Here is a 55,091-nt window from a genome sequence, read left to right on the forward strand (position 1 = left end):
TTTCTCAACCCGCGCATCCGCGTAAGCTAAGGAAGGGACGACATTATGGAACCTCTCACATCCCTTCAAATCGCCGGATATGTATTCTTGCAATTCATCCCTGTCTGGGTCGGAATGCTGGTGATTTTTGCCCTGTCGATTATGACGAAGAACCGGACCGGGCTTTACGGCAAACTATTCGACAGCCCCATCGGCATGGTCGGCTTCGCGCTGGTGCTGTTCTGGGTCCTGACGGCGATCTTTGCCGATGCGATCATGACCCACGCCGCACTTGAAACCGCGTCGGGTATGAAAAACAAACTGCCCGGCACCCCCCTGCGCGGCGCTGCTGAAGACGATTTCCAGTGGTATCTGTTTGGCGGTGACAACCTTGCGCGGGACGTGTTCTCTCGCATGGTGGCCGGTTCGCGGATTGTGCTGATCATCGCGCCCGCGGCCACGCTGTTTGCCTTCATGGTGGGTATCACGCTTGGTCTGCCTGCAGGATACTTTGGCGGGCGTGCAGATACGATCCTGTCTTTTCTTGCCAACCTCGTGCTCGCCTTTCCGGTGATCCTGCTGTTCTATCTGCTGGTCACACCGGAAATCCGCGCTGCGGGGGCGGAAATCCGCATCTGGGGCGGCAATACCTGGGTCACGTCGATCCCTAATATTCTGGCGGCAATCCTGTTCCTGTTCCCGATCCTGTTCCTGCTGATCCTGTTCCAGTCACGTTTTTTCACCCAGCCGATGCTGCGCAACATTCTGGTTGCAGGCACATTGCTGGTGGGGGCGTGGATGTATTCCGGTCTGGCCTTCAACGCCGATCCTTTAGGCCTGCTCGGGATGGATCCGAATTTGCTGAACATCTTTGTCTCGGTGGTGTTTGTGAACTCTCCGACTGTGTTCCGGATCGTGCGGGGGCTGGCGCTTGATATCCAGACGCGGGACTATGTGGCGGCGGCCCAGACCCGTGGCGAAGGCCCGTGGTATATCATGCTGTGGGAGATCCTGCCCAACGCGCGCGGTCCGCTGATCGTGGATTTCTGCCTGCGCATCGGCTACACCACGATCCTTTTGGGAACCTTGGGCTTCTTCGGCCTTGGCCTGTCACCCGAAAGCCCCGACTGGGGGTCCACCATCAATGAGGGGCGCAAACTGCTGACCCTTTATCCCCACCCTGCCCTGATCCCTGCCCTTGCGCTAATGTCGATGGTGCTGGGGTTGAACCTGCTGGCCGATGGCTTGCGCGAACAATCACTCAAAGACTAAGGGAGACGCGGAATGACAAAATGGGACTATGACGGCCCGATCCTAGAGATCGAAAACCTGTCCATTTCCTTCTTCACCCGCGCCGGAGAAATTCCGGCGGTGATGGATTTCTCCACCACCGTTATGCCCGGAGAGGCAATGGGTTTGGTCGGGGAATCCGGTTGTGGCAAATCCACAGTTGCGCTGGGGGTGATGCAGGATCTGGGTAAAAACGGAGAGATCGTCGGCGGCAGTATCAAATTCAAAGGCCGCAACCTGAACGAAATGTCCGAGGAAGAACTGCGCGACCTGCGCGGCTCTGAAATTGCGATGATCTATCAGGAGCCGATGGCCTCGCTTAATCCAGCGATGCGGATCGGCAAGCAACTGATGGAAGTGCCGATGATCCATGAGGGTGCCTCCAAGGAGCAGGCCCGCAAGATGGCAATCGAGGTGGTTACAGATGTGAAACTGCCAGATCCGGAACGGATTCTGGACGCCTACCCACACCAACTGTCGGGCGGGCAGCAGCAGCGTATCGTGATTGCGATGGCGCTGATGTCCAAACCGTCCTTGCTAATCCTTGACGAACCCACCACCGCGCTTGATGTGACGGTGGAAGCGGGGATCGTCGATCTGGTGAAAGGGCTGGGCGAAAAATACGGCACCTCCATGCTATTCATTTCCCATAACCTCGGGCTGGTGCTCGATACCTGTGACCGGCTGTGCGTGATGTATTCCGGTGAGGCAGTGGAAACCGGCTCTATCGAAGATGTGTTCGACAAGATGCGCCACCCTTATACGCAGGCGCTGTTTCGCTCTATTCCGTTGCCCGGCGCTGACAAGAATGCGTCACCCCTGATTGCCATTCCGGGTAACTTCCCCCTGCCCCACGAACGGCCGCCGGGATGTAATTTCGGCCCGCGCTGTGACTACTTCGTGGACGGTCTGTGTAACAAGGGCGCGATCCCGATGGTTGCTGTAGAAGGCGGCGGGCGCGACCGCCATGAAAGCCGCTGCCTGCGCGTGGACGAGATCGACTGGAAGGCGCCACCTGCCCTTGGCGACAACACCCAAAAGACCGAGCCGGGCGAAGTGGTGCTAAAGGTCGACGGGTTGAAAAAATACTACGAAGTGGCCGCAAACGCCATATTTGGCGGCGGGGATGTTCGGGTTGTTAAAGCCAATGAAACTCTGTCCTTTGAAGCCCGCGAAAGCGAAACACTGGCGATTGTGGGGGAATCCGGCTGTGGGAAATCCACGCTCGCCAAAGTTTTGATGGGGTTGGAGACCGCCACGGACGGGTCTGTGACGCTGAACAACAACCACATCGAAAACACCCCGATTGAAAACCGCGGCACGGACACGGTCGCCTCGATCCAGATGGTGTTCCAGAACCCGTTTGACACGCTCAACCCGTCGATGACGGTGGGCAGCCAGATCATCCGCGCGCTTGAGATATTCAAGGTCGGCAAAACCGCAGCCGACCGCCGCCAGCGGATGCTGGAACTGCTCGATCTGGTGAAACTGCCCCGTGCCTTTGCGGATCGGATGCCACGCCAGCTTTCGGGCGGTCAGAAACAGCGGGTTGGCATCGCGCGGGCCTTTGCAGGATCGGCGCAGATTGTGGTGGCGGATGAACCTGTGTCCGCGTTGGACGTATCTGTGCAGGCGGCAGTGACGGACCTATTGATGGAGATCCAGCGGGAAAACAAAACCACGCTGCTGTTCATCAGTCACGACCTGTCGATTGTGCGCTACCTCGCGGATCGGGTCATGGTGATGTATCTCGGTCATGTGGTGGAGATGGGCACAACTGAGGAAGTTTTCTCACCGCCCTATCACCCTTATACCGAGGCTCTGCTCTCTGCGGTGCCGATTGCCGACACCAGCGTGTTGAAAAAGCGGATCGTGCTGGACGGGGATATTCCGTCTGCCATGAACCCACCGAGCGGCTGTCCCTTCCAGACCCGTTGCCCCCATAAGGTTAACGTGGCGGGAAACCTGTGTGAGACCGAAGTCCCACCGATGCGTGATCTGGCGGGCAGCCAGCAGATCAAATGCCATCTGGCGCAAAGCTATCTCGACCAGATGGAGCCGGTGATCAAAATCGCTGCGGAATAGAGCGGGCGGGCCGTGGTTGAAACAGCGTGACAGGGACCTTTGCGGGGTGGCATAACGGGGCCAACCCCAAGCAAAGGTCCGCCCATGTCCCGCTTCGCCCCCCTGCCCGAACCACCCTATTATGCTGTCATCTTCACGGCACAGCGCAAAGGGGCTGACGCCGGTTACGGTGCTATGGCTGATAAAATGGCAGAACTGGCGGCAAGCCAGCCCGGCTATCTCGGGGTGGAAACAACGCGGGATGAAGGCGGGCTCGGCATCACGGTGTCCTACTGGCAGGACGAAGCTGCGCTGAAGAACTGGAAACAGGTGTCAGAGCATTTGTTTGCCCAGAAAATGGGTCGTGAAAAATGGTATGACCACTACACTTTGCGGGTGGCCAAGGTGGAGCGGCATTACGACGGCCCTGAAGGGCGTTAATCAATCCTGCGACGCGCCTTCTTTCTGCGCAAATATCCGTGCCAGCGGAGCAGCAGAAATACCGTGGGCCAGAATGGACAGAAACACCGTCACCACCACGCAGGCCTGAATCTCGTCCTTGAACGGGATGTCGTAATCTTCAACCACCAACAGCGCAAACAGGATTGATGCCAGCCCCCTTGGCCCGAACCAGCCCAGAAATAGCCGTTCGCGCAGAACCAGATGACTGCCCAGCAGGGACACCATGATCGGCACGATCCGCACCACCGTTAGAAACAGCACTGCCAGCAGAATGGCAGACAGGCTGAGGTGCGCGATCCCGACGGGCAGCAACACCGCGCCGAAAATCACGAAAGCGCCGATGGTGGCAAGCTGGCCCTGACTCTCCATAAATTCGGTAATGAAACTCGCGTCATAGCGGTAGGTATTGCCAAAGCACGCACCCGCGACAAAGGCCGCGATAAACCCGTTGCCCCCGATGACCGAGGCCAGCAGATAGGCCGCAAAAGCAGTGGCGAGGAACACAATCGCCTCGCTTTCCTCATTCGCCCAACCCGTTTCCTGCGCGCGGTTCATCGCGCGGGCTATACCCCAACCGACAGCCAACCCCGCCAGCGGCCCAAGGATCACCTGCAACAAAGCATCAAGCGCCAACGCACCGGTTCCTCCACCGCTGCCTGCCAAAATCGCACCGAACAGCACAAAAGGCAGCGCCAGCCCGTCGTTCAGCCCGCTTTCTACATTAATGGTCTGGCGCAACCGATCCGGCAGCTTGTCAGAATTGACCACCCCCGCCCCCAAAGCCGCATCTGTCGGGGTCAGCACCGCCGCGATCAGCAGGGCCACGGCCCAACCACCCGAAGGGAAAATCAGATAGGCCACCACTGTGCCCAACCCGATCGTAAGGGGCATCCCGATCACCAGCATCCGCAGCGGTAAAAAGACGCTCGTGGCAAGGTGTTTGGGGCGAAAGTGGCTCGCATCCGCAAAGAGGACAATGATCAGCGTCACCTCGGCCACCACGCGGGCGATTTCGCGCAGGGCATGGTCCTCGGCCAGCAGGGCAATTGGATAGGACATGGCAAATCCGGTGGCCGTGAAAATCATCGGCAGAGTGATAACGGATTTCTCCAGTCGCGCCGCCGACAGCGCCCAGAGGATCACGACACACAACAATCCAAGCACCAGAAGTTCAGTTGGCATAGTGTCCCCAATCGTCAATCCACGGCTATCCCGTTGAAAAACCATACCCATTCCCGCCCCCGCTTGGCAAGCGGACCTGCTGACAACACTTGTCAGGACCGGCAGGCAATTGGAACCTTCAAGCCATGTGGCCTTTGCCGCCAGAAACCACGGCGCATTCGGGCTACGCCTCGCAATCCTGATCCGCGCTTAGCCTTTGCGCATCAGTTGATAGGTTGGCCGGTGTGCATGCGACACCTCTCGCGCTTGTCAGTTGCGTCCTGTCAGTCTAAACCGCGCCCATCTGCCCGTATTAGCAAAGCCTGTCAGACAAAGGACACTCGCTTCATGATCCCACGTTATTCCCGTCCCGAAATGGTTGCCATCTGGTCGCCGGAAACGAAATTCAAAATCTGGTACGAGATCGAGGCCCACGCCTGTGACGCGATGGCCAATATCGGTGTTATTCCCCGCGAAAACGCCGAAGCGGTCTGGAAAGCCAAAGACGTTGAATTCGACGTGGCCCGTATCGATGAAATCGAAGCTGTCACCAAACACGATGTCATCGCTTTTCTAACCCATCTGGCCGAACATGTGGGCAGCGACGAAGCCCGCTTTGTGCATCAGGGCATGACCTCTTCTGACGTTCTGGACACTTGTTTCAACGTACAACTGGTGCGGGCCTCCGACATTCTGATCGCGGATGTAGAGGCGCTTCTGGCAGCTCTGAAACGCCGAGCGATGGAGCATAAAGACACCGTTCGCGTTGGCCGCAGCCACGGCATTCACGCCGAACCGACCACAATGGGCCTGACCTTCGCGCGGTTCTATGCGGAAATGGACCGCAACCTGACCCGTCTTAAAACCGCCCGCGAAGAAATTGGCACTGGCGCGATTTCTGGCGCTGTTGGCACTTTTGCAAACGTTGATCCGGCTGTTGAAGAACACGTCTGCGAACAGCTTGGCCTTAAGCCAGAGCCGATCAGCACCCAAGTCATCCCGCGCGACCGTCACGCCGCCTTCTTTGCAGCGCTCGGTCTGGTGGCGAGCTCAATCGAGAACATCGCAACCGAAGTGCGCCACATGCAGCGCACCGAAGTTCTGGAAGGCGCGGAATTCTTCTCGGCAGGGCAAAAAGGCTCTTCCGCAATGCCGCACAAGAAGAACCCGATCCTGACCGAAAACCTGACCGGTCTGGCACGCACCGTGCGAATGGCCGTCATCCCTGCGATGGAGAACGTAACCCTGTGGCACGAGCGGGACATCTCCCACTCCTCAGTTGAGCGGGCGATCGGGCCGGATGCGACCATCACGCTCGACTTTGCGTTGAACCGTTTGACCGGTGTGATCGACAAGATGCTGATCTACCCTGACAACATGCTGGCGAACATGAACAAGTTCAGTGGTTTGGTGATGTCCCAGCGTGTTCTGCTGGCGCTGACGCAAGCCGGCGTATCGCGTGAGGACAGCTACAAGCTGGTGCAGCGCAATGCGATGAAAGTCTGGGAAAACGGCGCGGATTTCAAAACCGAGTTGCTGGGCGACGACGAAGTGCTTGCCGCCTTGTCGCCCGAGCAAATTGAAGAAAAGTTCGACCTTGGCTACCATACAAAACACGTCGACACGATCTTTAAGCGGGTCTTTAAAGACTAACGCACCCTGCCGTTAACATGTGAATCACCAGTAGCTCTGGTGATTCACCTAGTAGGTCAGCGCGATTGATTGTTGCGTTTCAGGAAACGCCAAAGTCTCAAAAATCACTAGTTTTCACCGAAAATCGTTAATTTTTATATACCACTTGATAAATAACCACTCAAAGTGTGACTTTTATCACTTTTTATATACCTAAATTGAGGGTAATTTTGGGTATACCTTTTCAAGCAGCCTTATTTACAGTCGGTGTTGGGGATCGGGTAACTGATTTTCGAGGAATTTTGCTTCAGTGGCTGGCGTGTTGTGTCGCTTATACCGACTTTTAGTTATTTAGGGCCCTCGCTTTCGCGAGGGCCCTTTTTCATTGTGGTGGTATAACCTACCCCCGCAAGCGATCTTCAGATTTCGCTCATGATTTCGGCTTTTGCCTGAACTTTCAGCGCCTGCATCTGCTCTCGGATGGTGGCTTCATCAGCCTTGCCGTTCAGATCCCCAGACACTTTGCGAAAGACATCCTCGTCGCCTGCTTCTTCAAAATCGGATTTCACCACTTCCGCGGCATAGGCATCCGCTTCGGCGCCGGTTTTCCCCATCAGATCCGCAGCCCAGAGACCCAGCAGTTTGTTACGGCGCGCTTCGGCGCGGAACTGCATCTCTGCGTCATGGGCGAATTTGTTTTCAAAAGCCTTCTCGCGATCGTTAAATGTGCTCATCAGGGCTGTCTCCTTGTGACTACTATACCATCAATCTAGGGTGCCGTTCGTTCAAATGAAAGCACCCGAAGGTTTAAAATCACAAAGGTTTGTTTCTGGCCGAACCGTCTTTAAACTGCGCACGCACTATGCCCCGTGATGCAAACTGCTTGCCGCTTCGCCCAACAAACCCTATAGAACCCCCAAACCCCCGATACTGATGTGGAACCGATCATGGCGCGACGCACGAAAATCTACGAAGGCAAAGCGAAAATCCTGTATGAAGGCCCCGAGCCAGGGACAATTGTCCAGTATTTCAAGGATGACGCCACTGCGTTTAATGCGCAGAAGAAAGATGTGATCGAGGGCAAGGGCGTATTGAACAACCGCCTGTGTGAATATTTCATGAACGGTCTGACCGCGCTGGGTATTCCGAACCACTTCATCAAACGGCTCAACATGCGCGAGCAACTGTGCCATCAGGTAGAGATCATTCCGCTCGAAGTGATCGTGCGCAATGTGGCTGCCGGTTCCCTATGCAAAATGCTTGGTATCGAGGAAGGCACACAGCTGCCGCGCCCGATTGTCGAGTTCTGCTACAAAGACGATTCCCTTGGCGATCCGTTGGTGTCCGAAGAGCATATCCTTGCCTTCAACTGGGCCACCCAGCAGGATCTGGACGATATGGTTGCCATCGCTCTGCGGGTGAACGATTATCTGTCCGGCCTCATGTATGGTGTCGGGATCAAGCTGGTGGATTTCAAGATCGAAATCGGCCGCCAGTTTGACGGTGATTTCCAGCGCCTGATCGTTGCGGACGAAATCTCCCCCGACAGCTGCCGCCTGTGGGACATCAAAACCGGCCAGAAACTGGACAAGGATGTGTTTCGCCGTGATCTGGGCGATCTGGCAGATGCCTACACCGAAGTCGCCCGCCGTTTGGGGCTGATGCCGACCAACAACATCGCAGACGGCCCGAAGCTGGTTAGTTAAGTGTAAGCCTTTGGGCCCTGTCCCAAAGGCCGGACCACGATCCAGACCGTTGCCCTGAACAATGTGCCCGCAGCGACCGCTGCGGGTTTTTTCGTTGGAACGTCCTTAACGCACTCTTCCCCCCCGCGACACCCGTTCCTCTTGCCACAATCGCAGCTTGGCGCTATCACGCGGCCATACCTCTTGGCCAAAGGAATCCCCTGATGAAAGCACGTGTCCACGTTACCCTGAAAAACGGTGTTCTTGACCCTCAAGGGGCAGCTGTCGCCCATTCACTCGGGGCGCTCGGGTTTGATGGCGTCAACGACGTGCGTCAAGGCAAGGTGATCGAACTGGATCTGGCCGAAACAGATAAAGCCGCCGCCGAAGCCAGCGTTAAACAGATGTGCGAAAAACTGCTCGCCAATACTGTGATCGAAAACTACTCGGTAGAGATTCTCTGATGCGCGCGGCGGTTATCCAGTTCCCCGGATCCAACTGTGATCGGGATATGGCTGTGGCACTGGCCAATGTGGCGGGTGGCGCAGAGAATGTTTCTATGGTCTGGCACAAAGACGCGGAGCTGCCAAAAGGGCTCGACGTGATCGGCATTCCGGGCGGTTTTTCTTTTGGCGATTACCTGCGCTGCGGTGCGATTGCTGCGCGCTCCCCTATTATGGATGCGGTTGTGGAGTTCGCCAATAAGGGCGGATATGTCTTTGGCCTGTGTAACGGCTTTCAAATCCTGACAGAATCCGGCCTGCTGCCGGGCGTTTTGATGCGCAATGCGGGGCTGAAATACATCTGTAAAGACGTGGAACTGCGGGTGGAAACCACCGCATCGCCCTTCACGTCCCGCTACACGGTTGGCGAAGTTGTGACGGTTCCTGTGGCCCACCATGACGGCAACTATTCCGCCGATCCAGAGACACTGAAACGTCTGGTCGGGGATGATCGGGTGGCGTTCCGCTATACCGAAACGCCAAACGGTTCGGTTGATGACATCGCGGGTATCCTGTCTGCAAACAAGCGGGTTCTGGGCATGATGCCCCACCCCGAGCGTCGGGCAGATACACAGCTGGGCGGCACCGACGGCGTGCGCTTCTTTGAAGGCATCGCGGATGCGCTGGTTTCTGCCTGATCCCAAGGCAAAGCTTGAGCAACCGCGCGCTGCGCCCTAGATTGGCACAATGAACGCAACCGAGCCAGAACCCCGCCGCCGCAGCCATTGGGTGCTTCGCGCAGGTGTGCTTGCGTTTCTGGTTGCAACCGGTGTGCTGATCTGGCTGTCCAACATCTACTTTACCCAGCGTTTTTCCGAAGCCACCCGCGCGGATGCCGAAGCGCAGATGACGCTGTATTCGGGACGGCTGGTCAGCGAGCTGCACCGCAATTCTGTGGTGCCTTTGCTGCTGTCGCGCGACACGACGCTAATCTCTGCGCTGAACACCGACGATTACGTGGGTACTTCGCAGCGGTTGATTTCCTACAAGGATGAAATCGGCGCTAAATCCATCGTGCTTTTGGATGACGGCGGTCGGGTGGTCGCGGCTTCTGACCGGCGGGAACTGGGGACAGTGCTGCGGGATTCCACCTTCTTTATCGAGGCTTTGCGCTCCCCTGATACGGTATTCACCACCAATGGCGTCAAGGAAGGCGCGCTTGGGTTCTATTATTCGCGCAAAATGCAGAGCCAGAAAGAAACTGTTGGGGTTATCCTGATAGAAGTCGATCTGGACCAGTTGTTTGACCGATGGTCGACGCGGGACAGCATCATTTTTGTCTCTGACAGCGAAGAGGTCATCATCCTCAGCACAGAGCGCCAGTTCCGCCACCAGACGCTAGAGGCAGCACTGGCCAACCAACCTGCCCTGTCGGCGGTGGAACGGGCGTGGCAGGCCACGGGCGATTGGAACCGCAGCGTCGTGAACGCCAATTTTCAGGGGCAACCGCTGTTTCGGCTCGATCAGAAAATCCCGTTTCAGGGCTGGAAGCTAAGCTATCTTGCGTCCTTTGAAGATGTGCGCGCACGGGTGAACGCGGTGCTTGCGCTGGAAATGATGGTGTTGGCGATTGTCACCGCTCTTGGGTTTTACTACCTGTCGCGCCGTGCCATCCGCCAGTCCTTCCTGTTTCAGGCCGAAAGCCGCGAATTGCGGGCGCTGAACGAGCGGTTACAGAACGAAATTGCGGAACGGGAAAGGGTCGAGAAGGATCTGGAGGTGGCTGAACAAAGCCTTGCCCAGTCCTCCAAGCTCGCCGCGCTTGGCGAGATGTCCGCCGCTGTCAGCCATGAGCTGAACCAACCCCTCGCCGCTATGCGCACCTATCTGGCGGGTGCAAAACTGCTGTTGCAACGCCGCCGCCCCGCCGAGGCCATGTCTTCGTTTCAGCGGATCGATGATCTGATCGAACGCATGGGGTCGATTACGCGTCAGCTGAAATCCTATGCCCGCAAGGGCGGCGACGATCTTGTTGCTGTTGATATGCGCGATGCGGTGAATGCGTCTTTGTCGATGATGTCGCCACAACTCAGCCAGATGAAGGTTGAAATCCTGTCCAACCTGCCGCCCGACCCTGTGATGGTGCTGGCAGATCAGGTCCGCGTGGAACAAGTGATCGTTAACCTGTTGCGTAACGCCCTTGATGCGACCAAACTGCAAGAAGACCGCCGCATTGCGATCACCCTGACCGGAGGCAGCACCATTAAGCTGGCCGTGGAAGACAACGGCAAGGGTATTGAAAACCTCGACGAGCTGTTCGAGCCGTTTTACACCACGAAAAAACCGGGGGATGGTGTCGGGCTGGGATTAGCCATCTCGTCTGGAATTGCCAAAGATCTCGGTGGGCGACTTATCGCCCGAAACGCACAATCGGGTGGCGCGGTGTTTGAGTTTTGGCTTCCCGAACTAGATAAGTCACAGATCAAGACACAGACACAGGCAGCAGAATAGAGAGCCCCATGGCAGAACAAATGACAATCGCGATCGTGGATGACGAACAGGATATGCGTGAAAGCATCTCCCAGTGGTTGACCCTTTCCGGCTATCGCACCCAGACATTTTCCAGCGCGGAGGAAGCGCTGAAAAACATCGACGGGGATTTTCCGGGCATCTTTATTTCGGACATTAAAATGCCCGGAATGGACGGGATCACCTTTCTGAAACGCCTGCAAAGCATCGACAACCAGCTTCCGGTGATCATGATTACCGGCCACGGCGATGTGTCTATGGCCGTTGAGGCCATGCGCATCGGGGCTTATGACTTCCTCGAAAAACCGTTTGATCCCGAACGGATGGCAGAACTGACAAAGCGCGCGGTTCACACCCGCCGCCTGACGCTGGACAATCGCACCCTGCGGCGTGAACTGTCCGACGGGACGGTGCTGCTGCGCAAACTGATGGGCTCCAGCCCTGTGATGGAACGCCTGCGGGAGGATATCCTCGATCTAGCACAGGCGGACGGGCATATTCTGGTTTCCGGCGAAACCGGCACCGGCAAAAGCCTGATTGCCCACGCTTTGCACGCTTGTGGTCCTCGTCAGGGCAAGAAATTCGTGATGGTGAACTGCGCTGCTTTTGCCGAAGAGGAACTCGCCCGCCGCTTGTTTGGTCCAATGGATGACGGCACCCCTGCGCTGGAAGCCTCGCTTGGGGGGACTTTGTGTTTGGAAGACGTAGAGAGTCTGCCGACCTCGATTCAGGCGCGTCTGATCGGTGCGTTGGAAGATCACGACCGCGGCGCGGATACCTCGCCCCTGCGGATCATCGCGATTTCCAATGAACCGGACCCCAATACCTCCCTAGAAGACACCATCCGCCAAGACCTTTACTTCCGTCTGGCAGCGATGCAGATCACCCCGCCCCCCCTGCGCGCACGGGGCGAAGATATCCTGAACCTGTTCAACCGCTATGTTGAAACCTTTGCAGATGAATATGGCGTGGACGGGCCGGATGTGTCCGCCAAGGATGCCGCACAACTGTTGCAGGCCCCTTGGCCCGGCAACATCCGTCAGTTGATCAATCTGGCCGAACGCGCTGTGCTGCAACACCGTCGGGGCAGCTATTCCATCGCTAACCTGCTGATGGACGACACGTCAGAGCCGACGCCAGATGTGATCGCGGAAGGCAAACCACTGAAAGAATACGTCGAGGCGTTTGAACGGATGCTGATCGACAATACTATGCGCCGCCACAAAGGGTCTATCCAGTCGGTGATGGAGGAACTCTCCCTGCCCCGCCGGACCCTGAACGAGAAGATGGCAAAATACGGGTTGAGCCGCAGCAATTACGTAGGCTGAGCATTCAGGGTGTCGCGTTACAAAGCCCGACACCCCAACGCACCGCAGATTGATCTTTCGCGGCGCTGACAGCGATCAATATTCGATGTTCAGATCAGGCGTATCAGACAGGTCCAGTCCTTCGAGGATGATAATGCCCCGTGGATGCGCCAGTAACAGGTTGCCATCTTCTTCGACAAATTCAATCGCGGTTTCAGGGACGCCGTTCAGGCGGATCATGTCGGCATCTACGTCAAAGTCCGTTATTGTGTCGGTGCCCTGACCTTTCTTGCCGACTGCGAAAAACTCAAAGGTATCCGCGCCCTTGCCGCCCGATAGCTGATCATCCCCGCTGCCGCCGGTAATCGTGTCCTGTCCTGAGCCCCCGTCGATGGTATCGTCCCCTGCTCCGCCTTCCAGCCGGTCCTTACCCGAGCCGCCCTCAATGTTGTCATTGCCGCGACCACCGTTGATCCGGTCGTTGCCGCCGTCCCCCGAGATGCTATCTGCACCGGCACCACCATCAATGGCGTCTTTTCCGCTTCCCCCAAAGAGCGTGTCATCCCCGCTGCCCCCATCCAAAGTGTCTCCGCCGCGGCCGCCGAATTGGGTGTCATCCCCCTTACCGCCATAGAGAAAATCATTCCCATTGCCGCCAAAGTTCCGATCATTCCCGGCCCCGGATTCGATAAAATCATCCATCGCGCCCCCTTCGTTCCGGTCGTCCCCGCCACCTGATTTTATGGTGTCGTCGCCGCTGCCGCCGTAATTCCGGTCATTCCCGCCGCCACTGTAAAACGTGTCATTTCCGTCTGAACCATGAAACTCGTTGGCCAGATCATCCCCGATGAAAGTGTCATCACGGATCGTCCCGAAACCGCCTTCAATATTTTTGATATTAATCGTTTCTTCTTGGGCTCCACCGTCTTCTTCACCAGCGGTCGCAAGGATTATAATTGACAGAATTAGGTCGAGCGTAAACGAATACTCGATAAGCTCAGCTCCGGTGACAAGATCTTTCCCTTTGCCCCCGTTGATCGAATCCTCACCGACACCATCTGCGTTTTCGTGCAGGATAAAGGCATCCTTGCCTTTCCCACCTAACAACACATCCGCGCCAAAACTGGCCTCTAGCACGTCTTTTCCCACCGTCCCCGTGATGGTTGAACCGTAAGGGCCCATAAATTCCTGCAAGAAGTCCCGATAAGCATCAGTGTCGTATCCGTCGGTGACATTTTCTGCGGCGGCCCGCACGGCCCCGATATCAAATCGCGCGCCTTCTATCCGCACAGCTTTGTACGGAGAGGACGGAAAAAACATATCAACAGTATGTACCACGCCGCTAAAGCTGTCCCCGTCGATTTCCAGTCCGGTGCCAAAAAAACGGAAGGTCGGCTGATCCCCAAGGACCGGCCCCACAGAAACAGCCGACGCTGTGCCCGCTGGCTCATATCGCCAGTTGATCGTGGCACTGGTGACGGCCTCAATGATATGTTCGACCATAAACCTTTGGAAACTGGTGGTGATACCAGACAACATTGTCGCGCGCATTGAAATTACCTCCCTAAAAATGGTCCGAAATGGACAGGAAAAATGCAGTTGAAACTGCTTGCATTGGGTAGGAATTAACTATGATTAAACGCTAATCGCGTGGTTTTCGCAAGCTTGGCGATGTTGGCGGCGGAGCTGGCCCCGGATCATCCCTTTGACGACACCCGCTCCAGCGCGGTTTGCAGGTCGCCGTAGCCGGTGAAGCGACGCTCCAGTGGCAGGCCGAGTTTGTCCGCGCAAGCCTGCGCTTTGGCGTCCAGTGCAGGGTCGTTGGTTTGGGCCTGATAAATCATCTTGGTGTAGTTGCCAAACAGCATGTCGCGCAGTTCGGGATGACGGTCCAACCCCATCGGTTTCCATATGAAAGCATCAAATTGTTTGACCAGAAAATCAGTCAAATAAAACGCCGTAAATTCGTCTTCTGAAATTTCGGCAAAAGCCTCATTTCCTTCAAAGAAGGAATAGCAATGTGGACCGGCGATCATCTCAACGCCCAGTTCCTCGCACTTGGCCTGCAACAGCCCGCCGGTTCCGCAATCCGCATAGGCCACGAAAATCTGCGCATACTCGTCTTTATGTTTCTCAACTGCCTTGGTAACCGCGTCGGTGATCTGATCAGGGTAAAGGTGCAGCTTGGCAGGTAGGCAGGTCAGGTCCATGTGGTCCCAGTTGTTCAGCCGAAACAGCGCGAGTATTTCCCGCGCCAGCGCACCGCAGGCCAGAACAAGAATGCGCGCAGGTTTATCCCCGCGCGCATCCAATCCTTCTTCGGTCAATGTTGTATCATCAACCTGCATGGCGCATCACGCGCTGACTTGGTTGTGTTTTTTGGCCATGAATTCTTTGGCTGTTTCCACCGCCACAGCAGCGTCCCGACAATAAGCATCCGCGCCAATCGCCTTGCCGAATTCCTCGTTCAGCGGGGCACCGCCCACCAGAACAGTGAAATCGTCCCGCATACCTTTTTCCACCATCGTGTCGATCACAACCTTCATATAAGGCATCGTGGTCGTCAGCAGTGCGGACATGCCGAGGATATCAAATTCGCCGGTTTCCAGCGCTTCGATGTAATTCTCGACAGGGTTGTTGATCCCGAGGTCTTTCACCTCAAATCCGGCGCCTTCCATCATCATCGTGACAAGGTTCTTGCCGATGTCGTGGATATCGCCCTTTACTGTGCCGATCACCATATTGCCCAAACGCGGCGCGCCGGTTTCCGCCAGCAAAGGCTTCAGGATCGCCATGCCACCCTTCATCGCGTTTGCAGCCAGCAGAACCTCCGGCACAAACAGGATACCATCGCGAAAGTCGATCCCGACAATGCGCATCCCTTCCACCAGTGCTTTGGTCAGCACATCATAAGGCATCCAGCCCCGCTCTAGCAGGATATTTACGCTCTCTTCGATCTCTTCTTTCAGACCATCGTAAAGATCGTCATGCATTTGAAGAGTAAGTTCCTCGTCACTGAGTTCCGAGAGGATGATTTCGTCTTCTTCTTCAGACATTTGGCAAAATCCCACTAGTTTTGGCGCCTTGGTACAGGCAGCTCTGCCCCCACGTTACCTGCGGGGTCTCTCGATTCTGCAAAATAAGCGACATATGCGTTTCACAATCCGACCGCTCTTTGCATTTTATGATTTATTAATCGCGGCGGCGGCGTCTGGTGCGCGTTTCGGCGGGTTTGCCGGATGTGCCGTCATCCTCTGATGAGAACCCGCCCATACGCTCGGCAATCACCTCCAGGGTAGGCGTGTCGCCTTTGGATGTGGATTCAAGGGACTTGCGCATCGCGGCGAGGTGTTCAGGCATGGTGCCACAGCACCCGCCAATGAAAGATGCCCCACAATCCCGTGCCAGAACAGCGTAATCCGCCATAAGATCCGGTGTGCCGTTATAGTGGATATGTCCATCCACATATTTCGGAATGCCCGCATTGCCTTTGGCAATCAACGGGCGGTCCGGATCGGCAGCGGCCATCCCCAGAATGGTGCGCAGCAGGTCAGAGGCACCCACACCGCAGTTTGCCCCGAATGCGAAAGGTTTGTTGTCCATCCCTTTAATCATATCCACCATGCCATTAGAGGTGACGCCCATCATCGTGCGTCCGGCGGTGTCAAAGCTCATGGTGCCACACCAGGGTGCGCCGATATTGCCGATCGCTTCGGCAGCGGCGGCATATTCTTCGGGCGCGGAAATCGTCTCTACCCAGAGCACATCAGCCCCGCCTTCCATCAAACCGGTGGCTTGCTCTTCAAAAATCTCGACCGCATCAGCGTGTGACAGGGTGCCAACGGGCAGCATAATATCCCCTGTTGGCCCCATGGAACCGGCAACAATCACATCGCGTCCGGCTTTGTCCGCGACGTCACGGCCGATTTCAGCAGCGATGCGTGACAGTTCACGGGCGCGGGATTGCGCGTTGTGCAGCTTCAGGCGGGCAGCGTTGCCGCCAAAGCTGTTGGTCAAAAACATATCCGAACCAGCGTCTACAGCGCCCTGATACAGTTTGGTGATCCGGTCGGGGTGCCAGTCATTCCACATCTCGGGGGCTTCACCGGCTTCCAGACCCATATTGAACAGGTTGGTCCCAGTTGCGCCATCGGTCAGGATCCAGCCTTGTGTATCCAGCAGTTTCTGTAGTTTTTCAGACATATATCGCTCCGCGTCTGACCGGATTGGCCAGCTTACGCTTCCGTGTCACAGGCGCGGGACAGGCGCAAATTCTTTCTGGACATATTGATTATGAATCTGACGCGAGTTTGTTTTGCGCCAGCGATTGAATCCGTACGATCATCGCCCGCAACCCGTTGGAACGCTGTGCCGAAAGATGCTGGTCCAACCCCAATTGCGCAAAAGCAGCGGCAGCATCGGTGTCTACCACCTGTTGCACCGTCACGTTATTAAACAACGCGCTAAGGATCGCAATCAGACCGCGCACGATCATCGCGTCGCTTTCCCCCTGAAAGGTAAAGACCGCTTCCGGCCCGTTCCCTTCGATATGGGGTACGATCCAGACTTGCGATGCACAGCCGTCCACCTTGGTGGCAGGCACCCGCAAAGTCTCGTCAAGCGGTGGCATCGTCTTGCCCATGTCGATCACATGACGATAGCGGTCCTCCCAGTCGTCAAGGAATTCAAACGTCTCCACGATTTCCTGAAAATCTTCAGTCATTCTTAACCAGTCCTGCGTAAATCATGAAAGGATACCTAAGTCCCCTGCCCGATCAGGTCCACCAATAATTCGACACCGCGTCACTCGGCCCTTTTCTTTGAAACCCGTTTTGGCTAACACTTGGCCATAATAAAAGGCGAACAAACGGGGTCGGCAGATGAAAAAACTTATAGGCGCAGTGCTCCTTGTCGGGATGGTGTCCTCTTGCGGTCTGGGCAATAGCGCAGGCAGCAGTGCGGGAAGTGCCGGTTCGGCTGGCAGCGCAGGCTCCGCCGGAAGCGCTAATTCTGCGGGCAGTTCCGCTGGCAGCTTTGGCAGCCTGTTTGGCCGCCGCAACCGTGTGGAACAGCGGATCGATCCGGTGATCCAGAACAACGGCGGCCTAATCAGCGTCGTTAAAGAAGCCCGATTTGAGCGGGCACGCGGTGGTGCCATCATCCGCGCCCGCGGTGTCGCCCCCCGTCAGGGTTACTATGACGCGAGCCTTTACAGCGCGACTGATCTGCAACCGGATGAAAGCGGCAATATCACACTGGAATTCCGCGCCAAGGAACCCCAGTTCCAGACCAATGTTCTGGGGGAACGTACGCGGGAAATCGATGTCGGGATTTTCATCTCCGAACAGAAACTGAATGCCGCCAACGCCATTCGTGTGGTGGGCCGTCAGAACCAGATCAGCCTGAAACGCTGATCGCTTCTCCAGTTTGGGCCGAGCCACCGGCCCTGTCGTTTACGTCAGGGCCGGTCTGTTTAGATGTGTACGATTTTCACGCTGCTGCCGTCCGCGGATAGGGCTACCTTGCCGTCACAGAGGTCTTTGGCATCCCTGCCGAACACCTCGTTCCGCCAGCCACGGAACACCTGTTCGGCGCCCAGACCCGCCGCGATGTCATCAAGATCAGAGGCATTGGCGATCAGCTTTTGCGCCACGCCGGATTCTTCGGCCTTGGCTTTCAACAGCACCCGCAACAAATCCGCAAGACCTTCACTGCCCTGTGGGCGCTGACGCACCTTGGCGACTTGGGGAAGGTTCTCGCTCGGGATCGCATCAGCAGCTTTGACAGAGGCAAGGATGCCTTCCCCAATGGCACCCTTACGGGCCTCGCGCAGCAACAGACGGGATTTCCCCAGATCATTGATCGCTTTGGGCCGTGTGGCCGCCACTTCCATCAGCGCATCATCTTTGAACACACGATTGCGCGGGATGTTGCGTTCTTGAGCGTAGGCTTCGCGGAATTTAGCGAGCTCTTGCACAGTCGCCAGAAAACGGCGGGAATTGCTGCGGGTTTTCAACCGCTTCCAAGCATCATCAGGATTGGCGTTATAGGTTTCAGGATTGGTCAGAATCTCGACTTCTTCCTCAACCCATGACGTCCGCTTAGTCTGATGCAGCTTGCGCTTCAGAAACTCGTAAATCTCGCGCAGGTGGGTCACATCGCCCAAAGCGTAGTGCTTCTGCTTTTCCGACAGGGGCCGCGCCGACCAGTCGGTAAACCGCGAGGATTTGTCCAACTGCGCCTTGGCAATCTTGCGCACCAGCGTTTCATAGCCGACCTGTTCGCCAAAGCCACACACCATCGCCGCCACTTGCGTGTCAAAGAAGGGTTTCGGGAATATCCCGCGATCCACGTAGAAAATCTCAAGATCCTGCCGCGCCGCGTGAAACACCTTCACAACGCTTTCATCTTGAAACAGCTCGTATAGCGGATCAAGGGACAGCTCGGGTTCAAGCACATCGATCAGGACAGCGCCCTCATCCCCTTCACCGGGATGGGCCATCTGGATCAGACAAAGCTTGGAATAATAGGTGCGCTCCCGCAGGAACTCGGTGTCGATGGTGACATAGTCGAATTTTGCACATTGGGCACAAAACTCTGCCAACTGTTCGGTGGTTGTGATCGTTTTCATAAACAGGGCTTAGTTTTTTTCGCTGCGATCTTCAAGGTATGAAAACCGCAGTCGGTCAGGGAAAAATGGCTCCGGCGGTAGGGATCGAACCTACGACCAATTGATTAACAGTCAACTGCTCTACCGCTGAGCTACGCCGGAACATTTTTACCTTGCGGTGATGGGCGTATAGCAAAGGGTATTTGGGGCGTCCATAGCCATTTTGCTTCTTTTTGATTATTTTTCAAAGAAGACCGCATCGACGCTAATCGGGCCGTCTGACGCAACGAGATCGCGCTCTGACAGGTCGATCAAATGGGCGAAAACATTGCGGGTTGCGGCAGGGATCAGGCGCGGGTCCACATCGGTGTAGATCTGTTCGGCCAGTTGCAGCGCGGTTGCAGGGTTACCTCCTGCGAGTGCCTGACGAATCTGGGTCTCGCGGGATTTGCGATGGCGGATTTGGTGTGCGACCATTGCAGCGGGATCGTTGATCGGCCCGCCGTGGCCAGGGTAGTAGATAGAATCGCCTTCCCGCGCGGCGAGCTTTTCCATTGAGGCCATGAAACTGGTCAAATCCCCGTCAGGCGGCGACACCATCGTGGTGGCCCAGCTCATCACGTGGTCGCCCGTCAGCACTGCGCCTGTGCCTTGCAGCGCGAAACACAGGTGGTTGGACAGATGGCCCGGTGTGTGAATCGCCTCCAGCGCCCAGCCATCGCCTGTTACCACTTCACCGTCTGCAATCTTGCGATCCGGTGCGAAGCCTGCGTCGATGCCTTCATTGCCGCCAAGGTTACCCTGCGTGGCCAGACGCTCCATCACGGCGCTGCGGCCTTCATTCGCGGTGCCGAAACCCAGAACCGGCGCGCCAGTGGCTTCAGACAGGCGGCGGCACAGGGGGGAGTGGTCCACGTGGGAGTGCGTCACGAGGATATGGCTGACAGGCCGCCCGCCGATTGCCCCCAACAACGCCCCCAGATGCGCATCACTGTCGGGACCCGGATCAACCACTGCAAGCGCGCCCTGCCCCACCAGATAGGTCTGGGTGCCGGTGAAGGTCATCGGTCCGGCGTTGGGCGCGGTAACAACGCCAATCAGCGGCGTCAGCTGCACCAGCTCTCCGGTTTTGGGGGTATAGTTGCGGTCAAACGGATCAGACATCAGCGGCTCTCCAGCTTTGGGTTGCACAGGGGCGGTTAGGCCCGTAACGCTGTTGTGGTGATGTTTAACAAATGGCTCAAGCCCTATCTGCCCCGTTCCCTGTTCGGCCGCGCCTTTATGATCCTTGCGGTGCCCATCGTGCTGATCCAAGTCGTGGTCGGCGTTGTCTTTGTGGAACGCCTGTTTCAGGACGTGACGCGGCAAATGACGCAGTCCACCTCTCTTGATCTAAAGCACCTGATTGGCCTGCTAGAGGATGGGCAGGACACCACAAAAGCCGCACGTGACTTGCAAATCACGCTGCGCCCTGCGCCGGATGCGGATTTAACTGCGCCGGATCGCCTGAAGGACAGTCTGGATTTCTCGGGGCGTTACGTGATCGAAACCCTGCACGACGAAATCCCGCAAGCCCGTGTTGTGGACCTTGCCAGCCCCAAAAGCGCTGTCTCCCTGATCGCGCTGGTGAACGACACGCCTTACGAATTCACCTTGCCCCGCCAGCGTGTGTCTGCCGCCAACCCGCATCAATTGCTGGTGGCGATGGTGGCGGCGGCGATCTTTCTGACCGCCCTTGCAGCCGCTTTCCTGCGCAACCAGATCAGCCCCGTGCGCCGTCTGGCCCGAGCGGCGGATGCGTTTGGCAAGGGCCAGTCCCTGCCGCTTTACCCCCGTGGCGCGTCCGAAGTGCGTGCGGCCACCAATGCGTTCCTGTCCATGCGGGCGCGGATTGAGCGGCAGATCGAGCAGCGCACGCTGATGCTGTCGGGCGTCAGCCACGATCTGCGCACGCCGCTGACCCGCCTGAAACTGTCCCTGTCACTGCTTGATTCAGAGGACGAAGAGATCGCCCTGATGGCGCGGGATCTGGACGAAATGGAGGACATCCTGAACGAGTTTCTGGCCTTTGCCAAAGGCGACAGCGAGGAACAGGACGAGATGGTCTCCCCCCTTGCGCTGGCCGAGCAGGTGATCGCCAATGCAGGGCGCAGCGGTCGGGATATTCCGCTGAAACTGGAAGGGGCCGAGGACGCGGCCGAGCCTGTCAAAATGCGCCGCCCCGCCGTGCAGCGGGCGATTGCGAACCTGCTGTCCAATGCGGCGAAATACGGCGACCGGAGCGAGCTGACCCTATACACAGGGGCCGGTTTTGTAGAGTTCGTGGTGGAAGACAACGGTCCCGGCATCCACCCCGACCAACGGGAAACCGCCGTAAAACCCTTCGCCCGACTGGACGCCGCGCGCAATCAGGACAAAGGCAGCGGAGTAGGACTCGGCCTCGCCATAGCCGCCGACATCGCAAGAAGCCACGGGGGGAGCCTGAACCTCGGAGACAGTGAGACGCTAGGCGGGTTAAAGGCGGCGTTTAGGTTGCCGCGGTAGGGGGTGGGAGTGAATTAGCTTGCCGTACACAGTCCTTTTCGGCACGATTAAGAAAAAGAAATTCACCCACAACAAACTGCTCTTTTTATGTACAAAAACTTATTATCAACCATTCTGAAATCCTTAGGTAATATCGCGAACATCTGTCGAATTCTGACGATCCTGTTGGTTCTCGGATTTTTTGTCGCCAGCCATACTGTCACTACGGTAGCGGCACTCACTAGCACGGCTATAACCGCTGTAGCCGGTGCAGGCTCCACAGTAATGGGGCGGAGCAGCATCGAAGCACACAAAATGTCCACAAAGAACGCCCGATTACAAAACAGTCTCGAGATAGAAAAGAAGAGAGTCGCCAAGCTTTCAAAGGAGAGTGCCGCTCTCCGGAATAAAGACCTGATCCGCATTCGTGGAAGAACCACAACGGTCAAAAAAGCTTCTTCAGAGGTTCTCAACCGTGTTGCAAAGAGAACGGTACGAGCAACAGCCACCAACCTTTCCAGCATACCTGGCGAAAGCATTCCCTTTTATGGCATTGCTATTATCCTTGCAGCAACAGCATACGAACTTCAGGCTGCTTGTGCCAACATGAAGGATATTTACGAGCTTCAGGTCGCGATCAACCCCGATGTTTCCCATGCTAGCGACAGAGATACGATTTGCGCTATGAAAATCCCAACGAAACAAGAGATTTGGGAAAGTGTCAAAGGTTCCCCAAACGCGGCTTGGCAATCCAGTAGAGAGAAACTCTTGGAAGTTTCAGACGATTTGAAATCCGTGGAAATGCCTACTTTCAGTCGCATGTGGAAACGTTTCGCCGGTTTGATCGGGGCGCGTTTACCTTAACCCCCCTCACCCGTCCAAAGCCCGTAACTCCCGCCGCATGATCTTGCTGGTTGCTGTCATCGGCATTTCCGTCAAGAACCTGACAGAGCGGGGGGCGACGTGGGGGGAGACTTTTTGTTTTACCCGTTCGATCAGGGCTTGTTCCATTCCCTCCGGTGACACCCCTTCGCGCAGGACGATGAAGGCTTTGACCACCTCGCCTCGGATGTCGTCCGGTACGCCGATCACCCCTGCAAAGACCACGTCTTTGTGGCCGCCGAGGCAGGATTCAATCTCGCTTGGTCCGACGCGGTAGCCAGCGGAGGTGATCACATCGTCATCGCGTGAGGAGAAGGCGAAGAAGCCGTTCTCGTCCCGTGTGCCGATGTCTCCGGTGCGCATCCATTCGCCGCTGAATTTCGCGGCGGTTTTTTCCGGTGCGTTCCAGTATTTCAGGAACATCGCCTTGTGGCTGTGGTGGATGGCGATCTCTCCGGTTTCGCCGTCTTCCAGCGGGATGCCGTCAGGGCCAAGGATCACCACCTCGGCACCGGGCACCGCCTGCCCCATGCTGTCTGGGCGCGGATCAAAGCTGCGCACGCAATTTCCCAGCACAAGGTTACACTCGGTCTGGCCGTAAATCTCGTTGATGGTCAGGCCCAGCCCCTTGCGCCCCCAGTCAAGGATGTCCGCACCCAGTGCCTCACCGCCGGACAGAACAGATCGCAGGGTCGTCGCGCCGGGTGCAGGCACCTGCCGCATCAGTTTGAGCGCCGTGGGCGGCAAAAATGCGTTGCGGATGGAGTGGGCCGCGATCACGTCATAGACCTTTTCAGGATCGAATTTGCCCATGCGGTAGGCCACCACCGGCACCCCGTAATAGAGGCTTGGCATCAGGGTGTTCATCAGGCCGCCCATCCACGCCCAATCCGCAGGCGTCCAGTGCAGATCGCCCTTGATCGGAAAGAAGTTGTGGGCGGTTTCGATGCAGGGCAGATGGCCGATCAGCACCCGATGCCCGTGCAGCGCGCCTTTGGGCGGGCCTGTCGTGCCAGAGGTATAGACCAGCAGTGCGGGATCATCAGGGCTGGTGGCAAGGGTGCGAAAACTGTCAGAGGCGGCGTTGAGATCGGCGTGAAAGTCGCGCACATCCGGCCCTGCCCCGTCGATACAATAGATGGTTTCAAGGTCTGGCAGGCGGTCGCGCACCTCCAGCAGTTTGGGCAGGTTGGCGCTGTCTGTTACCACCACCCGTGCTCCGCTGTCGCGCAGACGAAACTCCAGCGCGTCGGCCCCGAACAGGGTAAACAGCGGCAGCGCGACGCCAGCAGTTTTATAGATCCCGAAATGGCAAAGTGCGGTTTCAAGGGATTGCTGCAACAGGATGGCACAGCGGTCCCCCCGCTCTGCCCCGCCTGCCGTCAGAACATTGGCAAACCGGTTGGCAAGCCGGTCCAGTTGCTGGAACGTCACCCGCGTGGCCGCACCGCTGTCCTTCAGGCAGATCAGCGCTGTGCGTTCGGGATCCTGCCGCGCCCAACGTTCCACACAGGCGGAGGCCATGTTGAACCGGTCAAGCTGTGGCCATTCAAAGGCCGCGCGCATCGCAGACCAACTGTCGCGGCGCGGGACCAGCGTATCGGCAAAGCGGGTCATCGGATGAAGACCTGCACTTTCACCAGATCGGTGATCGGGACGCCCAGAACCTGCATCGCCGCGATGGACAGTTGCGACCCTGCGCCCGACTCTCCGCCGCTTGGCAACAGACGCAGGTTCACGGAGGCACCGGAACCTTCTACCACCACGCGCCCGTCTGCCTCGGAGCTGACAAGGGGTGTGCGCAGCCAGAACCCGTCCCGTTCCAACAGCCCCAGAGAGGCGATGGTGGTGCCTTTGTCCTGCTCGGGGCGCTCTACCGGTTTGGTGGCCTCCGCAAGTGCTGTTTCGCTTACCGCGCCTGCGGCGTCCTGTGTCAGCGCGCCGCCTTTGTTCAAAGCCGTTGTATCGGGATGCGACTGGGCCGGTTCAGGGGGGGCAACCGGCGCCTCTGCCACTGGTTTTGCGTCCTTGTCACCCCGTTTGAACAGGCCAAAACCCTGATCGCCGCAGCCAGCCAGCGCCAAAGTCGCGATCGTCGTAAGAAGGAGAGGTGTTTTCATGGCGGTGTCCTGTCGGTGTCTTTAGTGTCATTGGTCGCGCTATAAAGCAGCGTGGCGGTGTCCTGCCAGACGATAGGTCCAGCCGCAGTTCAATTCAACTCCCCGAAAAAGGCGGGAATCCCCTTGATGCGCTGGCAGTCACCCCCTAGGTTCGCCCTATGACAGATTTACCCAGACTTGTAGACCCGTTCCAGCGCGCCATCACCTACCTGCGGGTTTCCGTAACCGACAGGTGCGATTTCCGCTGTGTTTATTGCATGTCCGAGAACATGACCTTCCTGCCAAAGAAGGAACTGCTGACGCTGGAAGAGCTGGACCGCCTGTGTACCGCCTTTGTGGAACAAGGCGTGCGAAAGCTGCGGATCACCGGCGGTGAACCGCTGGTACGCCGTGGCATTATGGAATATTTCCGCGCCATGAGCCGCCATATCGATAGCGGCAAGCTGGACGAACTGACCCTGACCACCAACGGATCGCAACTGCGCCGCTTTGCGCAGGAACTGGCCGATTGTGGTGTGCGGCGGGTGAATATCTCGCTTGATACGCTGGACGAACAGAAATTTGCCAAGATTACCCGCTGGGGCCGTCTGGCACAGGTGCTGGACGGGATCGACGCCGCGCAAGAGGTCGGTTTGCGGGTGAAAATTAACGTGGTTGCCCTGAAAGGCGGCAACGAGGACGAGCTGGAAACCATCGTCAAATGGTGCGCGGATCGGGGCATGGACCTGACCTTCATCGAAGTGATGCCGATGGGCGATCTCGGGAATGAGGACCGTCTGGATCAGTACTGGTCCCTCAAAGACCTGCGCGCGCGGTTGGAAGACACATGGTCCCTGACCGATCTGTCGGAAAACACCGGCGGCCCGGCCCGTTATGTGCGGGTCAATGAAACCGGCCAGAAAATTGGCTTTATCACCCCCCTGACCCACAATTTCTGCGAAAGCTGCAACCGCGTGCGCCTGACCTGCACCGGCCAGTTGTTCCAGTGTCTGGGCCAAGAAGACGAAGCCGACCTGCGCCGCGTGCTGCGGGACAACCCCGAAAACAACGCCCCGCTAATCGAAGCCATCCACGCCGCCATCGCGAAAAAGCCCAAGGGCCACGATTTCGACTACTCACGGCAGGAAGTGGCAGGGACAATGACACGCCATATGAGCCATACTGGCGGGTGATGGTTGGGGGACGATCCCGCCCCCAGCCGAATACCAATGGCGCAATTTTGGAACATTCCAATTGATACCCACTAAGCCGCCCGCTGGCGGCTTTTCGTGATGCGCGCCAACGCATTCGGAACTACAACTCAAGCAACCTGTTAACTCCTGAGAGCCCCAAACACAGGAAACCATCATGCGATTATTCCATCCGGACACACGGAATCTGAGCGAACGGCATAAGAGAATTTATGCGTATTTTGAGTTGGCCTATACGGTCGTCGATGTTTCCGCAGCGCTTTTATTCGTGGTGGGCAGCATTCTGTTTTTCAATGAATCCACAACCTATTCCGGCACATGGCTTTTCCTGATCGGCTCAATCTTGTTTGGTCTGCGACCGACCTTGAAACTTATTCGGGAATACGCCTATCTGCGGGTGGGCGACTATGAGGACGTTGCCATCAAGCGCCCTTAGCAAAACGCTAGTACCCTCACCGCGCGTCTGCCCTTAACAACTCCGCCCGCCGCTGTGGGATCTTTGCGATCTCTACCCCTGTGAAGACGTGAAACGTGCCGAGGGTGCGGTCTATGACGGCGTGGTCGGACACCCAGCCCCCCATGCCAAGGTAGGTGCGCAGAAGGCTTGGCATTGGTGTGCGGCAGTCTCTCGGCCCGTGATCATCGTCTGACACCAGCGGGCGGGTCTCGGCGGCTTTGGGGCGCGGGGCCCATTTCACAGGCGCGAGATGGCGTCTGTGGAGCAAGGCGAGTGCTGCGCCATAGGGCGCTGTGTCATTGCCTGGAAAGGACGAGCAGCCAAACATCATACCGATACTATGGGCATCCACATAGCGGGTCAGCATCGCCCAGCCGAGCCTTATCACATCAGGGTCGCTCACCCCCTCTGCCGTGCAAAAGCGGCCGATTTCCAGCATAGGATCGGGATAGGCGTGCAGGTTCTCAAGATCGTAGAACTGCGCGGAATAGCTGATGCCGATGTCCGCCCCGCTGTCCAGATGCAGGAACCGGAAGCAGGCAAGGATCGCGCCGCTTTGCGTGTCTTCTACCAATACATGCTGGCACTTGGGATCAAACCCGTCCGCATCAAGCGCGCCGGACTGTGCGGCCTGACCACCGGAAAACATCTTATGGCGCAACCGCTGTGCCGCTTCCAGATCACCAGCGCCTGTTGCCATACGCGCCTGCAAGCTGCCCCTGCATACGGCTGGAACAGACGTGATCCTGTTGTCAAATGCGGTCATCCATCACCATTCGTTGATCGGACTGCTTGCAGCCGCCCTGTTTCACTATATCTATGGGACCAAGTATAAAACGACAACGTCGATATTCGATGAAGGAGCATGATGTGGTAGACAAGATTGAAAAGAGCGATGCGGAATGGCGCGCGCAACTGTCTGATCTCGCCTATAAGGTTACCCGCAAGGGCGGAACGGAACGGGCTTTCAGCAATGACAATTACCCCAAGGCCCCCGGCACCTTTCGTTGCGTTTGCTGCGATGCCCCCCTGTTTGACGCAGACACCAAGTTTGACAGTGGCACCGGATGGCCGTCTTTTTACGAACCTGCAAGCACTGAAGCGGTGGAAGAGCGGGAAGACAACGGCTGGTTCATGCGCCGCACGGAAGTGGTCTGCGCGCGCTGTGATGCTCATCTTGGTCACGTGTTTCCGGATGGGCCGCAACCCACTGGTCAGCGCTATTGCATGAACGGGGCGGCCCTGACGTTTGATCAGGAGGATTAACCCCCTGCTCTTATCCACTGATAATGCTTAATAAAGCCGGCCCGCCTATCAAACGGCGGGCCTTTTTTTTGGTGGGATCACTCGTCGAGCAGTTGTTCCGCACTGATGTTACCAAAGTTGCCAATCAGCTGGCGGAAAATGCCGGTTCCCTGCACGCCGCTGTCAGTGACACGGCGGGTGAAGGTAATCACACGCCCGTCTTCCAGACCGAAGCGTTCAATATTACTGACCTTATCATTGGCATCAAAAGACACAGCAAGAACAGTGCGTTCGATTGTTTCGGGCCGGTGGTACGTGTAATATTTGATCCGACTGGAGATATAATACCACGCCCCGTCGGACAGAACGCCGGTAGAAGACGGCTGGCCGATAATCTCTGCAACAGTGGTGCGAGTGTCCGTTCCGACAACGATATTCTCGAGCTCGAGATCAGTCGGTACGTAACCGTGATTGGTATAAGTCGCTGCACAAGCGACAGTCACGGACAGGCCGAGAATCGCGAGTGTGTTTCTGATCTTTCTCGCATGCTTGAATTGCATGTTGCCTGCGCCTCGTTTCTTATGTCACTGGCGTGTCATAGCTTGCTCTCGCCCGACAATCAAATATCTTATGGAAGAGAGCAACGCAAAACTGATGATGTGAGGGGTCCAATGGCCAATTCCGACGGCAAATCGACAGGTAAATCCGGCAAAACACCAAAGCGGGTCGACACCCGCGCGCAGATCCCTGTGGCTGATATGCCATCAGGGCGCATCGTAACCTTTGATCTGGTATTTGATGAGGAAGCGCTGGCCGCCGCTGCCAATGAACTGGATATTCTCGGCGTCCAGAAACTGCGCCTGAGCGGTACCCTGTCCCCGAAAGGGCGCAGCGACTGGTCACTGGAGGCAGAGCTTGGCGCGACGATCACGCAGGCCTGTGTTGTTTCGCTTGATCCGGTCAAGACGCGGTTAGACGAGACTGTCACCCGCAGTTTTGTGACCGACTGGCATGAACCGGACCCCGACACTGTGATCGAAATGCCAGAAGACGTGGATGAGGAGCCGCTTGGTACTTTGATCGATCTGCAAAGCATTGCTATCGAATCTGTTGCGCTCGCCATGCCGGATTATCCGCGCAGTGACAGTGCAGCGCTGGAACAGACCGTTTTTTCAGAGCCAGGCGTCAAGCCAATGAGCGACGAAGACGCAAAACCCTTTGCAGGGTTGGCGGCTTTGAAAGAAAAAATGGACAAATCGTAGAAACACAGGGAAAAGGGGGTTGCGAAGACACAGTATCTTTGTATTTTCGCGGCTCTTATCTTCAGGCGGGAAATGACGCCTTGTTCTTGCGACGAACAAGGGTTACATCACCGCGCATCCGGGTAGTGTTTACCCGCCATATCTTGAGGTTGTGACATGGCTGTCCCACAGAATAAAATTACCCGCTCCCGTCGCGGAAACCGTCGGTCCCACGATTCGCTCGTTGCGGATAACCCGAACGAATGCCCGAACTGCGGTGAGCTGAAACGCCCTCACCACGTTTGTGGTGCATGCGGCCACTATGCCGACCGTGAAGTTGTTGCCGTTGTTGACGACGTCGAAATCGACGAAGACGCAGCCTGAGCAAGAGAGATTGAGCTGACCAGACATGCAAACCAGCGTAACTGTCGGCTCTGATTCTGCTTCTAAAACAGTCATTTCCATTGACGCGATGGGCGGCGACCTCGGGGTCGCCGTTGTTGTTGATGGGATGGCTAAGGCAGCTGGTGAAAATGCCGGCATCTCCTTTGTTGTGCACGGGGACCAGCCCACGCTGGAGCCTCTGATCAAGCGCAAGCAAGTGCTTGAAGGTCGGGTCAGCATCCGCCACGCTGAAGGCGTTGTGGACATGCACGACCGTCCAAGCCACGTTATGCGCAACGGCAAAGGCACCTCTATGTGGTCCGCGCTCGAATCTGTGCGCACCAAAGAGGCCAGCGTTGCGGTTTCTTGTGGCAACACCGGCGCGCTGATGGCGCTCTCGATGATTCGTCTCCGCAAGGCCCCCGGTGTAAAACGCCCCGCTATTGCGATTCTCTGGCCTTCCCTCAATCCGCAGAACTTTAACGTCATGCTAGACGTGGGGGCGGATATTCGTGCCGATGCGCAGGATCTGAAGGTATTTGCGCTGATGGGCGCATCTTATGCCCGCAATGGTCTGGGGCTGGAACGTCCACGGATCGGGCTGCTGAATGTGGGCACCGAAGAACACAAGGGCCGCCCCGAACTGCACGAAGCCAATGACATCATCGAAGAAGATGCGGCGCTGAACGGATTCGAATACGTCGGCTTTGTTGAAGGCGGCGATATTCACTCCGATAAGGTTGATGTGATCGTCACTGACGGGTTCACCGGCAATATCGCGCTGAAAACCGGCGAAGGAACGGCAGGTCTGATTTCGCTGCGGATGCGCGAATCCTTCAAGAACAGCGTGCTGTCGCGCCTGTCAGCCGTTTTCGCCTACCCGAGCCTGCGTCGCTTGCAAGACCGCATTGATCCCCGCCGCGTTAACGGCGGCGTGTTTCTGGGGCTGAACGGCACTGTGATCAAATCCCACGGCGCCGCCGATGCCACCAGCGTTGCCGCTGCGATCCGACTGGCCCAACAGCTTGCCCAATTGCGCTTTACCGAAAAACTGGCAGCGCGTGTTGCATCCGGCATGCAGAACAGACAAGATGAGGATGACTCCAAAGGCTCCTCTGCCGACGGCTCCTAAAAACCACCGGGAAATTCTGAATAATGACGACGATCCGATCAGTTGCAATTGGCATTGGACACTATCTGCCCGAACGTGTTGTTCCAAACGAGGAATTTGCAGCGAAACTGGATACGTCGGATGAGTGGATCCAGTCCCGCTCCGGCATCCAGCGCCGCCATTTCGCTGCCGAAGGGGAATTCACCTCTGATCTGGCTGTGAAAGCTGCGGAAAAGGCGCTTTCCCATGCGGGGCTGTCTGGCAGCGACATTGACGCAATCGTGCTGGCCACCTCCACTCCGGACCAGACCTTTCCGTCTACCGCAACAAAAGTGCAGCACCGGCTGGGTATGAAGGGCGGCTTTGCCTTTGACATCCAAGCCGTATGCGCCGGCTTTGCCTTTGCGCTGGCCAATGCGGATGCGTTGATCGTGTCGGGCCAAGCCAAGCGCGTTCTGGTGATCGGCGCAGAAACCTTCAGCCGAATTATGAACTGGGAAGACCGCACAACCTGCGTTCTGTTCGGGGACGGCGCAGGCGCGCTGATCCTTGAAGCCCAAGAAGGCACCGGCGAAAGCAGCGATCGCGGCATCCTCGCCACCGATCTGAATTCCGACGGGCAGTATAACGACCTTCTTTATGTGAACGGCGGCGTATCTTCGACCCAGTCCACCGGTCATCTGGTGATGGAAGGTCGTGAAGTCTTCAAACACGCGGTCTCCAAACTGGCGGCAACTGCAAATGCCTCCCTGCATAAGGCGGGCCTAACCCATGAAGATGTGGATTGGGTCGTCCCCCATCAGGCCAACCTGCGCATCATCAAAAGCACCGCGAGCAAGCTGGGCGTGCCGATGGAAAAGGTCGTGGTCACGGTGCAGGATCACGGAAATACTTCTGCGGCCTCTATCCCGCTGGCGCTGTCAGTGGCTGTTGAAAAGGGTATGATCGAAAAGAACCAGATTCTGGTGGCCGAGGCCATCGGCGGCGGTCTTGCCTGGGGTTCGGTGGTCCTGCGCTGGTGATTCGCTCTGCGCATTGGGCTTTTCCCTTGGTGATCAGATGCTTGCCCGCCGCAGTCAAACTCCTTTCCCCAAAAGGACTTTCCACCGACCCAAGCTAATTATTTCTTATCTACCAATGCGTTGCAGTTGACAGGTAAATCTGATTTCTCCTAGTGTTCGTGAATAGAACAGGGAGACAGTTATGGGCGGTAAGACCTTAACACGTATGGATCTGAGTGAATCCGTGTTTCGCGAAGTTGGACTTTCACGCAATGAATCAGCCGATCTGGTGGAAAGCGTGCTGGATAATATCTCTGACGCTTTGGTCAGCGGCGAAAACGTAAAGATTTCGTCATTCGGCACCTTCAGCATCCGAGACAAGACGGAACGGATCGGTCGCAACCCGAAAACCGGCGAAGAGGTGCCAATTCGGCCCCGCCGCGTGTTGACCTTTCGGCCCTCTCACCTAATGAAGGACCGTGTGGCCAACGGTAACAAGTCCTAAAGGGACCAAGTGTAAATGAGTAAATCTCCAGACGCGTTTCGCACCATTTCAGAGGTTTCTGAATGGCTTGACACGCCAACATATGTCCTGCGTTTCTGGGAAAGTCGTTTTCCCCAGATCAAACCGGTAAAGCGTGCCGGCGGTCGGCGGTATTATCGCCCCGAGGATATGATGCTGTTGGGGGGCATCAAGAAACTTCTGCATTTTGACGAACTGACAATCAAGGCAGCCAAGGCGCTGTTGAAAGACAAGGGCGTCAAACATGTGATGGAACTGTCGCCCGATCTTAACACGCCAGTGGTGACGCCCCTGTCCACTGCGGATGCAGCGGATAAGGCGGACATTGCCAAAATGGTTAAAGAAACCTCGCAAGAGGCGCCCAAGCCCGCCGTAGAGGTACGTGTGGTCAAAAAAGCCAAACGCGCAGAACCGGAACAAGAGCCCGTCGCGGATACCGCTTCGGAACCGGTTACAGAATCAGCCCCTTCCCCAGAGGAAACGCCGATGACCCAAGACACGCCAAAAGAAGAGATTAAAGCCGCTGACGGCAACGCGGATGCACCCGAGCCCGAAGCACCCGAACAGGACGCGGTGGAAAGCTCTGACGCTGACGACGTTATTGCCGATCCGGCAATGCAGGCCAAAGCAACAGAGGCTGAACGTCAGGCTGCCGCACAAGAAGCGGCACAGGCCAAAGCCGCCGCTGACGAAGAAGCCGATGATTGGGCCGGACTGGTGCCTGACATGGTGATGAACGCCCCCTACCGGATCGGCACACCGGATGATTACGATTCCAAGACCATGGGCGAAATCGAAATGCTTTATTACAGCCTGCGCATGGCGCGCAACAAAATGCGCCGCTCCATCAATCAGCACGAAAACCGGCCGTCATAACTTGCCCGTTCGGTGCAGTTCTGACTTGCAGAGCCGCGCGCAAACCCTTACATGATCGCCAGAGTGTCGGGCTATAGCGCAGCTTGGTAGCGCGTTCGTCTGGGGGACGAGAGGTCGCAGGTTCGAATCCTGCTAGCCCGACCATTTCCCCCGCCAAATCTTCCAGACAGACCAGTCCAACTCCGCCACCCGATCGGGGCTGGCGGCCCCGAACCCCGCGGATATTTTAACCAAAAAGAGATGCCAGCGGGTATGGGTCACAGGCTTGGCCTCTTTTTGGGTCAAATATCCAAATACCAACCTCTCCCCCAACCGCGCTAAAGGCAAATTTTTAAGTGCAGCGTGGCACAAAATACGGCATAAGCCTGTAAAATGCAGGGTAAGGGATCGTTATGACAACAAAAGGCGTAGTTTCCAGCCAATCCATCGCAAAGATGCTGGAGCGCGGGGAAATCCGCACCACGGTTCCCCCTGTCGAAGGGCAAATCCAACCCGCATCGCTGGACCTGCGTCTTGGCACCAAAGCATGGCGGGTGCGGGCCTCTTTTCTGTCCGGTGCGAATGGCACCGTGGCGCAGCGGCTCGAAGAATTCCAGATGCACGAGATCGACCTGCGTCAGGGTGCGGTGCTGGAAAAAGGCTGTGTTTACGTGGTGCCCCTGATGGAGTCCCTCAACCTGCCCCCCGAAGTGAATGCTGTGGCGAACGCCAAAAGCTCGACCGGACGGTTGGACCTGTTTACCCGCTGCATCACGGATCGCGGCATTGAATTTGACCGGATTGAAAAAGGCTACACCGGCCCGCTTTACGCCGAAATCAGCCCGCGCAGTTTTTCGGTGCTGGTCCGCCCCGGTATGCGATTGAACCAGATCCGCTTCCGGCACGGTAAATCAGAGCTGTCTGACGATGCTCTGGCCGCCTTGCACGAAGAAATCGGCCTTGTGGACGGTATCGCCCAAATCGACAATGGACTGGGCTTCTCGGTGGATCTTAACGGCGACAAGAACGGCTTGGTGGGTTACCGCGCCAAACCGCATACCGGATTGATCGATCTGGACCGGATCAACCACTATGATCCGGCAGAGTTTTGGGAACCAGTGACCACCCGTAACGGCGGTATCATCCTTGATCCGGGCGCGTTTTATATCCTTGTCAGCCGCGAGGCGGTTCACATCCCGCCCAACTGCGCCGCTGAGATGGCACCTTATCTGGCGATGGTCGGGGAATTCCGGGTGCATTACGCTGGCTTCTTTGACCCCGGTTTCGGCCATTCTGCGGCGGGCGGCACCGGATCACGGGGCGTGTTGGAAGTACGCTGCCACGAAGCCCCTTTCGCGCTGGAACATGGCCAGAGCGTCGGGCGTTTGGTGTATGAATATATGTCAGAGGTGCCGGATGTGCTGTACGGCGCGGATTTGAAATCCAACTATCAGGGTCAGGGTTTGAAACTGTCCAAACACTTCCGGATGTAGCGCCCTACATCCGGTCTATCGGATCATTCTTGCGCTTTTGCTTTTCGGCCTGTTTGCGCGCCAGTTTCTTCTGGCGCTTGAACTCCAAAAACTCTGCTTCTTCTTCGGGGGACATTTGCGCGCGGCTGGCTTTGGGCTGATTGCGGGACTTGTTGCCGCCCCGCGCCATTCCCATGCCTTTGTTGATCCCCGCGTTAATGCCACGCCGCATGATCATCCGGATGATCAGGTTTACAATCTGGTTTACATTCATTGCCTTGGCTCCTGCCCGCTTTATGCCTTTGTCAGAGTATAGTCCTTCGCGGCCCATATTCCAATTGGCCGGATCAGCCGAACATGTCGTCCTGCTCTTCAGCTGTATCGGGATCGTCGCTCGGGATGTGCAGCGCACCGGGGGGCGGACGGTTGTCCAGCAGCCCCGCATCGCGCAGTTCCTTGACACCAGGAAGATCGCGTGCGTTTTCAAGGCCAAAATGATCGAGGAACACCTGCGTCACCACAAACGTCACCGGACGCCCCGGTGTCATGCGGCGGCGGCCGAGTTTGATCCAGTCCAGTTCCATCAACATATCAATCGTACCTGAGGACACGGAAACACCGCGGATTTCTTCGATCTCGGCGCGTGTAACGGGCTGGTGATAGGCGATAATGGCAAGGGTTTCGATCGCAGCACGGCTCAGCTTGCGGGTCTCTACCTGTTCCTTTTGCATCAGGAAGCCCAGATCGGCGGCAGTGCGAAAGGCCCAAGCCTCCCCAATGCGCACCAGATTAACTCCACGCCCGTCATAGCGTTTGCGCAGGCGGGTCATTGCCTCGGTCACGTCAGAACCGTGGGGCATCCGGTTTTCGATCTGCAGCTTGGTTTGCGGCGTGCTTGTGGCGAAGAGGATCGCTTCGATCATCCGCTCTTGTTCGGCCAAGGGCGGCGCTTCAAACAGGCTTTCGGTGATGTTGGCGGGTTGTTCCGGCTTGTCATCAGACATGCTCAGACCTCCTTTTTGCGCAATTGGATGGGCGCGAAAGTGTCGGACTGGCGGATTTCCAGCGACCCGTTTTTGACCAGTTCCAGCGCCGCCGCGAAAGAAGCCGCCGTGGCAGAGCGCCGTTTTTTGGGGTCATCGGACCAGCCATCGGGCAGGAATTGCGACAGGTCGGACCATTCCAGCGCATGTCCCATCAGGGATTTCATGCGTTCCAGCGCCTGTTCCATCGTCAGAACGCTGTCCCGTTCAGCGTAGTGGAGCGGGGCGAAACTGTCTTTGGTTTTCAGTCGGGCATAGGCCTGCATCAGGTCCAGCACAGTCGCTTTATACACAACAGTTTTCTTAACGCCGGTGTCTTCGGACACACCGCGTGCAAAAAAGTCCCGCCCCAGCTGGTCCCGTGCCATCAGCTTGGCCGCCGCGCGGCGCATGGCCTCTAGCCGTTCCAGTTGGAATGCCAGATGGGCGGCGAGTTCTTCGCCCGAGGGTCCGTCCTCTTGTGGGTCGGCAGGCAACAACAGGCGGGACTTCAGGAAAGCCAGCCAAGCCGCCATCACCAGATAATCCGCAGCAAGTTCGATCCGCAGGGTTTTAGCGCGATCCACAAAGGAAAGATATTGTTCTGCCAGTGCCAGAACCGAAATCTTGCGCAGGTCCACTTTTTGCGTGCGTGCCAGTGTCAACAGCAGGTCGAGCGGTCCCTCATAGCCGTCCACATCAATCAGCAGTGCCTCGGACGCGATCCGCGCCTGTGTGGCGTCCATCGCGTCGTCTGACCCGTCGGGGGGCGTTTGTTCAGCCATGAACCGCATCTTCCATCAACAGCGCCAGTGCCTCTTCAGCCTGTGTCGCGTCGAACGGTTCAGGTGTATGCCGCAGTTCCAGCGCGGCTTGGGCGCGGGTTGCCGCCAGACCGGACAGTTCGGGTGTCTCGCTTAGGATCGGTTCCATCTCTGCGCGCTCTCCGTTGCAGTGCAGGATCACATCGCAGCCCGCAGTCAGCGCGGTCGCGGTGCGGGCTTCAAAACTACCCGATAGCGCCTTCATCGACAGATCATCCGTCATGAGCAAGCCGCCAAAGCCGATGTCCTGCCGGATCACCTCGATCACTGCAGGGGACAGCGTGGCGCAGTTTTGCGGGTCGATGGCGGAATAGATGATATGGGCGGTCATGGCCATTGGCAGGTCCGACAGCCGCGAGAAAGGCACAAAATCAGAGGCCTGAAGATCCGCCAGCGGTGTGTCCAGCTTTGGCAGATCAAAGTGACTGTCGAGCGATGCGCGACCGTGGCCTGGAATGTGTTTTATGATCGGCAGCACGCCGCCCGCCAGTTGCCCTTCTGCAAGCGCACGCCCATTGACGGCGACTGTTTCGGGATCATGGCCATAACAGCGGTTCAGGATAATATCGTGGCTGTCGTCCGTGGCCACATCCAGCATCGGTGCGCAATTCACGTCGATCCCCAGATCGTGCAATTCGGCGGCAATCATCCGCCCCCGCAGATGCATGGCTTGTGGTGCGTTGGCCCCTGCCCTTTGCGCAAAATCAAGCGCTGCGTCCCATTCCCGCCAGTGCGGTGGACGCAGACGCGCAACACGGCCGCCTTCCTGATCAATCAGGATCGGGGCATCACGGCCCACAGCATCCCGCAATTGTGCGGTCAACTTGCGCAATTGGTCCGGTGTTTCGATGTTGCGGGCAAAGAGGATGAACCCCCAAGGGTCCGCATCCCGAAAGAAGGCGGTTTCTTCGGCTGACAGCACAGGGCCAAGACAGCCGAATATGGCAGCGCGCGGCGCCATTAACGGGCGGTCACTGGAATACAGGGTGTGCCGACGGCCAGTAGCGCAGAACACAGCGCGCGGGATTCATCAAGGGAGTCAAACCCAGCCGCCCGCAGACGGTAGAACTTGCGCCCGCCGGATTTTGCCGCAATTACCAACCGTTTTTTGTCTTCCAGCAGGTGGTTATGTTGCTTCAACAGCTTCAACCAGTCTGCCTTGGCCAGTTCGGCACTGTCGTATGCGCCAAGTTGGATCAGACGTGTGCCAACGGGAACGGAGTCGACGCTTTGGAATTCCGGCGCGGCATCCGCTTGCGAGGATGTCGGCTGCACGCGGGTGATCTGGGTTTCCAGATCCCTCGGGCGTCCTTGCGGGCGGGAGGAGGCTGACGGGGAATATTGTGTGCCGCGAATATTGCTGCGCGGAATGGTGGCGGGGTCCACGTTGGCCTGCTCCCGCGCGGCAAGCTGTTCGGCCACATCTTCAGCAATTTCAAGCGCGTCGAGATCGGCCTCTGCGGCTTCCCCCTCGCTGCTTTCGATTTCAACGTCGATGTCTGTTTCTTCGTTCAGTGCCTTTGCGCTGGTGTCATCTTCCGCTTTGGCAGACACACGAGTGACGTTCGCAGCTTCCCCGGCGGGCAGATCTTCTTGTCGCAGACGTGCCGGTTCAGGTGCCAGCACTACGGTGTTAGCAGGGGCTGCAACGCCCCCTTCTGCCTGCACCGAATTTACCGCCAACCCTTGATGGGACGCTTGCATCCCGCCCGGATCGGCAGGGGCCACACGGGAAGGGCCAACCATTGCGCGGATGATCGGAACGTCGTGGGGGTCACGGGTGCCAAGGCTGACGGTCCAGTATACAAAGCCGCCGATCACAGCCACCGACAGGCCGGCCACACCCCAATTGACCGCTGTTCGCACAACCCCCAAGCCCCCGACACCTGCCGCCGGTTGGGATTTCGACTCCGTTTTCTTCTTGGACATCAGCTTCGCCTCTTTACTCGCACAGGCTATCGCATGTGCTTAACTGCTCACCCCCGAAACAAGCGGTTTATCCGCCTTATATTTACGTTTCGGGGCCGTTACTTCTGGACCCACCCGAAGCATTGCGCCCCGGTGCCTGTGGTGTCTTATGTTTTATACTTCAATCGCCCGCGTTACATCTCTGTCATCGGGGTTACGCCCAGAATACCCAGACCAGCGGATAAAACAACCGAAACGGCGCGGGTGAGGGCAATTTTAGACAGAGACAGGTCTGTGTTGTCCGCCTGCCAGAAGCGCAACTGCGGCTCGGCTTTGCCCAGATTGTGCAGCGAGTGGTACTCTGCCGCCAGTTCATACAGATAAAAAGACACGCGGTGCGGCTCGTTGTGTTTAGCGGCCAGCTCCAGCAAACGCGGCCATTCTGCCAGCTTGCGTGCCAGTGCCAGTTCTGCCGGATGAGTGTTCGCACCCATATCCGCTGCTGCAAGGATCGCGTCGGATGTGTCTACACCGGCCTCGTTCGCTTTGCGCATCACGGAACAGATCCGCGCATTGGCGTATTGCACGTAAAACACAGGATTTTCTTTGGATTGCTCCAGCACTTTGTCAAAATCAAAGTCCAGCGGTGCATCCTGTTTGCGCGTCAGCATGTGAAAGCGGGTCACATCGGGGCCGACCTGTTCGACCACATCGCGCAGGGTGATAAAGGTCCCTGCCCGCTTGGACATCTTGAACGGCTCGCCATCCTTGAACAGCTTCACCAGTTGGGTCAGCTTGATGTCGACAGGCACCTGACCGTCAGACAGGGCCGAAACCGCCGCCTTCATCCGTTTGACATAGCCGCCGTGATCGGCGCCGAAAATGTCGATCAGTTCGTCAAAGCCACGGGAAATTTTATCGTAGTGATAGGCGATATCCGGCGCAAAATAGGTCCATGACCCGTCTGATTTCTTCACCGGACGGTCCACATCGTCCCCGTGTTCGGTGGATTTGAACAGGGTTTGCTCGCGCGGCTCCCAATCCTCGGGCTTCTTGCCTTTGGGTGGCTCCAATACGCCCTCATAGATCAGACCCTTGTCTTTCAGACTGTCAATCGCAGCTTCGATCCGGCCCGTGCCGTAAAGCGACTTCTCGGAATAGAATACATCCATTTCAATGTTGAGCGCCTTCAGGTCAGCGCGGATCATATCCATCATCGCCTCTGTGCCAAAGGCCCGCAGATCGGCGAGCCATTCGGATTCCGGCTTGCCCACGAGGGAATCGCCGTATTTCTCTTTCAGCGCCTGCCCCACGGGGATTAGATAATCGCCCGGATAGGTGCCGTCTTCAAAGGCGACTTCCTGTCCGTTGGCTTCGAGATACCGCAGATAGGCCGAACGGGCCAGCACATCGACCTGCGCCCCGCCATCATTGATGTAATATTCGCGCGTCACATCATAACCGGCAAAATCCAACAGGCTGGCCAGCGCATCCCCGAACACAGCGCCCCGTGTGTGTCCCACATGCAGCGGGCCGGTCGGGTTGGCGGACACGTATTCCACGTTCACCTTCTTGCCCTGCCCCATGTCAGAGCGGCCAAAATCCGCGCCCGATTTAATCGCTTGTGGCACAATCGCGGTCCAGCTTGCAGGGTCGAGCGTCAAGTTCAGGAACCCTGGCCCAGCCACATCCGCCGCTGTAATCCGCGCGTCTTGCAACAGCTTGGCGGCCAGCGCCTCGGCAATATCGCGGGGCTTGGATTTGGCAGGCTTTGCCAGCACCATCGCCGCATTGGTAGCCATGTCCCCGTGCAAAGCATCGCGGGGCGGCTCTACCGCTACATTGGTGAAGTCCAGACCCGCCGGAAGCACCCCTTCGGACTGAAGGGCTGTCAGGCTGTCGAGCACAAGAGTTCTGATGTCTGCAAAAAGGTTCATGGCGCTTTCCTATATATCAAGCGCGGTTTAGCATGTTGGCGCAAAGGGTCAACTCACCGCGCCCCACTCCTTGTGCAATTTCAGCGCAAATCGGTCTGTCATGCCCGACACGTAATCCGCCACCAGTCGGGCGCGGGCGAAATCATCGCTGTAAGGGGTCCAGCCCTCGGGCAGCAGTTCGGGGTTATCCATGAAACGGTGGAACAGATTGCGCAGCACAGCGGTCATTTCCTCGCGCACCACCAGAACGTCCGCGTGGCGGTACATATTGGCGTAAAGAAACTCTCGGATCGCGTTCAGGCCGGACAGCAGTTCGTCCGAAAAGGCAATCACCGGATGGTCCAGATTGCGAATGTCCTGTGCGGTTTGCGCCCCCGATTTATCAAGCCAGATACGGCTTTCGGTCAGCAAATCCTCAACCATCAGGCCAAACACACGGCGCAAAGCCTCGTGTCGGCGGCGGTCGGGATCCAGATTGGGGTACTTGCGATCCACCTCTGCAAAGCAGGGTTTGACCAGCGGCAGATGCAAAATGTCATCAATGGTGAACAGACCAGCCCGCAGCCCGTCATCAAGATCGTGATTGTTATAGGCGATGTCATCGGACAGGGCGGCGACCTGTGCCTCCGCACTCGCGTGGGTGTGCAGTTCCAGATCGTGTTTGGCGTTATATTCCGCCAGCGCAAATGGGATATCCTCCAGCACCGGACCATTGTGTTTGGCGATGCCTTCCAGACACTCCCACGTCAGGTTCAGACCGTCAAATTCCGCATAATGGCGCTCCAGATCGGTGACGATCTTGATGGCCTGCGCGTTGTGGTCAAACCCGCCGAAAGGCGCCATACACTCATCAAGTGCATCCTCGCCTGCATGGCCGAACGGCGTGTGACCCAGATCATGGGCCAGCGCCACCGCCTCCGTTAGTTCGACGTTCAGGCCCAGCGCACCGGAAATTGTGCGCGCCACCTGCCCAACCTCAATGGAATGGGTCAGACGGGTGCGGTTGTGATCGCCCTCATGCTCCACAAAAACCTGCGTCTTGTGCTTTAGGCGGCGGAATGCAGTGGAATGGATGATCCGGTCCCGATCCCGCTGAAAGGCCGAGCGGTGGGCCGAATGGCCTTCATCCACAAGCCGACCCCTGCTATTCGCAGGATTACTGGCATAATTCGATAACATTTGATTGAGGCCCCGATCTAATCGTCTGTCTTGTCCTTGATGCCGCGTTTATCGCAGCCTATGTTTAGGGAAACCTTACACGATTGATGTGGACGTTAACAGATGGACTTGTCCCTACCCCCCAAAGTAACCGACCGCGCGTTTGAACGGCTTGCCGAGATCAACGAAGGCGCAACTGCGACCCAATGCCTGCGCGTCGCCGTTGAAGGCGGCGGCTGTTCGGGCTTTCAGTACGAAATCAAGCTGGAAGACACGGCTGCCGATGACGATCTGATCCTTGAAAAGGACGGACAGAAGGTGCTGGTGGACAGTGTGTCCCTGCCCTTTTTGACCAATGCGGTGATTGATTTCAGTCAGGAACTGATCGGCGCACGCTTTGTGATCGAAAACCCAAATGCCAGCAGCTCTTGTGGCTGTGGCACAAGCTTCAGTATGTAAACCGCCCTGCTCGGGTCCGGTTTGCGCTTGTTCTCTGACAGGATTGCCGCGATATTTGTGCGGCAATCAAAGGACCAGCCCACATGAAAATCGCCAGCTTCAATATCAACGGGATCAAAGCCCGCCTGCCTGCCCTTTTGCAGTGGCTGGAAGAGGCGAAACCGGATGTGGCCCTGTTGCAGGAAATTAAATCGGTGGATGAAAACTTCCCCCGCGAACCGATTGAGGATCTGGGCTACCGTGTGGAAACCCACGGGCAGAAATCCTTTAACGGTGTGGCGATCCTGTCCAAACTCCCGCTCGAAGACATCACCCGCGGGTTGCCGGGTGACGACGAAGACGACCATGCCCGCTGGATTGAGGCTACGGTCATCGGCGACAAAACCGCCGTGCGGGTCTGCGGGCTGTATTTGCCCAACGGCAATCCGGCCCCCGGACCGAAATACGACTACAAACTGGCTTGGATGGAACGCCTGCACGCCCGCGCCCGCGATCTGATGAATGCCGAAGAACCGGCACTGATGGCTGGCGATTACAACGTGATCCCCCAGCCCGAAGATTGCTGGGATGTGAAACCGTGGCTGGACGATGCGCTCTACCTGCCCCAGTCCCGTGCGGCGTTTGAGCGGATCAAGAACCTCGGCTTTACCGAAGCCTTCCGCGCCCGCAATCAGGCGCCGATGAATTACACCTTCTGGGATTATCAGGCGGGCCGCTGGAACAAAAACCACGGCATCCGCATAGACCACTTTCTGCTAACCCCGCAATGCGCCGACCTGCTGCTGGACTGCCAGATCGACCGCGATACGCGGGGCCGCGAGAAACCTAGCGATCACGTTCCGATCTGGGTTGAACTGGACGCGTAAGGATCCCTACACGTAAGCCGGATAGCCGAGTTGCTGGAACAGGAACCATTCCCGTTCCTGCACGGCCCGCAGCAGATCGTCTGACAAGACGTCTTTGGCCTCGCTCCGGTTTGATGCGTTCACGCGGGCGTCAGATGTTATCAATTCGTTCACCGCTGCAACTGCATCCGACAGATACGGGCCGAGATGTGATTTAATCAAATCCGCAAGGTCCGCATTGAGGCTTTCGTTGCGGATCACCGCTTGGGGCAGTCCCTTGTTTTTGTAGCGCCGGACCACCTGATCCCGATCCTTGAACCCGTTAAGTTCTTTGTGTTTTCCAGGCAGCGCAAGGGTCAGGTAGCGATAGGTCATATAGCCAAACATCCCTGAATGGGTATCGGCATAGGGTGCTTCATAGAAATGGGCGTTCTGCGGGTCGAGCATGAATTCCAGCCATTTCGGAAATCCGGCCGGACCGTCCGCGTAAAGACTGTCTCCACCACTAAAATGCGCATCCAGACGGCGGCGGATCGGGCTGCCGGTTTTGGTCAGGCCAAAATAATAGAGGCTTTTATACTGATCGAGAGGGTCACGCGCGGTGATGAAATAAAACGTTGCTTGATCCTGTTTGGCCCTTTTGAATGACACCCGACGATGTTTAACAAACTTCACCGGCTCTTCGCTGGCGTGGCGTCCAAGGAAGTCGACAATAAAGCTCGATCCGGTCTTCTGGACATCGAGGTAACAAAACGAACCATAATCGAGCATAAGATTTCCTGCCATTTGCGCCGGACCGGACCGAGTTTTACCCCGTCCGGCATTCTTCTAACCTGTCTCAGCTTCTTGAAACAGGTTTACACAGAACTCGCAAGGCCTTGCCCCGCGCGCGTTTCTGGCAGTTTTCCCAGAAAGGCGCGCATCCGTTGTCGGGCGCATTTCTGTTTCTCTGCGTCGGATTCCCGCGCCACGTAAACACGGACCATTTGTTCAGCGATAAAATACCGGACCACACGCTTTTGTCGCAAAGCTACACCGGCATGCTTTAAAAACATCCGCGCCTCTGCGGCAGTCAGACCGTGAAACAACTCCTGCCCGTCGCAAGGCGAGAAGAAATCCTTCATCACAAGGAAACGCGCCGCCATCCGCATCAAGGGCAGCCAGCGTTCCTTGTTGATGTCGATAGCATAAAGCTCGCCGTTCCAGATTTTCAAATTCACCAGCGTCATGTCGTCATGCGCGCTGGTATGGATCACGGGCTTGGCTTCGATCCCTTCGGCCAGTGCGGCCATCTCAGCCAGCATGGCGTTAAGTAGAGCACGTTCTTCGCTGGTTAGGGTATCGTTATCTGCAACGTCCAGACGTGCCACAAAATGCGCTGCCCGCAGCGGTTTTTCCTTGCTGCGCAGATCGGCACAAGCCTTTAGCCAGCCCGCCACCTGCAACACGATAGCTCCCCTCTCCCGCTCTTCTGCCTGATTGTAAAGAGATCGCACCGTGTCCCCATCGACCCATTTCAGGATCACAACCCCCAGATCGGGAAGGCTCTCAATGCAGTTATTGACGTGATAAGGTTCCGGCAGGTTCGTTTCCAGAAACCGCAGCTCTGCACAGGCTTTCTCTGCGCGTGCGGCAGCTTTGTCACGGGGGTATTGTTTGAAAATAACCCGCTGCCCCTTGTACGAACCAGTAACAACGATGGAGCGTTCCTCGATCTTTCTGACCCGCAGCCCCCTAACCGCAAACAGGCCCAGTCTAGCGCACAATTGCACCCGAAGTTTCAGTGTAAGCGCGATTTTCTTCAGCCGCGTTGCGATCATAAAAGTCCCCTCTTAGGCCGGATTCTGGCCAAGAGAACACTATGAGCAATAATCAGGCAAATTGGTAGGCCCGGTAGGACTCGAACCTACGACCAAAGCGTTATGAGCGCTCTGCTCTAACCAACTGAGCTACAGGCCCCCTTAGGGTGCGCAAAGCGATACCCAAGCCCCGCGTCAGGGTCAAGCATCTTTCAGACGCTCTTGCGGTACAATTGCTGTTCGCGGAAGATAACATAGAGCCCCGCCCCGATGGTGATGCAAATCCCAAGGGTCGCCAGCGGATTGGGCAGATCGCTAAAGATCAGATAGCCCGCAATCGTCGCCATAGGGATTTCCAGATATTGCATCGGGGCCAGTGTGGCCGAGGGGGCAAAGCGCAGGGACCACGTCATCAGCAGATGGGCCACCGTACCCAGCACACCAATCGCTACCAGCAGGTTCCATTCATAGGTGTTCGGGTTGATAACGCCGAGCATGGCGACCTCGCTGCCCGAAAAGACCAGCAGAACCACCAGCAAGAGCACTGTGGCAATGACACCCGACTGCGCCTGCAGGTTCATCGCGTCAACCTCTTTGGCCACTTTACGTGTCACCAGCATGAACAATGCGAAATCGACCGCCACTACTAGGGGCAGCAGCGCAGGCCACCCCACCGCGGCAAAGCTAGGCTGGATCACCAGAAGCGTGCCGATAAAGCCCACAAAACAGGCCATCAGCCGGTGCGGGCCGACTTCCTCGTCCAGTACAAATTTACCCAGCAGCAGCATGATAAAGGGCATCACGAAAGCAATCGCAATCGCATCGGCCAAGGGCAAATAGCGTAGGGATGTGAACATCGCGCCGATCCCGATGATGTGCAGAACCGTGCGTATCACCATCAGCCAGAACAACCGGCGCGGCATACGTACAGGCAGACGGGCGAACCAGATAATCGGCCAGAGCAACACAACCTGCGCCACAAACCGAACCAGCAGCAATTGCACAAGAGGGATCGAATCCCCCAAAATCTTGGCAATCGAATCCCCGAGCGGGGCAAGAATGCAAAAACCGGTCATGAAGGCTATGCCAAGGAGGGGGCGATCTTGTGTCATGGCGGCACTCTATTGCAGTGCGTGGGGGGCGCAATGGCTGTTTTCAACGAAGCGCCCTTGCGTTACAGGGATGCAAGAGATTCTGGAGGCCCACATGAATGATCGCACAAACAGCCTGACCTACGCCGATGCCGGTGTTGATATTGACGCCGGTAACGCGCTGGTGGACCGCATTAAACCCGCCGCAAGCAGCACCAAACGCCCGGGCGTTATGGACGGGCTTGGCGGATTTGGCGCGATGTTCGACCTTAAGGCAGCAGGCTTCAAAGATCCGGTCCTTGTCAGCGCCACAGACGGTGTCGGGACCAAGCTGCGGATCGCGATTGATACGGGTCACGTGGGCACTGTGGGCATTGATCTTGTGGCCATGTGCGTCAACGATCTGATCTGTCAGGGCGCGGTGCCGCTATTCTTCCTCGATTATTTCGCCACTGGCAAACTGGACGTGGACAGCGCGGCCAAAGTGATTGAGGGCATCGCCGAGGGGTGCCGTCAGGCCAATACTGCGCTGGTAGGCGGCGAGACCGCCGAGATGCCGGGCATGTATGAAGCGGATGATTTCGATCTGGCAGGCTTTTCCGTCGGTGCAATGGAACGGGGCGCGATGCTGCCCGCCAATGTGTCCGAAGGTGATGTTCTGATCGGGATGCCGTCAAGCGGCGTGCATTCCAACGGCTATTCGCTGGTGCGCAAGATTGTCGAACAGTCCGGCCTTGGCTGGGATGCCCCTTGCCCGTTCGGGGACGGCACACTTGGCGAGGCGCTGCTGGAGCCGACTAAAATTTACGTCCGCCCTGCGGTGGCTGCGCTGGAAACCGGCGGACTGCACGGGTTGGCCCATATCACAGGCGGCGGTCTGACAGAAAACCTGCCCCGCGCTCTGCCCGAGGGACTGGGCGCCGAGATTGATCTGAACGCATGGACGCGCCTGCCGGTGTTCAACTGGCTGATTAAAGGTGCGGGTCTGGATCAGGCCGAAGCGTTAAAAACCTTCAACTGCGGGCTTGGCATGATTGCCATCGCAGCGGCGGATCAGGCGCAGGACGTGCTGGACGCTTTGAAAGCTGAAGGGGTTGAAGCCATGACCATCGGACAGGTGGTTGCTGGCAGTGGAGTATCCTACTCCGGTTCGCTCTGATGAAGCGGGTTGCCATTTTCATCTCGGGCGGCGGCTCTAACATGCTGTCGCTTCTCGATGCGATGGACGATCCGTCTTTCGGGGCGGAACCTGTGCTGGTGCTGGCCAATTCCGCGCAAGCGGGAGGGCTGGCCAAAGCTGCGGCACGCGGCGTGCCAACCGCCGCAGTAGATCACCGCGATTATGCGGATCGCGCCGGTTTTGAAGCGGAAATCACCAGAGTTCTGGATCAGCACGCACCGGATGTGATTTGCCTTGCTGGGTTCATGCGGGTGCTGACCCCTGAATTTACCGCCCGCTGGGAAAACCGGATGCTGAACATCCACCCCTCCCTGCTGCCAAAATACAAAGGTTTGCACACCCACCAACGCGCCCTTGATGCAGGCGATACCGAAGGCGGTTGTTCCGTCCATCTGGTGACAGCCGCGCTGGATGATGGTCCGACACTGGGACAGGCCCGCGTGCCGATCCTTGCGGGTGATACGGCCAGTGACCTTGCCGCGCGCGTTCTGGTGGAGGAGCATAAGCTTTACCCTGCCGCCTTGCGGAACTTCATCGCTCAGGTGGGTTAAAAAGCCGCTTTTTTGGCCACGGATCAGAAACAGTTATCCGTGAAAAAGGCTTGTCTGTTTCCCTGCTGGAAAAAGCACTGTTCTGCGTCATTTGGAATGTGCGTAAAATGTGACAATTCTCGGACAATTACACCTTAATCCGCACAACCTTAAGATGACTTTGCGTAAAGCTATTTTAAATTGCTTATTTACAAGCACTTACCAACAACCGCCAAATATTGAAAATAATCTTCTTCCGGCGTTTTTCACCCTCTTCTTACCGCAATTGGCCGCCAAATTAGGGGTACCCAAACTATTAGCCAGAAGGGAAGTTCGACATGCGCTCCAACTTTTCCAAATTAATAAAACGGACCCGTCACAATGAAGACGGCGGGGTGAGTGTGGAGTTCATGCTCTGGGTGCCGGTCTTTGTCGCCCTCATGACGGGCGCCGTCGATGTGGGCACAATCTTTGCCTATAAAACAAACTACTGGGGCGTTGCACGGGATACAGCCCGACAAGTCGCCCGCCACGCCATGAGCGCGAGCGAAGCAGAAGCCTACGCCAGAGAGATGGCCACCTACTCCGGTGTTGAACCTGACACAGAGGTGGAAATTACCGCGAATGACGTAACCGTCCGACTTATCGGTTACGCCGACACAATCGCGTCCTTTGGCATTTTCAAGGTCCTTCAAGGAACCGAAATCTCTGCCGAAGTCACCTATGCGCTAGAGCCGATTTAAGGATAGACCCATGACCCATAAAAAACACCTAATTTCCGAATTTCTGCGCGACGAAGATGGTGGCGCGACCGGCTGGAACCTTGCGTGGTTTGCCGTTCTGGCAGCCGGAAGCGGCTTTGCTATCGACGTATCGAACGCCCGCAACGCCAAAGAACATCTGACAGTAACCGCAGAAGCCGCCTCCCACGCCGGATTGGTCGCGCTGATGAACACCGGATCGACCGGTGATGCACGGGCTGCGGCCATCGCATCGGTTCAGCAAAATTATCCCAGCGATGTCTTTGGTCCGGTAATTGCGGACTCCACGTCCGATATTGTGGTGGCCAATTATAACGCCGAGGAGTCCTCATGGAGCGACTCCGGCATGGCAAACGCGGTTGGCGTAACCCTGCGGCGCGACGAATCCACCAAGAACGGTGTATCGACCTTTCTGCTAAACTGGGTCGGACTGGAAGAGTGGACCTTTTCAGCATCAGCCGCCACCGCAATGGCAGGCACCCAGCGGTGCAGCAACACCGAAGGCCTGTTTGCACAGGGCAACATTCAGCTCCGGTCCCACAACGGGTTCGGGACGGGCATTTGTCTGCACAGCGACGAATATGTAACCATGTCAAACCACAACGTGTTTGATGACGGGGCCTATGTCAGCATGCCAGACCTGAGCCTGTGTGAAAAATGTGATGACGACGACAAAAACCCCGGCATTGTCGATGCGGCCTATGAAACCAAATACATCATGCCAGATATCGCCGACTGGATCGAACAGACCGAACTGTCCTTTATGGGGTCCGGCGACAGCGCAATCAAAGATGCCTTCTTTGAAGGGCGCGCTTTGGATCGCGACCTGTCCAGCCTGTCAGAGCTGGATTACGACACCAGATATCTGGAACGGGGCTCCGTCGTCGAAATCTCCGCGACTGAGTTTTACCTGATGGAAGACGTCCCCGAAGGCCTGACCTACAACGTAAGCTGCGCGGTTTCCGCCACTTCCACGGGCACCAGCAACGGGAACGGGCGCGGTAAAAGTAACGGGAATGGTAATGGAAACGGCAAGAACAAGTCGAGCAGCGACGTGACCTCTGTGTCATCGCTCGATTTTTCCAACGCCCCTTTGAAGGATCTTGCAGTCATCACCGATTGTCCGGTCGACTTTAGCAGCGAAGCCGATTTGCTGGGCGTTATGATCGTTACCTCCAGTGACAGCGGGATTTCGGGGTCTTCCGGCACCACCATCGGCGCGTCAAATTATTCTTGCGACCCGCTGGATCGGGTAACAATCATGACCAATGCCGATGTGCATATGGCGGCAAAGTTTCTGGCCACCAACCTGACGCTGGTGATTGACGGTGCAATCCACCTTGCCTCCGGCGGGTCCGGCAATTCGGATCACTACGGCGTGGGCATCCATACGTCCGGCGACATTGATGTAACAACCCACCACAATTATTACAGCTGCGGAAATTCCAACACCGAGGTAGCACCGGTCATGGGCGTGATCCGCCACGTCTCAGCCGACTGAAAACAACCTCACCCGCTGAACACAAAAAAGGGCCCAAAGGGGCCCTTTTTCATTGGGGCGGAATGAACCCGCCCCAAAAAGAACTTTGGCTTAGCCAACCAGTTCGAGACCGGCGAAGAAATATGCGATTTCTTCAGCAGCTGTTTCTGGCGCGTCGGACCCGTGGATGGAGTTTTCACCCAAGGACAGCGCGTGTGTTTTGCGGATTGTGCCTTCTTCAGCATCAGCCGGGTTTGTTGCGCCCATGATTTCACGGTTGCGCAGGATAGCGTTTTCGCCTTCCAGAACCTGAACAACGATCGGCTCGGATACCATGAATTCGCACAGTTCGTCGTAGAAAGGACGCTCGGCGTGGACAGAGTAGAACTCTTGCGCTTGGGCCAGAGTCAGCTGGATGCGCTTTTGCGCGATGATGCGCAGGCCACCGTCTTCCAGCATGGCACAGATCTTGCCAGTCAGGTTACGTTTTGTTGCGTCTGGTTTAACGATAGAGAAAGTGCGTTCGAGAGCCATGAGGACTGTCCTTTGGGTTGGTGAATTTGGCGGTGCGATAGCATGGAACATCCTTATTGGAAAGCACCCATTCAGCCCCTGTTGACAGTATCGGGCCACTGGGGCATTGCGAGGCATGCTAAAGCTGACAGATATATCCTATTCGATTTCGGGCCGTCCCTTGTTTGACGGCGCTTCCGCAACGATTCCGACGGGCCACAAGGTGGGCTTTGTCGGGCGCAACGGGACAGGCAAAACCACGCTGTTCCACCTGATCACCGGAAAACTGGCGATGGACGGGGGCACGGTTGAAATTCCCCGTGGCGCCCGCATCGGCGGCGTCGCACAAGAAGCACCTGCCTCGGACGACAGCCTGCTTGATACAGTGCTGATGGCCGATACGGAACGGGCCGCCTTGCTGGAGGAAGCCGAAACCACCACCGATCCGGTCCGCATCGCAGAGGTCCACGCACGACTGGGCGATATTGACGCCTATTCCGCCGAAGCCCGCGCCGCTGCCATTCTGCACGGTCTGGGGTTTGACAAAGAGGCCCAAGCCCGCCCCTGCGCCGATTTCTCCGGTGGCTGGCGGATGCGCGTGGCCCTTGCGGCTGTGCTGTTCTCCGAACCTGATGTGCTGCTGCTCGATGAGCCGACCAACTACCTTGATCTTGAAGGCACGCTCTGGCTTGAAGGGTATCTGGCTAAATATCCCCATACGGTGCTGGTCATTTCCCACGACCGGCAGTTGCTGAACCGCTCGGTCAATTCGATCCTGCATCTGATGGACCAGAAACTGACGCTCTATCAGGGCAACTACGACACGTTTGATGCGGTGCGCCGTGCGAAACTGGCGGAACTGGCTGCGGCGGCCAAAAAACAAGCGGCAGAACGCGCCCATATGCAAAGCTTCGTGGACCGTTTCCGTGCCAAAGCCTCCAAAGCGAAACAGGCCCAATCCCGTCTGAAGATGCTGGAGCGGATGGAACCGATTGCAGCCGCTACGGAAAACAACGTGGCTTCATTCAACTTCCCCTCCCCCGAGCAACTGTCCCCGCCGATTATGAAGCTGGACGGAGTAGACGTTGGCTATGACGACACCACGATTCTGCGCAGCCTGAACCTGCGGATTGATCAGGACGACCGGATCGCGTTGCTGGGCGCCAACGGTCAGGGTAAATCCACCCTGTCCAAACTGTTTGCCAATCGTTTGGCACCGCAGAAAGGCGATACCATCGCGTCTTCCAAGCTGCGGATTGGCTATTTTGCCCAGCATCAGGTGGACGAACTGCATCTGGATGAAACCCCGCTGCAACATCTGGCGCGCGAACGTCCCGAAATGCCACCCGCCAAGCTGCGTTCCAGATTGGCACAGGGCGGCGTCGGGCCGGAACAGGCCGAAACGCTGGTGGGTAAACTGTCGGGGGGGCAAAAAGCACGCCTGTCCATGCTGCTCGCCACGCTTGATGCGCCCCATCTGGTGATCCTTGACGAGCCGACAAACCACCTTGATATCGAAAGCCGCGAGGCACTGGTCCGCGCCTTAATGGACTATGACGGTGCGGTGATCCTTGTCAGCCACGACCCCCATCTGGTGGGCATGGTCGCGGACCGGCTGTGGCTGGTGAAAGACGGCAGCGTCAAACCCTTTAACGAGGATCTGGACGCCTATCAGAAACTTCTGCTGAGCGAACGGGGCGGCGGCGGTGTTGCAGCAGCCCCCGAAAAGAAGAAACCCCGCGAGAAACGCAAACCCGCTGCCGAACAGCGCAAGGCGATCGCGCCCTTGCAGGCGGAAGTGTCCAAATGCGAAGCCCGTGTCGCGAAGCTAGAAGAGTTGAAAGCCAAAATCGAGGAACGCCTTGCCGATCCCGATCTCTACACCCCTGTTTACCGCGATAAACTGATGCTATTACAGGGCAAAGCCCGCGAGATTAACGACGGTTTGAAGCGGGCCGAGGAACTGTGGATGGCCGCATCCGAAGAACTGGAGGGCGCCAAGGCCCAATGACGTTTGATCTGTTTGTCACTGCTTTCGTTACGATTTTCCTCGTCATCGACCCGATCGGGTTGCTGCCGTTTTACATCGCGCTGACCAGTGATCATACAAAGATCGAACGCCGTGGCATTGCCCTGCGCTCTACCGGCATTTCATTGGTGGTGCTGCTGTTGTTTGCCTTTGCGGGGGATCAAATCCTGCAAGGCATCGGCATCGGTATGCCTGCCTTCCGCATTGCGGGGGGCGTGTTGTTGTTCATGACTGCGGTGGACATGCTGTTTGAAAAACGCGCGGAACGGCGGGGCAACCAGACCGAAGCCTCTGACCGGCCTGATCCGTCCGTTTTCCCGCTGGCCACGCCCCTGATCGCGGGGCCGGGTTCTATCGCGGCTGTGATCTTGTTGGCGGGTGACGGCACCGATCGGGTAGAGGCGTTGTCCATAACCCTTGGGGCACTGTTTCTGGTGCTGGCCCTTGTGCTGGCGCTGTTCTTTCTGGCCGGCCCTGTGGAGCGCCTTCTGGGCAAAGTCGGCATCAACGTGGTAACGCGGCTGCTGGGTATGCTCTTGGCGGCACTGGCGGTGCAATTCGTTGTGGACGGAATGCACGGGTTGGGCGTGATATGAGCGGTGACGAACGGGCCTATTTCTTTTATCTGACCCTGCTGCTGTTGTTTGTCGGCAGCGGCTTTCTGTTCGGCTACCGCCAGAAACTTGGTAAAAGCCTGCAACAAGCTGCCATCTGGGGGCTGATTTTTGTCGGTGTCGTCATTGCCTACGGCTTTTCGGACACGCTGAAACAGCAGATCATGCCGTCCCGTGCGGCCCAAAGCTCTGAAGGTTATGTGGTGCAGCGCGCGCGGGATGGTCATTTCTACCTCGCACTGGAAGTGAACGGGAAAACTGTTCCATTTGTAGTAGATACGGGCGCAACTTCCATCGTTCTGAGCCGTCAGGATGCGGAAAAAGTTGGCATTGACCCTGACAGCCTCAGCTATCTGGGGCGGGCAAATACGGCCAACGGAGTTGTTGAAACCGCCTCTACCGTGCTTGACCGTGTCGCGCTGGGGGATCTGGTGGATTACGATGTGCGGGCATCTGTGAACGGCGGAGAGATGAACGGATCCCTTTTGGGAATGGCCTATCTGAACAGATTTTCCGAGATTTCCATGCGCGGGGATCGCATGATCCTGCGGCCTTAGGGTTTGAGTATTTTTGGAACATTGAAACAGGCTGGGGTTAGCTGGCGGCTTTTTCTGCTTTCTTGATCCAGCGTCCGTCTTCTTGTGCCCAGTATTGCGCGGCGATGCCTGCCCCTGTGAGGGCTTTCCAGTCTTCCCGCGCAGCAGTCAGTTCTTCGGTATTGTTACCATCAAACATCAGGCAGACGCGGGCGTAGCGGGCGACTTCTTCGGCGGTGGTTTTTGCCCCGTCCGTCAGCAGTAATATTTCGGCATTGTTGGGATTATCCTCTGACAGGGTCAGCAGGATCGGTTGGTCGCTGTCATTGGGTCCTCCGGCAATGCCGTGGGGCAGAAAAGATTCCTCGCGGTATTGCCAGAGTGCTGCATCCAGATGTTGCAGTTTGCCTTCTTCCCTGCCCCGCACCAGTGCGCGCCACGGTTTAGCGCGCACTTTCTCCAGCAGATCAGGCAGGGCCTGTTCCAAACGGGAGCGGGTCAGGTGATAGAAGAAAACCTCAGCCATCGGCCTGTTCGTAATTGTCCGCAATCAGACGATCGAGCGCGCGAACACCCCAGCCTGTCGCACCCGCAGGGGCCAGTGCCGTTGCAGATTTGATCGAGGCCACACCCGCGATATCAAGGTGAATCCACGGCATACCCGGTTCCACAAAGCGTTGCAGGAACTGGCCCGCCGTGATCGAACCAGCCGCGCGTCCGCCGGTGTTTTTGATATCTGCAATGCGGGATTTGATCAGCGTGTCATACGCATCCCCAAGCGGCATCCGCCATGCGCCTTCGGATTCGTCACCGGCAGCTTTGAGGAAGCGGTTGCACAGTTCGTCGTTGTTAGAGAACACACCGGCGTTTTCATGGCCCAGCCCGATGATGATCGCACCGGTCAGTGTCGCAAGGTTGATCATGCCCACAGGCGCGTATATTTTTTGCGCGTACCAGAGCACATCTGCCAACACCAAACGCCCTTCGGCATCGGTGTTGATCACCTCAATCGTGTCGCCCTTCATAGAGGTCACAACATCGCCGGGACGTTGTGCTTTGCCATCGGGCATGTTTTCCACCAGCCCAACAAGACCGACGACATTGGCCTTCGCCTTACGCAGCGCCAGTGTTTTCATTACACCAGCGACAACGCCTGCGCCGCCCATGTCCATTGTCATGTCTTCCATGCCGCCAGCGGGTTTCAGGCTGATGCCACCGGTGTCAAAGACAACGCCCTTGCCCACCAGCGCGAAGGGTTGTTCGTCCCCACCGCCGGTCCATTCCATCACAACAATCTTGGATGGGCTGACAGATCCCTGCCCCACACCGAGCAGTGCGTGCATGCCGAGTTCTTCCATCTTGGCCTCTTCCAGCACAGTGACTTTCAGACCAAGCGCTTCCATTTCGCTAAGACGATTGGCAAATTCTGTGGTGGTCAGCACGTTTGCAGGCTCGTTCACCAGATCGCGTGTCATGAACACGCCCTCGTTCGCGGCCTGACGGGAGGCATAGGCGGCTTTGGTCTCTTCGACATTATTCACCAGAACGGTCAGCCCGCCCTGATCGGTCTTCTCGCCCGATTTATGATCATTGAAATCATACGCCCGCAGCACGTAGCCCTGCACCACATCCCCAGCGGCGCGGTTTGCGCCTGCCAGCAGCATTGCGTCGGATTTGCCGACCGCTTTGGCCGCATCTGCACCGGCTTTACGCGCTACAGCCGCATCCGCCTTACGACCGAGTTTTACGATGACGATGGCTTTGGCAGCGATATTGGCGGGGAAGTCCATCACCTGAACCGCGCCGGCTTTCATGTTTTCAAAGGCCTCTGATTCGGAGAAACGCGCCAGCACGCCTTTGGCCAGTTTGTTCACCCGGCGGGACAGCGGGTCCAATCCGCCCGCAGGCGTGAGGAAACAAACGATTTTGCCTTCGAATGCGTCGATCCGGTCCAGATCGGTTTCCACAAAGTCAGGAGAGATGGGAGAAGTCATTGAACGCCCTTTTCGTTTTGCGTGTTTTTCCCCGATTTAACGTTTTTCAGCCGATTTGACCACCTGCGTCTGTTGCCTGCCGAAAAAATGCGTTAGATCAGGTGGACTTGGAGAAACCAGAGGTCTGCACAGGTGAAACGCATCGACAGGTATGTTCTGCGCCAGTTGTTGGGGCCGTTTCTGTTTTTCATGGTGATCTTCGGCGGTATTTTATGGCTGAACCAAGCACTGCGTATTGTCGATGT

The 55,091-nt window shown here is 57.1% G+C and carries 59 protein-coding genes and 3 tRNA genes (2 of these 62 only partly in view); 34 read left to right on the top strand and 28 right to left on the bottom strand.

Translation table 11 applies throughout. The annotated features are described in order from the left end of the window. From IEX10_RS13390 to IEX10_RS13405, 4 genes are all read left to right on the top strand, one after another. A protein-coding gene (locus IEX10_RS13390) for an ABC transporter permease (protein ID WP_188676144.1) crosses the window boundary here: on the top strand, positions 1-30 show its final stretch. It extends 1,053 nt beyond the left edge of the window; only the last 30 of its 1,083 coding nucleotides appear in the window; its start codon lies beyond the left edge, outside the window; the stop codon is at positions 28-30. 15 nt (positions 31-45) lie between these two features. After that, a complete protein-coding gene (locus tag IEX10_RS13395) occupies positions 46-1,251 on the top strand; it encodes an ABC transporter permease (protein WP_188676147.1) in 1,206 nt (401 codons plus the stop codon). Between the two features lie 12 nt (positions 1,252-1,263). Beyond that, the gene (locus IEX10_RS13400; RefSeq protein WP_188676150.1) at positions 1,264-3,354 is read left to right on the top strand and encodes an ABC transporter ATP-binding protein; all 2,091 of its coding nucleotides are present in this window, start codon (positions 1,264-1,266) and stop codon (positions 3,352-3,354) included. Positions 3,355-3,438: 84 nt separating this feature from the next. Beyond that, the gene (locus IEX10_RS13405; RefSeq protein ID WP_188676153.1) at positions 3,439-3,774 is read left to right on the top strand and encodes an antibiotic biosynthesis monooxygenase family protein; all 336 of its coding nucleotides are present in this window, start codon (positions 3,439-3,441) and stop codon (positions 3,772-3,774) included. On the opposite strand, the gene IEX10_RS13410 is transcribed toward IEX10_RS13405, so the two are convergent. Next, positions 3,775-4,977: a cation:proton antiporter gene (locus IEX10_RS13410; protein WP_188676156.1), complete on the bottom strand. Its 1,203-nt coding sequence runs from the start codon at positions 4,975-4,977 to the stop codon at positions 3,775-3,777. A 327-nt stretch (positions 4,978-5,304) separates the two neighbouring features. On the opposite strand from IEX10_RS13410, the gene purB reads away from it, so the two are divergent. After that, complete coding sequence (gene purB, locus IEX10_RS13415; protein WP_188676159.1) at positions 5,305-6,609, top strand: adenylosuccinate lyase; 1,305 nt, start codon at positions 5,305-5,307, stop codon at positions 6,607-6,609. Between the two features lie 398 nt (positions 6,610-7,007). Here purB and IEX10_RS13420 read toward each other — a convergent pair whose 3' ends face one another. Further along, positions 7,008-7,322 (bottom strand): DUF1476 domain-containing protein, encoded by a 315-nt coding sequence (locus IEX10_RS13420; protein ID WP_188676162.1) that lies wholly within the window; start codon positions 7,320-7,322, stop codon positions 7,008-7,010. A gap of 213 nt (positions 7,323-7,535) precedes the next feature. On the opposite strand from IEX10_RS13420, the gene purC reads away from it, so the two are divergent. From purC to IEX10_RS13445, 5 genes are all read left to right on the top strand, one after another. Continuing rightward, positions 7,536-8,294, top strand: coding sequence for a phosphoribosylaminoimidazolesuccinocarboxamide synthase (gene purC, locus IEX10_RS13425; protein ID WP_188676167.1), 759 nt, complete (start codon positions 7,536-7,538; stop codon positions 8,292-8,294). Between the two features lie 203 nt (positions 8,295-8,497). Beyond that, positions 8,498-8,737, top strand: a complete 240-nt coding sequence (gene purS / locus IEX10_RS13430) for a phosphoribosylformylglycinamidine synthase subunit PurS (protein ID WP_101656953.1) — start codon at positions 8,498-8,500, stop codon at positions 8,735-8,737. Next, positions 8,737-9,414, top strand: coding sequence for a phosphoribosylformylglycinamidine synthase subunit PurQ (purQ, locus tag IEX10_RS13435; RefSeq protein WP_188676170.1), 678 nt, complete (start codon positions 8,737-8,739; stop codon positions 9,412-9,414). The genes purS and purQ overlap by 1 nt, the downstream gene beginning before the upstream one ends. Before the next feature lie 49 nt (positions 9,415-9,463). Beyond that, positions 9,464-11,227 carry a sensor histidine kinase gene (locus IEX10_RS13440; RefSeq protein WP_188676173.1) on the top strand — a complete coding sequence of 588 codons (1,764 nt, stop codon included), beginning with the start codon at positions 9,464-9,466 and terminating at the stop codon, positions 11,225-11,227. A gap of 8 nt (positions 11,228-11,235) precedes the next feature. Continuing rightward, positions 11,236-12,573 (top strand): sigma-54-dependent transcriptional regulator, encoded by a 1,338-nt coding sequence (locus IEX10_RS13445; protein ID WP_188676177.1) that lies wholly within the window; start codon positions 11,236-11,238, stop codon positions 12,571-12,573. 75 nt (positions 12,574-12,648) lie between these two features. Here IEX10_RS13445 and IEX10_RS13450 read toward each other — a convergent pair whose 3' ends face one another. The 5 genes from IEX10_RS13450 to IEX10_RS13470 form a co-directional block, all read right to left on the bottom strand. Further along, positions 12,649-14,103, bottom strand: a complete 1,455-nt coding sequence (locus IEX10_RS13450) for a calcium-binding protein (protein WP_188676180.1) — start codon at positions 14,101-14,103, stop codon at positions 12,649-12,651. A 146-nt stretch (positions 14,104-14,249) separates the two neighbouring features. Then, positions 14,250-14,900: a DUF1638 domain-containing protein gene (locus tag IEX10_RS13455; RefSeq protein ID WP_188676183.1), complete on the bottom strand. Its 651-nt coding sequence runs from the start codon at positions 14,898-14,900 to the stop codon at positions 14,250-14,252. Between the two features lie 6 nt (positions 14,901-14,906). Beyond that, on the bottom strand, positions 14,907-15,608 hold the full coding sequence (locus tag IEX10_RS13460; protein ID WP_188676185.1) for a cobalamin B12-binding domain-containing protein: 702 nt from the start codon (positions 15,606-15,608) through the stop codon (positions 14,907-14,909). A 136-nt stretch (positions 15,609-15,744) separates the two neighbouring features. Continuing rightward, complete coding sequence (gene bmt, locus IEX10_RS13465) at positions 15,745-16,755, bottom strand: betaine--homocysteine S-methyltransferase (RefSeq protein ID WP_188676188.1); 1,011 nt, start codon at positions 16,753-16,755, stop codon at positions 15,745-15,747. An 88-nt stretch (positions 16,756-16,843) separates the two neighbouring features. Then, positions 16,844-17,275, bottom strand: a complete 432-nt coding sequence (locus IEX10_RS13470) for a SufE family protein (RefSeq protein ID WP_188676191.1) — start codon at positions 17,273-17,275, stop codon at positions 16,844-16,846. A 157-nt stretch (positions 17,276-17,432) separates the two neighbouring features. Between IEX10_RS13470 and IEX10_RS13475 the strand changes: the two genes are divergently transcribed. Then, entirely contained in the window at positions 17,433-17,966 is a 534-nt protein-coding gene (locus IEX10_RS13475; protein WP_188676194.1) for a hypothetical protein, read from the top strand. Between the two features lie 59 nt (positions 17,967-18,025). On the opposite strand, the gene rnd is transcribed toward IEX10_RS13475, so the two are convergent. The 3 genes from rnd to IEX10_RS13490 form a co-directional block, all read right to left on the bottom strand. Next, positions 18,026-19,183, bottom strand: a complete 1,158-nt coding sequence (rnd, locus tag IEX10_RS13480; protein WP_188676196.1) for a ribonuclease D — start codon at positions 19,181-19,183, stop codon at positions 18,026-18,028. A 66-nt stretch (positions 19,184-19,249) separates the two neighbouring features. Continuing rightward, positions 19,250-19,324 (bottom strand) — tRNA-Asn (locus IEX10_RS13485). A 75-nt stretch (positions 19,325-19,399) separates the two neighbouring features. Continuing rightward, the gene (locus IEX10_RS13490) at positions 19,400-20,326 is read right to left on the bottom strand and encodes an MBL fold metallo-hydrolase (RefSeq protein WP_188676198.1); all 927 of its coding nucleotides are present in this window, start codon (positions 20,324-20,326) and stop codon (positions 19,400-19,402) included. Positions 20,327-20,386: 60 nt separating this feature from the next. Between IEX10_RS13490 and IEX10_RS13495 the strand changes: the two genes are divergently transcribed. Both IEX10_RS13495 and IEX10_RS13500 read left to right on the top strand, forming a co-directional pair. Continuing rightward, on the top strand, positions 20,387-21,706 hold the full coding sequence (locus IEX10_RS13495; protein WP_188676201.1) for an ATP-binding protein: 1,320 nt from the start codon (positions 20,387-20,389) through the stop codon (positions 21,704-21,706). Positions 21,707-21,793: 87 nt separating this feature from the next. Next, positions 21,794-22,549 (top strand): hypothetical protein, encoded by a 756-nt coding sequence (locus IEX10_RS13500; RefSeq protein WP_188676204.1) that lies wholly within the window; start codon positions 21,794-21,796, stop codon positions 22,547-22,549. A gap of 6 nt (positions 22,550-22,555) precedes the next feature. Here the strand turns inward: IEX10_RS13500 and IEX10_RS13505 are convergent, their stop codons facing one another. Both IEX10_RS13505 and IEX10_RS13510 read right to left on the bottom strand, forming a co-directional pair. Next, positions 22,556-24,184, bottom strand: coding sequence for an AMP-binding protein (locus tag IEX10_RS13505; protein ID WP_229678552.1), 1,629 nt, complete (start codon positions 24,182-24,184; stop codon positions 22,556-22,558). Continuing rightward, complete coding sequence (locus IEX10_RS13510) at positions 24,181-24,687, bottom strand: hypothetical protein (protein WP_188676207.1); 507 nt, start codon at positions 24,685-24,687, stop codon at positions 24,181-24,183. Before IEX10_RS13510 ends, IEX10_RS13505 begins: the two co-directional genes overlap by 4 nt. 158 nt (positions 24,688-24,845) lie before the next feature. On the opposite strand from IEX10_RS13510, the gene moaA reads away from it, so the two are divergent. Together moaA and IEX10_RS13520 are read left to right on the top strand one after the other, a co-directional pair. Next, positions 24,846-25,859: a GTP 3',8-cyclase MoaA gene (gene moaA, locus IEX10_RS13515; RefSeq protein ID WP_188676210.1), complete on the top strand. Its 1,014-nt coding sequence runs from the start codon at positions 24,846-24,848 to the stop codon at positions 25,857-25,859. Positions 25,860-26,034: 175 nt separating this feature from the next. After that, positions 26,035-26,313: a YrhK family protein gene (locus IEX10_RS13520; protein ID WP_188676213.1), complete on the top strand. Its 279-nt coding sequence runs from the start codon at positions 26,035-26,037 to the stop codon at positions 26,311-26,313. A 16-nt stretch (positions 26,314-26,329) separates the two neighbouring features. On the opposite strand, the gene IEX10_RS13525 is transcribed toward IEX10_RS13520, so the two are convergent. Continuing rightward, the gene (locus tag IEX10_RS13525; protein WP_188676214.1) at positions 26,330-27,100 is read right to left on the bottom strand and encodes a GNAT family N-acetyltransferase; all 771 of its coding nucleotides are present in this window, start codon (positions 27,098-27,100) and stop codon (positions 26,330-26,332) included. An 89-nt stretch (positions 27,101-27,189) separates the two neighbouring features. On the opposite strand from IEX10_RS13525, the gene msrB reads away from it, so the two are divergent. Further along, on the top strand, positions 27,190-27,600 hold the full coding sequence (gene msrB / locus IEX10_RS13530; RefSeq protein WP_188676217.1) for a peptide-methionine (R)-S-oxide reductase MsrB: 411 nt from the start codon (positions 27,190-27,192) through the stop codon (positions 27,598-27,600). Between the two features lie 77 nt (positions 27,601-27,677). Here the strand turns inward: msrB and IEX10_RS13535 are convergent, their stop codons facing one another. Next, positions 27,678-28,139: an outer membrane protein assembly factor BamE gene (locus tag IEX10_RS13535; RefSeq protein ID WP_188676220.1), complete on the bottom strand. Its 462-nt coding sequence runs from the start codon at positions 28,137-28,139 to the stop codon at positions 27,678-27,680. A gap of 111 nt (positions 28,140-28,250) precedes the next feature. On the opposite strand from IEX10_RS13535, the gene IEX10_RS13540 reads away from it, so the two are divergent. The 8 genes from IEX10_RS13540 (at position 28,251) to IEX10_RS13575 (ending at position 34,187) form a co-directional block, all read left to right on the top strand. Beyond that, on the top strand, positions 28,251-28,841 hold the full coding sequence (locus IEX10_RS13540) for a YceD family protein (protein WP_188676222.1): 591 nt from the start codon (positions 28,251-28,253) through the stop codon (positions 28,839-28,841). A gap of 156 nt (positions 28,842-28,997) precedes the next feature. Then, complete coding sequence (rpmF, locus tag IEX10_RS13545) at positions 28,998-29,204, top strand: 50S ribosomal protein L32 (RefSeq protein ID WP_083225535.1); 207 nt, start codon at positions 28,998-29,000, stop codon at positions 29,202-29,204. Between the two features lie 25 nt (positions 29,205-29,229). After that, a complete protein-coding gene (gene plsX / locus IEX10_RS13550; RefSeq protein ID WP_188676224.1) occupies positions 29,230-30,336 on the top strand; it encodes a phosphate acyltransferase PlsX in 1,107 nt (368 codons plus the stop codon). Positions 30,337-30,359: 23 nt separating this feature from the next. Beyond that, the gene (locus IEX10_RS13555) at positions 30,360-31,337 is read left to right on the top strand and encodes a beta-ketoacyl-ACP synthase III (RefSeq protein ID WP_188676226.1); all 978 of its coding nucleotides are present in this window, start codon (positions 30,360-30,362) and stop codon (positions 31,335-31,337) included. Between the two features lie 181 nt (positions 31,338-31,518). After that, positions 31,519-31,821: an integration host factor subunit alpha gene (gene ihfA, locus IEX10_RS13560; protein WP_069299444.1), complete on the top strand. Its 303-nt coding sequence runs from the start codon at positions 31,519-31,521 to the stop codon at positions 31,819-31,821. A 15-nt stretch (positions 31,822-31,836) separates the two neighbouring features. Then, positions 31,837-32,715, top strand: a complete 879-nt coding sequence (locus IEX10_RS13565; RefSeq protein WP_188676228.1) for a MerR family transcriptional regulator — start codon at positions 31,837-31,839, stop codon at positions 32,713-32,715. A 67-nt stretch (positions 32,716-32,782) separates the two neighbouring features. Then, positions 32,783-32,859: transfer RNA gene (locus tag IEX10_RS13570), tRNA-Pro, on the top strand. A gap of 248 nt (positions 32,860-33,107) precedes the next feature. Then, entirely contained in the window at positions 33,108-34,187 is a 1,080-nt protein-coding gene (locus IEX10_RS13575; RefSeq protein ID WP_188676231.1) for a 2'-deoxycytidine 5'-triphosphate deaminase, read from the top strand. Between the two features lie 4 nt (positions 34,188-34,191). On the opposite strand, the gene IEX10_RS13580 is transcribed toward IEX10_RS13575, so the two are convergent. The 7 genes from IEX10_RS13580 to IEX10_RS13610 all read right to left on the bottom strand — a co-directional run bounded on the left by IEX10_RS13580 (position 34,192) and on the right by IEX10_RS13610 (position 41,036). After that, the gene (locus tag IEX10_RS13580; RefSeq protein ID WP_188676234.1) at positions 34,192-34,440 is read right to left on the bottom strand and encodes a hypothetical protein; all 249 of its coding nucleotides are present in this window, start codon (positions 34,438-34,440) and stop codon (positions 34,192-34,194) included. A 73-nt stretch (positions 34,441-34,513) separates the two neighbouring features. Next, positions 34,514-35,170 (bottom strand): SMC-Scp complex subunit ScpB, encoded by a 657-nt coding sequence (scpB, locus tag IEX10_RS13585; protein ID WP_188676237.1) that lies wholly within the window; start codon positions 35,168-35,170, stop codon positions 34,514-34,516. Positions 35,171-35,172: 2 nt separating this feature from the next. Then, positions 35,173-35,973 (bottom strand): segregation and condensation protein A, encoded by an 801-nt coding sequence (locus tag IEX10_RS13590; protein WP_188676240.1) that lies wholly within the window; start codon positions 35,971-35,973, stop codon positions 35,173-35,175. Further along, positions 35,966-36,973: a beta-N-acetylhexosaminidase gene (nagZ, locus tag IEX10_RS13595; RefSeq protein WP_188676243.1), complete on the bottom strand. Its 1,008-nt coding sequence runs from the start codon at positions 36,971-36,973 to the stop codon at positions 35,966-35,968. Before nagZ ends, IEX10_RS13590 begins: the two co-directional genes overlap by 8 nt. Beyond that, the gene (locus IEX10_RS13600) at positions 36,973-37,941 is read right to left on the bottom strand and encodes an SPOR domain-containing protein (RefSeq protein ID WP_188676246.1); all 969 of its coding nucleotides are present in this window, start codon (positions 37,939-37,941) and stop codon (positions 36,973-36,975) included. Before IEX10_RS13600 ends, nagZ begins: the two co-directional genes overlap by 1 nt. 173 nt (positions 37,942-38,114) lie before the next feature. Continuing rightward, positions 38,115-39,857: an arginine--tRNA ligase gene (gene argS, locus IEX10_RS13605; protein ID WP_188676249.1), complete on the bottom strand. Its 1,743-nt coding sequence runs from the start codon at positions 39,855-39,857 to the stop codon at positions 38,115-38,117. Between the two features lie 48 nt (positions 39,858-39,905). Next, positions 39,906-41,036 (bottom strand): deoxyguanosinetriphosphate triphosphohydrolase, encoded by a 1,131-nt coding sequence (locus IEX10_RS13610; protein WP_188676252.1) that lies wholly within the window; start codon positions 41,034-41,036, stop codon positions 39,906-39,908. Positions 41,037-41,144: 108 nt separating this feature from the next. Between IEX10_RS13610 and erpA the strand changes: the two genes are divergently transcribed. Both erpA and xth read left to right on the top strand, forming a co-directional pair. Then, on the top strand, positions 41,145-41,474 hold the full coding sequence (erpA, locus tag IEX10_RS13615) for an iron-sulfur cluster insertion protein ErpA (RefSeq protein WP_188676476.1): 330 nt from the start codon (positions 41,145-41,147) through the stop codon (positions 41,472-41,474). 83 nt (positions 41,475-41,557) lie between these two features. Beyond that, positions 41,558-42,340 carry an exodeoxyribonuclease III gene (gene xth, locus IEX10_RS13620; protein WP_188676255.1) on the top strand — a complete coding sequence of 261 codons (783 nt, stop codon included), beginning with the start codon at positions 41,558-41,560 and terminating at the stop codon, positions 42,338-42,340. Positions 42,341-42,346: 6 nt separating this feature from the next. On the opposite strand, the gene IEX10_RS13625 is transcribed toward xth, so the two are convergent. From IEX10_RS13625 to IEX10_RS13640, 4 genes are all read right to left on the bottom strand, one after another. Next, positions 42,347-43,105, bottom strand: a complete 759-nt coding sequence (locus IEX10_RS13625) for a hypothetical protein (RefSeq protein WP_188676258.1) — start codon at positions 43,103-43,105, stop codon at positions 42,347-42,349. 71 nt (positions 43,106-43,176) lie between these two features. After that, positions 43,177-44,139, bottom strand: coding sequence for a phosphotransferase (locus tag IEX10_RS13630; RefSeq protein WP_188676261.1), 963 nt, complete (start codon positions 44,137-44,139; stop codon positions 43,177-43,179). Positions 44,140-44,201: 62 nt separating this feature from the next. Beyond that, positions 44,202-44,278, bottom strand: a tRNA-Ile gene (locus tag IEX10_RS13635). A gap of 52 nt (positions 44,279-44,330) precedes the next feature. After that, positions 44,331-45,230, bottom strand: a complete 900-nt coding sequence (locus IEX10_RS13640) for a DMT family transporter (RefSeq protein ID WP_188676264.1) — start codon at positions 45,228-45,230, stop codon at positions 44,331-44,333. 94 nt (positions 45,231-45,324) lie between these two features. Between IEX10_RS13640 and purM the strand changes: the two genes are divergently transcribed. From purM to IEX10_RS13660, 4 genes are all read left to right on the top strand, one after another. Continuing rightward, positions 45,325-46,368 carry a phosphoribosylformylglycinamidine cyclo-ligase gene (gene purM / locus IEX10_RS13645; protein ID WP_188676266.1) on the top strand — a complete coding sequence of 348 codons (1,044 nt, stop codon included), beginning with the start codon at positions 45,325-45,327 and terminating at the stop codon, positions 46,366-46,368. Beyond that, positions 46,368-46,940, top strand: a complete 573-nt coding sequence (gene purN / locus IEX10_RS13650) for a phosphoribosylglycinamide formyltransferase (RefSeq protein ID WP_188676269.1) — start codon at positions 46,368-46,370, stop codon at positions 46,938-46,940. Before purM ends, purN begins: the two co-directional genes overlap by 1 nt. 317 nt (positions 46,941-47,257) lie before the next feature. Then, positions 47,258-47,662 carry a TadE/TadG family type IV pilus assembly protein gene (locus IEX10_RS13655; RefSeq protein WP_188676272.1) on the top strand — a complete coding sequence of 135 codons (405 nt, stop codon included), beginning with the start codon at positions 47,258-47,260 and terminating at the stop codon, positions 47,660-47,662. 10 nt (positions 47,663-47,672) lie between these two features. After that, positions 47,673-49,181, top strand: coding sequence for a hypothetical protein (locus IEX10_RS13660; RefSeq protein WP_188676275.1), 1,509 nt, complete (start codon positions 47,673-47,675; stop codon positions 49,179-49,181). 90 nt (positions 49,182-49,271) lie between these two features. On the opposite strand, the gene ndk is transcribed toward IEX10_RS13660, so the two are convergent. Next, positions 49,272-49,694 (bottom strand): nucleoside-diphosphate kinase, encoded by a 423-nt coding sequence (ndk, locus tag IEX10_RS13665; RefSeq protein ID WP_188676277.1) that lies wholly within the window; start codon positions 49,692-49,694, stop codon positions 49,272-49,274. Between the two features lie 115 nt (positions 49,695-49,809). Between ndk and IEX10_RS13670 the strand changes: the two genes are divergently transcribed. Genes IEX10_RS13670 through IEX10_RS13680 form a run of 3 tightly spaced genes read left to right on the top strand, consistent with a single transcriptional unit; the run spans position 49,810 to position 52,873 of the window. Then, a complete protein-coding gene (locus tag IEX10_RS13670) occupies positions 49,810-51,684 on the top strand; it encodes an ABC-F family ATP-binding cassette domain-containing protein (protein WP_188676280.1) in 1,875 nt (624 codons plus the stop codon). After that, positions 51,681-52,298 carry a MarC family protein gene (locus IEX10_RS13675; RefSeq protein ID WP_188676283.1) on the top strand — a complete coding sequence of 206 codons (618 nt, stop codon included), beginning with the start codon at positions 51,681-51,683 and terminating at the stop codon, positions 52,296-52,298. Before IEX10_RS13670 ends, IEX10_RS13675 begins: the two co-directional genes overlap by 4 nt. Continuing rightward, positions 52,295-52,873, top strand: coding sequence for a retropepsin-like aspartic protease family protein (locus IEX10_RS13680; protein ID WP_188676286.1), 579 nt, complete (start codon positions 52,295-52,297; stop codon positions 52,871-52,873). Before IEX10_RS13675 ends, IEX10_RS13680 begins: the two co-directional genes overlap by 4 nt. A gap of 37 nt (positions 52,874-52,910) precedes the next feature. On the opposite strand, the gene IEX10_RS13685 is transcribed toward IEX10_RS13680, so the two are convergent. After that, on the bottom strand, positions 52,911-53,378 hold the full coding sequence (locus tag IEX10_RS13685; protein WP_188676289.1) for a DNA polymerase III subunit chi: 468 nt from the start codon (positions 53,376-53,378) through the stop codon (positions 52,911-52,913). After that, a complete protein-coding gene (locus IEX10_RS13690; RefSeq protein WP_188676292.1) occupies positions 53,371-54,846 on the bottom strand; it encodes a leucyl aminopeptidase in 1,476 nt (491 codons plus the stop codon). The genes IEX10_RS13685 and IEX10_RS13690 overlap by 8 nt, the downstream gene beginning before the upstream one ends. A gap of 132 nt (positions 54,847-54,978) precedes the next feature. Here IEX10_RS13690 and lptF point away from each other — a divergent pair, with 132 nt between their 5' ends. Further along, positions 54,979-55,091: the start of an LPS export ABC transporter permease LptF gene (gene lptF / locus IEX10_RS13695; RefSeq protein ID WP_188676295.1), read on the top strand. It continues 997 nt past the right edge of the window; only the first 113 of its 1,110 coding nucleotides appear in the window; its start codon is at positions 54,979-54,981; its stop codon lies beyond the right edge, outside the window.

It is taken from the genome of Neptunicoccus cionae (assembly GCF_014643735.1).
Lineage (GTDB): Bacteria > Pseudomonadota > Alphaproteobacteria > Rhodobacterales > Rhodobacteraceae > Amylibacter > Amylibacter cionae.

Coding starts and splice junctions, on each gene's coding strand:
- IEX10_RS13395 (WP_188676147.1), top strand. CDS start 46: ATGGAACCTCTCACATCCCTTCAAATCGCCGGATATGTATTCTTGCAA.
- IEX10_RS13400 (WP_188676150.1), top strand. CDS start 1,264: ATGACAAAATGGGACTATGACGGCCCGATCCTAGAGATCGAAAACCTG.
- IEX10_RS13405 (WP_188676153.1), top strand. CDS start 3,439: ATGTCCCGCTTCGCCCCCCTGCCCGAACCACCCTATTATGCTGTCATC.
- IEX10_RS13410 (WP_188676156.1), bottom strand. CDS start 4,977: ATGCCAACTGAACTTCTGGTGCTTGGATTGTTGTGTGTCGTGATCCTC.
- purB (WP_188676159.1), top strand. CDS start 5,305: ATGATCCCACGTTATTCCCGTCCCGAAATGGTTGCCATCTGGTCGCCG.
- IEX10_RS13420 (WP_188676162.1), bottom strand. CDS start 7,322: ATGAGCACATTTAACGATCGCGAGAAGGCTTTTGAAAACAAATTCGCC.
- purC (WP_188676167.1), top strand. CDS start 7,536: ATGGCGCGACGCACGAAAATCTACGAAGGCAAAGCGAAAATCCTGTAT.
- purS (WP_101656953.1), top strand. CDS start 8,498: ATGAAAGCACGTGTCCACGTTACCCTGAAAAACGGTGTTCTTGACCCT.
- purQ (WP_188676170.1), top strand. CDS start 8,737: ATGCGCGCGGCGGTTATCCAGTTCCCCGGATCCAACTGTGATCGGGAT.
- IEX10_RS13440 (WP_188676173.1), top strand. CDS start 9,464: ATGAACGCAACCGAGCCAGAACCCCGCCGCCGCAGCCATTGGGTGCTT.
- IEX10_RS13445 (WP_188676177.1), top strand. CDS start 11,236: ATGGCAGAACAAATGACAATCGCGATCGTGGATGACGAACAGGATATG.
- IEX10_RS13450 (WP_188676180.1), bottom strand. CDS start 14,103: ATGCGCGCGACAATGTTGTCTGGTATCACCACCAGTTTCCAAAGGTTT.
- IEX10_RS13455 (WP_188676183.1), bottom strand. CDS start 14,900: ATGCAGGTTGATGATACAACATTGACCGAAGAAGGATTGGATGCGCGC.
- IEX10_RS13460 (WP_188676185.1), bottom strand. CDS start 15,608: ATGTCTGAAGAAGAAGACGAAATCATCCTCTCGGAACTCAGTGACGAG.
- bmt (WP_188676188.1), bottom strand. CDS start 16,755: ATGTCTGAAAAACTACAGAAACTGCTGGATACACAAGGCTGGATCCTG.
- IEX10_RS13470 (WP_188676191.1), bottom strand. CDS start 17,275: ATGACTGAAGATTTTCAGGAAATCGTGGAGACGTTTGAATTCCTTGAC.
- IEX10_RS13475 (WP_188676194.1), top strand. CDS start 17,433: ATGAAAAAACTTATAGGCGCAGTGCTCCTTGTCGGGATGGTGTCCTCT.
- rnd (WP_188676196.1), bottom strand. CDS start 19,183: ATGAAAACGATCACAACCACCGAACAGTTGGCAGAGTTTTGTGCCCAA.
- IEX10_RS13490 (WP_188676198.1), bottom strand. CDS start 20,326: ATGTCTGATCCGTTTGACCGCAACTATACCCCCAAAACCGGAGAGCTG.
- IEX10_RS13495 (WP_188676201.1), top strand. CDS start 20,387: ATGTTTAACAAATGGCTCAAGCCCTATCTGCCCCGTTCCCTGTTCGGC.
- IEX10_RS13500 (WP_188676204.1), top strand. CDS start 21,794: ATGTACAAAAACTTATTATCAACCATTCTGAAATCCTTAGGTAATATC.
- IEX10_RS13505 (WP_229678552.1), bottom strand. CDS start 24,184: ATGACCCGCTTTGCCGATACGCTGGTCCCGCGCCGCGACAGTTGGTCT.
- IEX10_RS13510 (WP_188676207.1), bottom strand. CDS start 24,687: ATGAAAACACCTCTCCTTCTTACGACGATCGCGACTTTGGCGCTGGCT.
- moaA (WP_188676210.1), top strand. CDS start 24,846: ATGACAGATTTACCCAGACTTGTAGACCCGTTCCAGCGCGCCATCACC.
- IEX10_RS13520 (WP_188676213.1), top strand. CDS start 26,035: ATGCGATTATTCCATCCGGACACACGGAATCTGAGCGAACGGCATAAG.
- IEX10_RS13525 (WP_188676214.1), bottom strand. CDS start 27,100: ATGACCGCATTTGACAACAGGATCACGTCTGTTCCAGCCGTATGCAGG.
- msrB (WP_188676217.1), top strand. CDS start 27,190: ATGAAGGAGCATGATGTGGTAGACAAGATTGAAAAGAGCGATGCGGAA.
- IEX10_RS13535 (WP_188676220.1), bottom strand. CDS start 28,139: ATGCAATTCAAGCATGCGAGAAAGATCAGAAACACACTCGCGATTCTC.
- IEX10_RS13540 (WP_188676222.1), top strand. CDS start 28,251: ATGGCCAATTCCGACGGCAAATCGACAGGTAAATCCGGCAAAACACCA.
- rpmF (WP_083225535.1), top strand. CDS start 28,998: ATGGCTGTCCCACAGAATAAAATTACCCGCTCCCGTCGCGGAAACCGT.
- plsX (WP_188676224.1), top strand. CDS start 29,230: ATGCAAACCAGCGTAACTGTCGGCTCTGATTCTGCTTCTAAAACAGTC.
- IEX10_RS13555 (WP_188676226.1), top strand. CDS start 30,360: ATGACGACGATCCGATCAGTTGCAATTGGCATTGGACACTATCTGCCC.
- ihfA (WP_069299444.1), top strand. CDS start 31,519: ATGGGCGGTAAGACCTTAACACGTATGGATCTGAGTGAATCCGTGTTT.
- IEX10_RS13565 (WP_188676228.1), top strand. CDS start 31,837: ATGAGTAAATCTCCAGACGCGTTTCGCACCATTTCAGAGGTTTCTGAA.
- IEX10_RS13575 (WP_188676231.1), top strand. CDS start 33,108: ATGACAACAAAAGGCGTAGTTTCCAGCCAATCCATCGCAAAGATGCTG.
- IEX10_RS13580 (WP_188676234.1), bottom strand. CDS start 34,440: ATGAATGTAAACCAGATTGTAAACCTGATCATCCGGATGATCATGCGG.
- scpB (WP_188676237.1), bottom strand. CDS start 35,170: ATGTCTGATGACAAGCCGGAACAACCCGCCAACATCACCGAAAGCCTG.
- IEX10_RS13590 (WP_188676240.1), bottom strand. CDS start 35,973: ATGGCTGAACAAACGCCCCCCGACGGGTCAGACGACGCGATGGACGCC.
- nagZ (WP_188676243.1), bottom strand. CDS start 36,973: ATGGCGCCGCGCGCTGCCATATTCGGCTGTCTTGGCCCTGTGCTGTCA.
- IEX10_RS13600 (WP_188676246.1), bottom strand. CDS start 37,941: ATGTCCAAGAAGAAAACGGAGTCGAAATCCCAACCGGCGGCAGGTGTC.
- argS (WP_188676249.1), bottom strand. CDS start 39,857: ATGAACCTTTTTGCAGACATCAGAACTCTTGTGCTCGACAGCCTGACA.
- IEX10_RS13610 (WP_188676252.1), bottom strand. CDS start 41,036: ATGTTATCGAATTATGCCAGTAATCCTGCGAATAGCAGGGGTCGGCTT.
- xth (WP_188676255.1), top strand. CDS start 41,558: ATGAAAATCGCCAGCTTCAATATCAACGGGATCAAAGCCCGCCTGCCT.
- IEX10_RS13625 (WP_188676258.1), bottom strand. CDS start 43,105: ATGGCAGGAAATCTTATGCTCGATTATGGTTCGTTTTGTTACCTCGAT.
- IEX10_RS13630 (WP_188676261.1), bottom strand. CDS start 44,139: ATGATCGCAACGCGGCTGAAGAAAATCGCGCTTACACTGAAACTTCGG.
- IEX10_RS13640 (WP_188676264.1), bottom strand. CDS start 45,230: ATGACACAAGATCGCCCCCTCCTTGGCATAGCCTTCATGACCGGTTTT.
- purM (WP_188676266.1), top strand. CDS start 45,325: ATGAATGATCGCACAAACAGCCTGACCTACGCCGATGCCGGTGTTGAT.
- purN (WP_188676269.1), top strand. CDS start 46,368: ATGAAGCGGGTTGCCATTTTCATCTCGGGCGGCGGCTCTAACATGCTG.
- IEX10_RS13655 (WP_188676272.1), top strand. CDS start 47,258: ATGCGCTCCAACTTTTCCAAATTAATAAAACGGACCCGTCACAATGAA.
- IEX10_RS13660 (WP_188676275.1), top strand. CDS start 47,673: ATGACCCATAAAAAACACCTAATTTCCGAATTTCTGCGCGACGAAGAT.
- ndk (WP_188676277.1), bottom strand. CDS start 49,694: ATGGCTCTCGAACGCACTTTCTCTATCGTTAAACCAGACGCAACAAAA.
- IEX10_RS13670 (WP_188676280.1), top strand. CDS start 49,810: ATGCTAAAGCTGACAGATATATCCTATTCGATTTCGGGCCGTCCCTTG.
- IEX10_RS13675 (WP_188676283.1), top strand. CDS start 51,681: ATGACGTTTGATCTGTTTGTCACTGCTTTCGTTACGATTTTCCTCGTC.
- IEX10_RS13680 (WP_188676286.1), top strand. CDS start 52,295: ATGAGCGGTGACGAACGGGCCTATTTCTTTTATCTGACCCTGCTGCTG.
- IEX10_RS13685 (WP_188676289.1), bottom strand. CDS start 53,378: ATGGCTGAGGTTTTCTTCTATCACCTGACCCGCTCCCGTTTGGAACAG.
- IEX10_RS13690 (WP_188676292.1), bottom strand. CDS start 54,846: ATGACTTCTCCCATCTCTCCTGACTTTGTGGAAACCGATCTGGACCGG.